Below are 46,443 nucleotides of genomic sequence, written 5' to 3' on the forward strand. Positions count from 1 at the left end.
GCCGAGCTGCGGGACGGCAGCATTCTGGAGCTGGCCGTCACCGACCGGGTCCGCTACCGGAAGATCCACAAGGTCAATCCGCGCGGCAAGCACAAGCACAAGACGAAGACCAAGACCGTCCAGCGGATCACCGCCCGGCGCACCCTGCAGCCCGACCAGAACGTACGGCGGCCGGACACCCCGCCGCCACCGTCTCTCGCGGTGCGCGTCAAGTCCGCCAAGCGGACGGCGATCACCGCGACGACGAAGCTCGGCCCGGCGCCCGCTCTGGACGACCAGGTGCGGTGGATCCTGGCGGTGGCGACCGAGCCGTTCCGGTGGACGCCGCCGACGGCGCCGGTGAGGAGGACCGCGTGAACCCCTGCGCCGTGACGACCGGCTTCTTCGTGCTCGGCCGGTGCGGCCGGCCGTCGGTCACCGTGTGCCGCTGCGGCCGTCCCGTCTGTGGCCATCACGTCGACCCTCAGGGGCTGTGCCCCGAGTGCGCCGCCGCGCAGGCCTACGAGGACCCCTTTCACCCCGGCTGGGCCCGCGGTTACCGCCGGCACTACTACCAGCAAAGCTCCGGGCAGTACAACGACCCGATCTGGTACTCCCGGTTCGACTCCTATGACCGCGGTCAGTTCGACGCGGGCGACGGCTTCGACACGGGCGGCTACGAGGGCGACGGCTTCGACGGCGACGACGGGAACGACTGGGTCGACAGTTGATGCGCGTCCTGTGGATCACCGAGCACTACCCGCCGAGCCGCGGCGGCATGGCGGAGTCGTGTGACCGCATCGTCCGCGGCCTGCGCGCGGCCGGCGTGGAGATCGACGTGGCACACCTGACCCGGCGGTCGCGGCCGTGGCGGGTGGAACGCGAGTCCGGCGGGCGGCTGCTCGTGGTCCCGCTGGAGGACAATCCTGAGCACGCGCTGCGCCGGCTGTGGACCGAGCTGCACGGCGAGGAGTACACCCACGTCGTCGCGTTCGGCGGCACGTACGCCCTGGTCGGCGCGCCCGTGCTGGCCGCCTGGCTCGGCGCGCCCCTGATCACGCTGCTGCGCGGCAACGACTTCGACACCGGCGTCTTCTCGCTGCGCCGCCGTGAGGCGCTGCTGACGGCGCTGCGCGCGTCCGCCCGCGTCTGCGTGGTCGCCCGGTCGCACGGCCCGCTGGTGTCCGCACTCGTCCCGGACACCGCCGTGACCTGGGTCGCCAACAGCATCGACACGGCCGACTGGGAGGTCCTGCCCTCCGAGCGGGCCCGCGCCCGGGAGTGGCGGGCGGCCCACGTGGAGCCGGGGCGGCGCGTGCTCGGCCTCGTCGGTCAGCTGAAGAACAAGAAGGGCGTCGGCCTCCTGCTCGACGCGCTCGCCGCCTCCGGGCACGTGTCGGCCTTCCACCTGCTCCTCGTCGGCGAGGTCGAGGACGGGATGGAGGAGCGGCTGGCCGCCGTGCCGCACACGCGGATGCCGTTCCTGGACCGGTACGAACTGCCGGGCGTGTACGCGTCCTGCGATCTGGTCGCGCTGCCGTCGTTCTACGACGGGCTGCCGAACGTCTCGCTGGAGGCCGCCGCGCTCGGCGTACCGCTGCTCGCCTCCGACGCCGGGGGCCTGGCCGACCTGGCCGACGAGGAGATCGGCTTCACGTTCCGTGCGGGCGACCCGCACGGCTGCCGCGCCGCCGTCGACCGGGCCGTACGGGCGACGGACGAGGAGCTCGCCAAGCTGGGCGCGGCGGCGTGCGAACGCGTGCGCCGGGACTTCACCCCGGCGGCCGAGACCGCCGGATACCTGGCGGTCCTCACGGAGACCGAAGCGTGAGGCGTACGGCGAGCGGTCTGGTGGCGGCGGTGCTGCTGGTCGCCGGCTGCTCCGGTGGCGGGGGCGGCGACCGTACGACGACCGCACCACCACCGTCGCCGACCACCGCCTCCGCCGCGCCGGCGTACCTGCGCGTCACGACCGCCGCCGGCGGCCCGCTCCTGCTCATCGACACGACCGGTGGGACGACGCGGATCACCAGCAGGCTCGGCGGCGCGTCGGTCACCATCACCGGCGCGGCCGGCCGGTACACCGAGGGCGGCCGGGTGGTGGCCGTGGTGAAGCCGTCCGCCGACGGCGTCAAGCTGAAGGACACCGCCGGACGTACGCTGTGGCGCGTCAAACTCGCGGGCGGCAAGGTGCGGATCCGGCGCGGCGAGTCCGACACGCGGTACGAGTTCCGGCACGAGGCGGACGGCCGGATCAAGGTGGAGCAGGGGGAGACGGAGGTCGGCGACGTCCGGCCCCTGGAGCAGGGCGCCAAGGTCGAGACCGGGGCCGACGCGACCGTCGCCCGCTCCGGCACCGCGCCGAGCATCGGCCTGGCGGTCCTGCTCTGCCGCGAGGTGCCGCCGGACCTGCGGGCCGTACTCGCCGCCGCGCTGGTGTCCCGGCTTTGATCGTCTGCTACGCGCAGGGCGGGGGCCTCGGGCACCTCACTCGCATCCGGGCCTACCTGCACACCCGCGAGGTGGGCGACGAGCCGGTGACGATTTTGACCGGTTCGCCGTTCGCCGGCGACCCGCGGGTCGTGGCCGGCCGCCCGGTGCTGTCCGCGCCCGCCGGGCTGGACCGGGACGCGCTCACGCGCTGGATCGGCGGCGCCCTGGCCGGACTGCGGCCGCGCGAGCTCCTCGTCGACGCCTTCCCCGCGGGGCTGTCCGGCGAACTGAGCGCCGCCGTCGTCCCGGCGGGCACCCGCGTCGTGCACCTCGCCCGGCTGCTGCGCTGGGACGCCTACCGGCCGCTGCTGCCCGCCGATCCCCTCGAGTTCGCCGAGACCCGGCTGGTCGAGCCGGTGGGCGACGCGCACCGCGCGTACCTTGAGGCGGTGTCGTCCGCGGTCGCGCCGCTGACGCTGGTCGACCCGCCGGAGCCGGAACCCGCCGTTCCCATCGCGCCCGGCGGCTGGCTGATCGTGCACTCCGGGCCGGTCGCCGAAGTGTCGGAGCTCGTCGCGTACGCGCTGGACGTCGCGGTGCTCGACGGCGCGCGTCCGAGCCTCACGCTGGTGTCGCCGAGCCGTCCGGACGGGCTGCCGCCGGGGATCGCGCACCATGACGTCTATCCGGCCTGGCCGTTGTTCGCCGGGGCGGACCGGATCGTCACCGCGGCGGGCTGCAACGTGGTCCGCCAGTTGGCCCGATGGCCGGAACGGCACCGGATGCTGCCGTTCCCGCGCCGCTTCGACGACCAGTACGCCCGCGCCGCCCGCGCCCGCCGTTCGGTCTCCCACGGCCTGTCTCAAAGTCCCCGTCCGTAGCGAGCGGCGCGGGGCAGGCCCCAGGGCCGGTTCAGCCGCTGAAGGTGATGTGCGCGCCGGAGACGTGCAGTTCCACGCCCTTCGTGGTGACCGACAGGCTGTCGAACGTGAGGCCGAGCGGCAGGCCGCCGACCGGCACGGTGAAGTCGAGGTCCTGGTCCAGGTCGGAGAGGGAGAATCCCTCGGCCGACAGCGGGTGGACGCGAATCTGGTCCCGGCCGACCTTGGTGACCTGCCAGACCACCGTCCCGGAGGCGATGCCGAAGTCGACGTCGCCCTTGACCTTGTCGGGACCGGCCGCCGTGAACCGTACGCCGGGCTCGTCGGAGGTCTTGGCCAGCTCGCCGAACCCGATCGTCGCGGTGCCGTCCACTCTGGCGAGGGAGCCCTTGCGGAATCCCGAGTCGACGCGCACGTCGCGGACGTCGCCCTCGATGCGGCTGATGGTGATCGGCCCCGCCCGCACGTCGCGGGCGGTCAGGTGGGCGTGCGGGAAGTGACGGTTCAGGACCTGGGTGACGAAGGGGATGCCGCTGATCGTCACGTTGGGCCGGGCGCCGAACCCCTGCTTCTGGATCTCACTGGAGATGCGGCTCTCGGCGTACGCGGCGGCGATCCGGTCGAGGGCGACCAGAAGGCCCAGCAACACGAGAAGGACGACCAGCACGACGACCAACGGCCGCCGCCGGCGGCGCCGTTTCGCCGGAAGGCCGTCCGGGCGGGTCATATCGCTGTCGTAGGCGCTCATTTGACGGTGATGGAGGTCGCCATGATGTTCAGCAAATTTCACCGCGGGGGAGTCGTCAATGGTTTAACCGCAGAGTCATGACAAAGTTGATGGGCGTTTCATGACTTCGGATCTACACTGCGGAGATATGGCGGCCGAGGGCTTTGTCTCGTCGATGGCCCCACCGGCTCTCGTCGTGCGGACCAAGGAGGCCGTCCGCAGACTGCAGCCCGGGGGCTCCTACTCCATCGGCCGTGATCCGGCGGCCGACATCTCGATCGCCGACCCTCGCGTGTCGTGGCGGCACGCCGTGCTGCGCACCGACGACAAGGGCTGGCTCCTGGAGGATCTGGACAGCACGAACGGTACGTTCGCCGGCTCGCGGCGCGTCCGGCGCGCCGGTATCGAGGGCGAGATCGTCTTCCGACTGGGCAACGCCGAGAGCGGCCCGCCGGTGGCCTGTTCGGTTCCGCCGGTGCTCGACTCGCGCATCGGCGTGGACCGCCGGCCGACCTCCGTCATCCACGTCCCGTCCCGCCCGCTGCGGATCGGCCGGGCTCCGGACAATGACGTCGTGCTGTCCGATCTGATCGTTTCGCGCTATCACGCCGAGCTCCGGAAAAGAGCCGACGGGCGGCACGAGATCGTTGATCTCGGTGGCCACAATGGGACTTTCGTCAACGGGAAAAGGATCAACTCCGAGCCGCTCACCGAAAGTGACATCGTCGGCATCGGGCGGGCCACTTTTCGGCTCGTCGGCGACGAGCTCAGGGAGTTCATCGACACCGGCGACGTGTCGCTGGTCGCCCAGGACCTCACCGTGCGGACCGCGAAGGGAAAGGTGCTGCTCGACCACGTCAGCTTCCCGATCCCCGAGCGCTGCCTGGTCGGGGTGATCGGCCCCAGCGGCGCCGGCAAGTCGACCCTGCTCGGCGCGGTGACCGGAACCCGGCCGGCGACCGAAGGCGGTGTCCGATACGACAATCGGGACCTCTACCGCCACTACGCGGAGCTGCGGCACCGGATCGGCCTGGTCCCGCAGGAGGACATCCTGCACACCCAGTTGCCCACCCGCCGGGCGCTGCGGTACGCGGCGGAGCTGCGCTTCCCCGGCGACACGGTCGCGGCGGAGCGAAACCGGCGCGTCGACGAGGTGATCGAGGAGCTCGGGCTCACCCCGCACGCGGACACGCGGATCGACTCGCTGTCCGGCGGCCAGCGCAAGCGGGTGAGCGTGGCCCTGGAACTGCTGACCAAGCCGTCGCTGCTGTTCCTGGACGAGCCCACGTCCGGTCTGGACCCGGGGCTGGACAAGTCCGTCATGGAGATGATGCGCGACCTCGCCCACGACGGCCGGACGATCGTCGTGGTCACGCACAGCGTCGCCAACCTCGACACGTGCGACCGCCTGCTCGTCCTCGTCCCCGGCGGCCGGGTGGCCTACTACGGGCCGCCGGCGGAGGGCCTGGGCTTCTTCGGCAAGGAGAGCTGGGCGGAGGTGTTCCAGGCGTTCGACCGGGAACCCGACCGCGACTGGGCCGCCGAGTTCCGGATGGCGCCGCTGTACACCCGCTACGTCCTGTCCGGCCTCGACGGCGACGCCGAGGTGCACCGTCCGGAGCCGGTGACGGCGGCCCCGCCGCCACGTCGCCAGGGCCGGCTCTCCCAGCTCGGCACGCTCTGCCGCCGGTACACCGCGGTGATCGGCTCCGACCGCAGCTACCTGGCCGTGCTGGCGGTGCTCCCCCTGGTCGTCGGGCTGCTGATCCGGGCGATGCCGGCGCCGCACGGGCTGACGGGGCTCGGCGAGAACGACGACGCGGCGTCGGTGCTCCTCACGCTCGTCATCGGCGCGTGCTTCGTCGGGGCCGCCAACTCCGTGCGCGAGCTCGTCAAGGAACGCCCGATCTACCGGCGGGAGCGGGCGGCGGGGCTGTCCGCCGGGATCTACCTGCTGTCGAAGATCCTCATCCTCGGTCTGATCACCGGGGCGCAGGCGGTGCTGCTCGTCCTCATCGGCCTGGTGTTCCGTCCGATGCCGGCGCACGGCGCGTTCACCTCGCCGTACCCGGAGCTCATGCTGTCCATGGCCGGCCTGGCGGTCGTGTCGATGGCGATGGGCCTGCTGGTGTCGGCGGCGGTCAGCACGTCGGAGAAGACGATGCCGTTGCTGGTCCTGCTGTCCCTGGCCCAGGTGATCCTCTGCGGCGCCCTCATGCCGCTCCAGGGCAAGGTGGGCCTGGAGCAGGTCGCCTGGATCACGCCGTCGCGCTGGGGTCTGGGGGCGGCCGCCTCGACCGTCGACCTCGCGCACCTGCCGCACAAACCGATCGTCGACCGGCTCTGGCACCCCGACGCGACCACCTGGGGCACGGACATGGGGGTGCTGGCCGGTCTCGGGCTGCTGTTCGTCATCGTCGCCTGGTGGCGGCTCGAACGCCTGCGCCCGGGCCGCCGGACCCGCCTCTGACCGCGGGGTCGAAGGGGGCTGCTGGTCGACCGGGCCTGTCGCGGGCTCTGACGGCACGCCTGATGCGCGCCAGGGTACGTTGGGAAGGTGCGGCTCGGCGGACATTTGCGCCTAGTCTTCGCGTCATGGCGGCCCGGTCAGGTCATGGTGGCGGTTCCGGTCGCGCTCATCGTGCTGATCAGCGTGGTGGACATCCTGTCTCCGACCAACGTTCACCTGGGGCCGCTCCTGGTCGTGGCGCCCGCGCTCACGGCGTCGTTCGGCGGTCCCGTGATGACGGGGGCGATCGGCGTCCTGGCGGTCGTGGCGCAAGTGGCGATCGCCTTCCTGCACGGCGGTATCGAGACCATGAACCACCAGGTGCAGATCCTCACGTTGCTGGTGGTCTCGGCGTTCGTGGTGGCGTTCCGCTACCTGCGCGAGCGCCACGAGCGGCAGCTGAACGAGGTCCGGTCGGTGTCGGAGGTCGCGCAACGGGTCATCCTGCGTCCGCTGCCGCAGCGGATCGGCCCGTTGCGGATCGCGTCGATGTACATCGCCGCCGCCGCCGAGGCCCGGATCGGCGGTGACCTGTACGCCGCCGCGCGTACGGTGGGCGGTACCCGCCTGATCATCGGCGACGTGCGGGGGAAGGGCCTGGACTCGGTCAGCGACGCGGCGGTGCTCCTGTGCGCCTTCCGCGAGGCGTCGCATCGTCACGCGAAGCTTCCCGATCTCGCGACGCACCTGGAGGCCAGCGTCTGCCGGAACCTGGCCGAACTCTCCGAGACGAACGTCGATGTCTCGGAGTGCTTCGTCACCGCGGCGATCGTCGACATCCCCGACGCGGAGCCGGTCGTGCACGTGGTCGACTGCGGCCACCCACCGCCGCTGCTGCTGCGCGGAGACCGGGTCCTGACCCTCGGCTCGGAGCGGCCGGGTGCGCCGCTGGGCCTGGGCGAACTCACGGTCGACGACCACCTGGCCGGGACCTTCCCCTTCGAGCCGGGCGACGTCCTGCTGCTCTACACCGACGGCATCGTCGAGGGCCGCGACCGGACGGGGACCTTCTACGCCCTCGCCGAGCGCCTTCGCGGGTGGGCGGGTGAGGATCCCCGCGTCATCGTCGCGCGGCTCGAGAAGGACCTCCTCGACCACGTCGGCGGTCATCTGGAGGACGACGCGGCCGCCATCGCGATCGAACGCCTGCCGGGCGCACCCGCCCGCTGACTCATGAGGCCGGCCGGGCCGTGTAGTAGGCCGCGCGGACCGCCCGCAGCCACGCCTCGACGGGAGCCTCGTCGGGGCGCTCCGGGAGCGGGGTGCGGATGCGGGCGAAGTCGGCCTCGGCCTCGGCGAGCAGCCCGCGGGCGGCCTCCAGATCGCCCGCCGCGACCCGGTCGCCGAAGCGGTGGTACCGGTCCGGGTCGTCGAGGCGGATGCGCAGCCGCCCGGTGGCGTAGAGCTCCCGGCCCTGGTGGACGAGCCGCGCCAGGTGCCGGGCGTGCTTGGCCGTGCGCCTGCGGGTGTCGGCGGAGAACGCGCCGTCCCCCCGGTTCTCCAGCTTCCGGAACTGCTGCGAGGCGTAACCGAGGTAGGCGTCCCGGACCCGCTTCGACGACAGGAAGGCGGCGCGGATGCCGATCAGCTCGTCGCCGAACGCCGTCCGCGTCTCGTACAGGTCATCGGGCAGCCAGACCAGCTCCATGACGGTCGGATTGCCGCCCAGGGCGAGGCCGCACCACTTACGGGCCTCGTGCAGGGTCCGGTCGGGGGCGGTCGTCACGATCGACTCGCGCGGAGGGCGCAGCCCGAGCAGGGCGTCGGTCGGCGCGGCGAAGACGCCGAGCCGGTCGACGTCGGAGTCGGCGGTGGCCAGGCCGTACGCGGTGGACCCGACGACGCCCGCCAGCAGGATCTCGGTCATCGGCGTTCCCGGGTAGATCATCGGCGACGGCTACGCACCTTAACCACAGCGCCCCGGTCCGTCGCGTGAATTCTCATCCATAAGACAGAACACCGTCCCGCATAACAGAACGGACGCACCGTGGATCAGGCGGAGATCGAAGTGGACTTCGCCGCCCGGCACGGCGTCGACACCCGCAGGCCGAGGGCGTGCGGGGACGCTCGGGCCGGGGGGCGCGCGGCCGCCGTGTCGTTCTCAGCGCCGGGGCGGCGCGACGACGGCCTCGATCTCGACCGTCAGGTCCGGCCGGGCGAGCGCGGCGACGACCATGAGCGAGTGGGCGGGCCAGTCGCCGTCGGGATACCAGGCGCCCAGGACCTCCTCCCGCGCGAGCCGGCTTCCGTCGAGGTGCTCGGTCCCGGCCACGAACGTCAGCAGCTTCACCAGGTGCTCGGGACCGGCGCCGAGGGAGTCGAGCAGCCGTCCGATGTTCGCGAACGCCTGCCGGGTCTGCGACCGGGCGTCGGGACCGGCGAGAGTGCCGTCTTCGGCCACTCCCACCTGTCCGGAGACGAACACCAGCTCGTGGTCGGCCGGCACGGCGGCCAGGTGGCTGTACTGCCCGATGGGCGGCGCGAGGCCGTCCGGGCTCCAGCGACGGATCATCGACGCTCCTGTCATGCGGTTCGGAGATGCCGAGGCTAGAGGCCGTAGGTCGCCGGGCTCCCGTCTCGGCGCCCCGGATTTCACATAGTCGAAATTCGGCCGCATGCTGGTCGGACGACGATCGGGCGTCGACGGCCGGAACACGGGGAGGGCCATGCCGGAACGGGAACAGGACACGGACGGGAAGCCGGTCGAGGAGCCCGGTCGTACGACGCTGCGTACCCTCGAGCGGGGCCTGGTCCTGCTCGAGGCGGTGGCGACCGCCGACGGCACCGCCACCGCCAAGGTGCTGAGCCGCACGCTCGGACTGAAGCTCGGGACCTGCTACCACCTGCTGCGCACGCTGCTCGAGAGCGGACACCTCGTCAGGCTGCCCGGAGGGCGCTACGACGTCGGCCCGCGCGCCGCGTCACTGGGCCGGCACCTGCGGCGGCGCTCAGCACCGTCCCCCGAGCTGTCCGTGATCCTCACGCGCCTGCACACCAAGACCCGGGAGACCTCGTACGTCTCCGGGTGGTACCACGGCAGCCTCATCCTCCAGCACTATCTCTCCGACCCGAACGCCGTCCGGCCTGCCGCCCTGGACGTGGGCTACAGCGAGCTCATGCACGCGCGGGCGGGTTCGAAGGCGGTGCTGGCCTTCCTGCCGCGCGACCACGTGACGGCCCTGTTCGACGGGGTGGACCTGACGCCGGTCACGCCCCGGACGATCGTCGACCACGACGCTCTCCTCGCCGAGCTGGCGAAGATCCGGCGGCAGCGGTACGCCCTCGACCTGGAGGAGTTCAGCCCGGGGGTCTGCTGCGTGGCCGCGCCGTTCTTCGACGAGACCGGTCACCCGGCGGGGGCCTTCACCGTCTCGGTGCCGGCCTCCCGGTTCGAACGGCGGCGAGAGTGGCTGACCACCCAGGTGCGGGAGGCGTCGGCGATGGCGACCGGGCTCCTGCGCACCGGTCGGCTCACCGTGCCGGCCGTCTGAGTCCGGGGCGGGCGGGGCTCAGCCGCCGTCCGCCTCGGCCGAGCCCATCAGCCGCAGGCGGCGTTGCGCGCGCTGGTAGAAGGTCGTCTGCCCGAGCCGTACGACGCCGGCCGCGCCGGGCAGCGCCGTCAGGTCCAGGACGTCGCCGGGCGCGAGCCGGCCGATGAGCCGGCCGTCGGCCTCGACGGCGACGGCGCCGCTGGTCGGCAGGATCCGCAGCGCGAGCTTCTCCTGCGGGGACAGGAACAGCGCGCGGTTGAAAGCGGAGTGCGGCGCGACCGGCGTGACGAGCAGCCCTTCGGCACTGGGCGAGACGATCGGGCCGCCGGCGGAGAAGTTGTAGGCCGTGGAGCCGGTCGGCGTCGCGACGACGACGGCGTCGGCGGCGTACCGGACGAAGGGGTTGCCCTCGACGCACAGCTCGACCACGGGGATCCCGTCGCCGGGGACGCGGGCCAGGTCGATGTCGTTGAAGGCCAGCGCGTCGATGCCGTTCGCGGTCGCCCGGAGCCCCGTCCGCGGCTCCACGGTGAAACGGTGCTCGTCGATCGCGCAGAGCGCCGCGCCCAGGTCCGGGATGTCGATCTCGGCGAGGAAGCCGAGGCGGCCGAGGTTGACGCCGAGGACCGGGGTCCGCTGCGGGTAGCTCAGCCGCATGGCGCGCAGCATCGTGCCGTCACCGCCGAGGCTGACGATCAGCTCGGCGCGGTCGGCCAGGAGGTCCGGCTCCACCGGCTCGACGTCGCCGTCGATGCGGGCGACCTCGCCGGGCACCCCCAAGACCTTGGCCTTCCGGTCGCGCGCCCAGCCGGTGATGGTGTCGATGACGCCCCTGCAGTTGCGTTCGGGATGCAGGACGAGACCGACGGTCGTAATCAGACCCATACGTCATTGTCTCAGCACCGGCCCGGCCGTCGTCCACGCCGGTCCGGCCGGCCACCCGGCAAATGGGGAGGGCGCGTCGGATCGAGGAGCCGCCGCTTCCGTAACATCACTCCCAGAAACTCCTCACGCCACGTGAATGGACCGTCGCGCATTGCGATCGAGGCTGCATCGAATTAGCCTTCCTCCGGCGTTGACCTGCATTACGGCCCGTTCTTAATGTCGATTAGCGCCGCAAAGTCAACGGTTCATCCGGCATGTGGGGAGAGGGCCCTTCACCGCCGTCGGGTGGCCGTAGTACTGCTCTCGAAGGGGGCGCCATGGCGCCGAGCACGACCGGATCCGCCGAATCGGGACGACGCCTGCGGCGGGACGTCGGTTTCTGGGGACTGATGTTCGTGTCGCTCGGATCGATCATCGGCTCCGGCTGGCTGCTCGGCGCGCTGACGGCCGCGACGATCGCCGGACCGGCCTCGCTGGTGTCCTGGCTCCTCGCCGCCGTGATGCTGGCGATCCTCGCCCTGGTGCACGCCGAGCTCGGCGCGGCCTATCCCATCGCCGGCGGCACGGCCCGGTTCCCGAGCTTCGCGTTCGGCCCGCTGGTCGGCTTCGCCGCGGGCTGGATGGCCTGGGTACAGGCGGTCACGATCGCCCCTATCGAGGTCGAGGCGACGCTGTCCTACTGCGACCACATCGGGTGGGTGCGGCACCACATCACGATGCTGCACACCGACGGGACGCTGACCGGCGCCGGCCTGCTGGTGGCGACGGTGTTCATGCTGCTGTTCACGGTCATCAACATCGTCGGCGTCAAGCTCCTCGCCGACTCCAACGGGATCACCGTGATCTGGAAGACGGCGATTCCGCTGCTCACCGTGGTCGTCCTCCTGCTGCTGACCTTCCACGCGTCCAACTTCACGGCGGGCGGCGGGTTCATGCCCTTCGGGGCGCACGGCGTGTTCGCCGCGCTGCCGGCCGGCGTCGTCTTCGCCCTCCAGGGGTTCGAGCAGGCGATCCAGCTCGCCGGAGAGGCCAGAAAGCCGCAGCAGGACGTCTCGCGCGCGGTGATCACGGCCACCGTGATCGGCACGGTCGTCTACATCCTGCTCGAGGTCGCGTTCATCGGCGCCCTCAACCCCGCCCACATCGCGCACGGCTGGGCGAACCCGGTGGGCAAGGGCGACTTCGGCCCGTACGCCACGCTCGCCATCGGGGCCGGCGCCGCCTGGCTGGCGGCGCTGCTCTACGCGGACGCGGTGATCTCACCGGCCGGGACCGGTCTGGTGTACGTCGCCGCGTCGTCCCGGCTCTCGTACGCGCTGGGCCGGGAGAGGTCGGTGCCGCACGTGGTGGCCAAGGTCAGCCCGAAGGGCGTGCCGATCGTCTCGGTCGTCATCGCCTTCGTCGTCGGGGAGATCGCGTTCCTGCCGTTCCCGAGCTGGCACTCCCTGGTCGGCCTCGTCACCTCGGCGACCGCGATCATGTACGCCTTCGGGCCGATCGCCCTGCGCGCCCTGCGGCTGCGCGATCCGGAACGGAATCGCCCGTACCGCCTTCCCGCGCACCGCGTGCTGGCGCCCCTCGCCTTCGTCTCCTCGAACCTGATCATCTACTGGTCGAGCTTCCAGGCGGAGTGGAAACTCGGGATCGCCATCCTGTTCGGCCTGGTGATCTTCGCGGCGACCCGGGCGAGGACCCCACAGGCCGAGCGGGCCCCGCTCAACTGGACCGCGGCCGTGTGGGTCTGGCCGTGGCTGGGCGGCATGATCCTCATCGGGTTCCTGGGCCGCTACGGCGGCAGCAAGGTGCTGCCCGACTGGGTGGACATCCTGACGGTCGCGGTGTTCTCCGTCGCCGTCTACCACTTCGCCGTGCGGATCGCCCTGTCCAGCCACGAGGTCGGCGCGGCGGTCGCGGCGGAGGAGGCGGAGATCGCGACCGAGCCGGAGCTCAACATCGCGTGAGCACGCGCCGCTCGTACGCTCACCCGGCGGGGGAGCGTACGAGCGGCGGGCGGGTGGTCAGGACAGCAGGCGCAGCCGGACGGTGTTCGGCAGCGCGCGAAGCTGCTCCAGCACGTCGGTGGTGTACTGGGTGCCGATGTCGGTGATCACATAGCCGATCTCACCGCGCGTGCCGAGCAACTGGCCCTCGATGTTCACGTCGTGGTCGGCGAGGATGCCGTTGATCGTGGCCAGCACGCCCGGGGTGTTGCGGTGCAGGTGCGTCAGGCGGTGGCCGGTGGCCGGGGCGGGCAGCGACACGGCCGGGAGGTTCACACTGAGCGCGGTGTTGCCCGTGGCCACGAAGTCCTGCAGCTTCCCGGCGACGAACTGGCCGATGTCCTGCTGCGCCTCTTCGGTCGAGCCGCCGATGTGCGGCGTGATGATGACGTTGGGCAGCCCCCGCAGCTCCGAGACGAACTCGTCGCCGCGGCCCTTGGGCTCCTGCGGGAAGACGTCGATCGCCGCGCCGGCCAGGTGGCCCGACTCGATGTGCTCACGGAGCGCGCCGTGGTCGACGACGAACCCGCGGGAGAGGTTCAGGAACAGGCTGCCGGGACGCATCCGGGCGAACTCCGCCTCCCCGAACAGGCCGCTGTTGCCGGGCCGGCCGTCGACGTGCAGGGTCACGACGTCGGAGACGGCCAGCAGCTCCTCCATGCTCGCGCACCGGCGGGCGTTGCCCAGCGCGAGCTTGTCGGCCGTGTCGTAGAAGAACACGCTCATGCCCAGGCTCTCGGCCAGCACCGACAACTGGCTGCCGATGTTGCCGTAGCCGACGATGCCGAGCCGCCGGCCCCGGACCTCGTGGGCGCCCTCGGCCGACTTGTCCCAGACGCCGGCGTGCATCGAGGAGTTCTTCTCCATGAGCCGACGGGTCAGCGCGATGAGCTCGGCGACCACCAGCTCGACGACGCTGCGCGTGTTGGAGAACGGCGCGTTGAACACCGCGACGCCGCGCTGTGCGGCGGCGGACAGGTCGATCTGGTTGGTCCCGATGCAGAACGCGCCGACCGCGAGCAGGTCCGTCGCGGCGGCGAGCACCGCGTCGGTGACCGTCGTCTTGGACCGGATACCGAGAAGGTGCACGCCGGCGACACGGGCGATCAGCTCGTCCTCGTCGAGGGCGCGATCCAGCAACTCGACGGCGTAGCCGTTCTTCTCGAGAGAGGCGACAGCGTCGGAGTGAATGCTCTCCAACAGCAGCGCGCGCAGGGGTTCAGTAGCGGAGCTCACCTGGGAACAGTCCTTCTGCCGGGCGTCGTCGTCCCTCAAATGCTACGTGAAACGGTTACAAGCCGGTCACGGCGTCCACAGGCTAAGACGATCATGCCCGCGTACCGCCGCCGGTCACCGGCCGGGCGGCGCGGCGGGCCCGGCCGGGATCACCTGTTGTGCGACACGTTTGTGTCAGTGGGAACGACGACTTAGTGACAGCGGCTCGCGACAGGTTGTTGTCAGCGGTCCTGGGTGTCGGCGACGGTGCCGTCCGGGTTTCCGCTGCGCCACCTGCCACCTCCCGGCCACACCACCCGATGCCGGAACGTAGCAACCGAATTACCCACCGCCCGGGTGTTCGGTGGAGCTGGCCGGTGATGGCAACCCAGAGGATCAGCCGCGGAGGCGCTACGGACCGCTCCAGCCGCCGCCTCTGTTCTCGGCGCCGCCGAGGGCGTCCTGACTGATCGTCGTCAATAAACCTTCGTTGATTGAAGATCGCCCCGGGAACATCCGGCGGCCCCGGAAATCCCTTCAAAACCCCTTCAACAACCTGTCGCGTTCAACCACTCCGCGACGCCGTTTATTGAGACCGGACAGCGGGGCGGTCCATCACTCGGGAGTGGGCCATTCCTCGGCCAGGAGCGCGTATGAGAGGCCGTCGAGCCATCCCTTTGTGCGGTGGAGGGAGTCTTTCACCGTGTGCTGTTCGCGGCGCATCCCAACCCGCTCCATCAGCCGCCACGAAGGTTCGTTGTCGTAGAAACACGCCGCGTGCAGGCGGCGCAGGCCAAGACTCCCGAAGGCGACGTCGATGAGGGCGCGTACCGCTTCGGTGGCGTAGCCCTTGCCTCCATAGGAGGGATCCAACGTCCACCCGAGCTCTCCTTGGACGCCTTTCGCCTGGTCAGCGACCTCCCGCTGGGCCCAAGCGTCCTGGACCTGCAGCGTCAGATCGCCGATCACCCGGCCGTCCAGTTCGATGATGAGCAGGTCCGCGAGCCGCTCCTCACAGAGAAAACGCTCACGGTAGTCGTCGTACGTCGCCGTGGCGGCCGGGACCCATTCGTGAGTCTCCGGCAGCCGCCGGAAGGTCCAGGTCGCGTCCAGGTCGTCGGGGGTAGCCCGGCGCAACAGCAGTCGGTCGGTGCAAATCGGCCAGTCCAGCGTGTCAAGAGGGTGCCGCATGGGCTTCATGCTGACAGAGCCGCTGTGACACACGAAACGGATTACTGCGGGCGACGTCCCAACAACGACGCGGCGATCGCCCTACAAGAACTGACCGGACACCGAAGCGACCAGGGCTCCAGGAAACCCGCGTTCCGAAAATCAAGTGGAGTCGCCGTCGCGGAGTGATGTGCTCTCGTGCCGGAAGGCCCCGGCCGCGCCCCAGAGTTCAGGTCCGGTGCTGCCGGGGCCTGGGGGCCGGGCAGGAAATCCAAGGGCGCCGGCCCACAGGAGGCGATTGTTTCGGCTCACCGCCCGCCCCTCTCCTACCGCGATCCGTGGCGTCGCCTGCTTCCGCACATCGACGCCCTGAAAGACCACCGGACCGGCGGCGCGGCATTGGGCAGGACCTGATCCCCACAACCTCGCGGTGGTGGCGGTCAGTGTCCCGCTGTGGCGCGCAGGGCGGAGGCGAAGGTGCGCAGCGCCCTGCGAGCGGCCGGCTCGGACGGGCGCGATTGCAGGACGACGCTGCGGGTGGGCAGCGGGGGGAGGCCAAGTGATTCGCCCATGTCCATGGTGCCGGGTGGGGCCACGCGCGGGCTGAGCGCCGCTACGGCCAAGCCTGCTGCCGCGGCCGCACCGATGGTCGCGATGCCGCCGCCCACGAACACCTCTTGCCAGGCGATGCCCGCTTCGTTCAGCGCGGTCACCGCCATCTGGTGCACATGGCATGACTCGGCCTGCAGGGCGAGGCGCAGAGGCTCGCCGGAGCGGTGTTCGAAGTCCGATGAGGCCATCCAGCCGAAGGACTCCTCCATCAGGACTTCACCGTCGGTGCGGCGGCCCTCGTGGCGCAGCACGATGGCCGCGTCCAGCGCACCGCTGTCGAGCAGGTCAAGGAGCTCCCATGAGCTGGCGATGCTCACCTCCAGCGTCAGGTCTGGCTCTGCTCGCCCTATCTGGCGCAGGAGGTGGGGCAGTTCGGCGCCGACGACATGGTGGCTTATGCCGATCGATAGGCGTTGCCGCTGGACGCCGAACGAGCCCAGCGCGCCCGCGTGGGCGGCCAGCAGTTCACGTGCGGGCCCGAGGAAGGCGGCGCCGTCTTGCGACAGGCGGACCAGGCGGGGCGTACGGTCCAGCAAGCGGCGGCCCAAGGCGTCCTCCAGCCGCTTGATCTTCAGGCTCACGGCGGACTGCGTGGAGTCCATCGCCTCCGCCGCGCGCGTGAAGCTCTTCATCTCGGCGGTCAGCACGAAGGCCTGCACAGCGTCCAGGGCGAGCATCTTCATCGTCAGACCGATCATTGAAATATTTAATGACTGAAATACCGTAAGATGACTTTTTTGAATGATCAAGTGATGGCTACGCTCCGAACTGTCCCGAGGAACGGAGTCAGGCCATGCCCTTGGTCCAGGTGTCGTTGCGGCGAGGCAAGTCCGCCGAGTACCACCAAGCCCTCTTCGAGGGCGTCTACCGCGCCATGCGTGAGACCTTCGACGTGCCGGAAGACGACCGCTTCATGACGATCACCGAGCACGACAGCAGCACCTTCAGCGTCAGCCCCACCTACTACGGCGTCGAACGGAGCGACGAGGTGGTCATCATCCGGATCACCGCCAACAACACGCGCGGCCTCGCCCAGAAGCGGGCGCTCTACCTGCGCATCGTCGAACTCTTGCAGGCGGACCCCGGCGTGCGCCCCGAAGACGTGTTCATCAATCTTGTGGAAGTACTGCCGGAGAACTGGTCGTTGGGCAATGGCATCGCGCAGTACGCGGTGCAGCAGGGCTGAGGGGAACGGTTAGCGGGGGTGCGGGCCGGCCGCTTCGGCGTGACGCCGATGAGCTCCTTGAACCGCTGCGCCAGATAAGTGCTGCTGACACCGGCCGTCACGCTCAGGTCGCCGATCGCCACCGCCCCGCTGGTCGCCGCGATGACGCTGCTCGTATGGCGGACCAGCCTCAGGCCGGCGGTTTCGCGCAGCCGTCGCATCAGCTCCTCCTCAAGCAGCGTCAGCATCTCGTGCGGCTCGGCCGCCGTGGCCAGCCGGTCTCGCAGCTCAGCGATGGCGGGCCGGCCCCAAATCTGCTCCACCGTCACCGGCCGGTCACACAGCTCGGCCGCGGGCATCGGCAGGAACGGCGCCGGCCCCCACGGTTCGAAGTGCACGCCGACGGACCGACTCCCCGGCGGATAGCCGAACTCGAAGGTCGCCGTAGGGCACTGACAAAAAGCCGACGCTCAACAGTGGGCCCGGCCGGGATCACCGCGCGTACGCCCGCGCGTACCTCGCTGGAGGCATGCCGATCGTGGCGGAGAAGTCCCGGATGAAATGCGCCTGGTCGGCGTAGCCCAGATCTGCGGCCAGGGCCGCCCAGTCGATGTCCGTGCCGCCGGCGGCGCGGTCCGCGGCGTCCTGCATCCGACACCGGCGGATCACCCACTTGGGACCCACCCCCACGTAGTCGGCGAACAGTCGCTGGAGGCGGCGCGTCCCGACCCCGACCGCGGCCGCCAGCCGGTCCACCCTGCTCAGCGCCGGGTCGGCGGCGATCCGGTCCACGATGGCGGACACCTCGAGGACCAGCGGGTCCGGTCTCCCCGGCGCGCCGGAACGGAGGAGGTCCTCCACCAGGAGGATCGCGTCTCCGGGGTCCGGCGTGGCGATGATCGTGTCGGCGACGGCGCGGGCCCGCCGGCCGAAGATCTCCTCGACCGGGACCCGCCGGTCGGTGATCGTGGACATCGGCGCGTCGAGGAAGGGCCGGAGGCCACCGGGCCGGAAGCGTACGCCGATCACCCGGCCGCGACCTTCGATGGTCTCGGCGAACACGCCGCGCACGACGCCGACCACCCGGGCCTGCCCGTCGCTGAGGAAGGTCATGTGCACCGCCGGATGGGTAAGGACCTGATGCCGGTGGGATCCGCCTTCGCCGAGGTCCCAGTGCAGGATCCAGTAATAGTCGGCGAGCCAGGCGAGATCCGCCGCCGGCGCCCGGTGGGCGACCTGGAAGCGCTCCTGCGCCGCCGCGGGGCTCAGGACGGCCCGCGGGCCGTCGGGAGCGGCGTCGGACATGTGGCTCAGTGTCGCATTCCTTCAAGACCGGCGGCCCCCGCCCGTCCTACGGTCCGAGGTTCTGCCACCAGGCGACTCACGGAGACGTCACAAGGAGACATCGATGGAACTGCGTCCGCTCATGACGCGCGCCGCGGAAGTGCCGATCGCGGTCGTCCAGGGGATCGACCCCGGCGGGTTGAGCCTGCCGACCCCCTGCACCGAGTACGACGTCCGGGCCCTGCTGAACCACCTGATCTACTGGACGGGGTTCCGTTTCGAGGCGGCCGCGCGCAAGGCGCCGCCCCCGGAGTCCCCGGCGGAGGGCGACGACTTCACCGCCGGACCCGACTGGGCCGGCCGGTACGCCGTGCGCGTGCGGGCGGCCGCCGCGGCCTGGTCCGAGCCGGCGGCCTGGGAGGGCGAGACCGCGCTCTTCCCCGCGATGACGATGCCCGCTCCGGTGGTCGGCGGGATGCTGTTCGCGGAGGTCCTGCTGCACGCCTGGGACCTCGCCGCGGCGACCGGCCAGAAGGTCCCGCTCGATGACGAACTCGCGCGGGCGCTGTTCGGCCAGGTGTCCGCGATGGCGGAGATGGCCCGGCGGTACGGTGCGATGGGCCCGGAGGTGCCGGTTCCAGAGACGGCTCCGCCGCTCGACCGGGCGCTCGGCCTCGCCGGCCGCGATCCCGCGTGGACGTCTTGACCAGCGAGGGCACGGCCGCGGCCGACAAGACCGGCTTTTCCCACTTCGCGCGCATTGACGAGTGATATGACGGGTGAAAGCGTGGAGGTTGACCGAACTCTCGGGGAGAGGACGTTCGCCTCATGGCCGACCTGCCGCGACTGCCGTTCGAGCGCACCGACGCGCTGGGGATCTCCACGACGTACGCCACGTTGCGCGCCGAGGAGCCGATCGCCCGGATCCGCACCCGGACCGGCGACGAGGCCTGGCTCGTCACCGGGTACGAACAGGCCAGAGCGATCTTCGCCGACGAGCGCTTCGGCCGCTCCCACCCCGACCCCGACAACGCCGCCCGGCTCTCCAACTCCGCCCTCACCGGCGGTCCGACGGGGGAGTTCGCCACCGAGAAGGACGTGCACGACCGCATGCGCCGGCTGCTCGCGCCGGCGTTCTCCGCGCGCCGGATGCAGGCGCTGTCCGGGCACGTCCAGGAGCTGGTCGACGGCTTGCTCGACCGGATGGAGGAGCAGGGCCCACCGCTCGACCTGCACGCGTCGCTGTCGGTGCCGCTGCCCATCCAGGTGATCTGCGAGCTCCTCGGCGTCCCCCTCGCCGACCGCGACCACTTCCGGGCGCTCGCCGAGGAGATGACCGACCTCACCGACCCGGATCGGTCCGCCGCCGCCCGTACGGCCATGGAGGAGTACTCCCACGGGATCGTCATGGCCAAGCGGAACGACCCGGGGGAGGACGTCTACTCCGACCTGGCCCGGGCCGACCTGCCCGCCGACGAGATCGCGACCATGGCGGGCGGGCTGCTGTTCGCCGGGCACGAGACGACGGTCAACCGCATCGACCACGGAGTCCTTCTCCTGCTGGCCGACCCCGCGCAGGCCGCGGCGCTGCGAGATGATCCGGGGCGGGTCTCCGCGACGGTCGAGGAGATCATGCGCGTCGCCGTGCCGAACGACCACGGCCTCGCCCGGTACGCCCGCGAGGACGTCGAGGTCGACGGCGTGCGGATCAGGGCGGGCGAGCTCTGCGTCATCATGACCGCGGCCGCCAACCGGGACGAGACCGTCTTCGCCGACGCCGAACGCTTCGACATCGGCCGGGACCCGCAGCCCCACCTCGGATTCGGCTACGCCATCCGGTACTGCCTGGGCGCGAACCTGGCCCGCGTCGAACTGCGGGCCGTCTTCGGCTCGCTGTTCCAGCGGTTCCCGGAACTGCGCCTGGCGGTGCCGCTCGACCGGCTGCCGTGGCGCGTCGACCGCCTCACCGGCGGCGTGTCCGCGCTGCCCGTCACCTGGTGAGGCGCGCCGTCACCGCCGGGTGGGCGTGGCGGTGAGACGGGCTCGTCAGCGCGCGGCCAGCGCGGGCGTGCGGGTCACGCCGCGGCCGGCCGCGCGGGCGAACTCGGCGAACCGCCCGGCGTCCCGTACGGCCGCGCCGCCGGGATCATTGTTGAAGTAGACGTACACGTCCTGTTCGTCGTCCCAGGTCTCGGCGAGGCGCCGCACCCAGGAGCGCAGCGCCTGGTCGCCGTACTCCGGCCAGGGCGTCGCCGCGCCCTCGTGGAACCGGAGATAGCCCCAGTCGGTGGTCCGCCACAGCGGCGTCAGCGGCCGGCCGAGCCGGTCTGCCCAGCACAGCGCGGCTCCGTGCCGGATCAACAGTTCGCGCACCTCGTCGGTCCACCAGGACGGGTGCCGGGGCTCGAGCGCGACCCGTACGCCCGCCGGGAAACGCCGCAGGGTCCGTGTCAGTCGTTCGACGTCGACCTGGAGGGTCGGCGGTAGCTGGACGAGGACCGGGCCGAGCTTGTCGCCCAGGCCGCCCGCGGCGTTCATCAGCCGGTCCACCGGTTCTTCCGGATCCTTGAGGCGCTTGATGTGAGTGAGGTAGCGGCTGGCCTTGACCGCCATCACAAACCCCGGCGGCGTCCGCTCCCGCCACCCGGCGAAGACCTCACGGCTGGGCAGCCGGTAGAAGGCGTTGTTGTTCTCCACCGTGTCGAAGCACTCGGTGTACCGCTCCAGCCAGACGCGCTGCGGCATCCCGGTCGGATAGAGGACGTCACGCCAGTGCTTGTACTGCCACCCGGACGTACCGATCAACAGCGGCATCCCGGCCTCCCCCACGCCCGCACGCCGTCCTGCACCCTTCCAGCCGGATCGTTCGGCATGTCGCGGGTGTACCCCTCTCTCGCTTCCTAAACGGGATAGGCCGTGTCGCTGTAGGGAGGATAAAAATAATGCCTCGTTAGCCGGAAATGACCACTATATGCGCTGGTCAAGCATCAAAATCTCGTACGCATCTAGTCGATCGTCGATAATGTTTCCCGCATGCCGACCACAGAACATGAAGCAGTGGCGCTCCTGTTTCGCGACCGCCCGCAATTGGCGGCGGATCTGCTCGGTGACGTGCTGAATTTTCCCGTTCCTGAATTCAAGGATGGTCAGGCCGCTCGCGGCGCTACAGACCGAGCATGCACGCAGTTACCTGGAGGCCCTGTTGATCGCTGAAAAACGAGTACCAGAGCAGCTTCGCCAAGAAATACTTCGCCGAGGGTGAGGCCCGTGGTGAGGTCAAGGCGCTTTTTGCCGTCTTGGACGCACGGGGGATCACGCTCACCGACGAGCAGCGTCTTCGGATCGAGGAGTGCACCGACCTCGCGCAGTTGCAGGAGTGGGTCCGACTGGCCGCTGTGGCGGGTTCGGCGGACGAGCTCTTCGACTGATCCATCGGCGAAGCCGCGCCAGGAGGCCTCATCCGATGAGCAGGGTCCTGTCGCCGCGCGCGGGGCGGTGCCAGGGCTCGACGCGGTAGCCGGTGTCGCGGAGGCGGGCGGTGATGTGGTCCGAGGCGTCGGGGCCCGCAGGGATCTCGATGCGGGCGGTGGCGGCCGGGGTGTGGCGCCGGCGGATCGTGACTCCGTCGTACAGGTAGAGCCCCCACGCCGACCACGGGATGTCGGGGGTGGGATCCTCGTGCTGCATCCAGGCCATCCAGGTGTCGCCGTGGACGTACCAGCAGTGGATCGCACCCTTACGCCAGGCTCCCTTGTGGCGGATCCAGACCCAGGCGTCGCGGGCCTCGATCCGGTGGGAGCCGGACGGGTAGTGGTCGAGTGGCCGGGCGTCGTGCATGAGACCATCTTCGAACTGGTGTTCGAAAGATCGCAAGTCGGCGCAGGTCAAGCCTGCTTCAGGTTTCTCGTACGCCCTCCGGGGCGGGCGTGTGGCCGCGCGCTCGCTGCAGGCGGCGACCGAAATGCTCGGTGAAGGCGAGTGGGGAAGCGTCCATATCGCCCCGAACCGCCCGCTGGAGGTTCGCTTCACCGAGGATTGTGCACACGCCGTACCGTCGGAGCTGGCCGGAAAATGCGTTGCCGCGACAGCCGGACTTCTTCACACTGAAGACGACGGAAAGATTTCCGCGCCGCTCTGGCCCAACGGCAGAGGCGTCCGGTTCAGGACCGGAAGGTTCGGGGTTCGAATCCCTGGAGCGGCACGTCACGCACGCAGCGCAGTAGGGGAGCTCGGTCGTCCCCGCTGGTCTCATAAGCCAGAGGTCGTGGGTTCGAATCCCACCTGCGTGACCATTTCAATGGCGGGATGACGGGGCCATCGGCCGCTTCATCCCGCCATTCGCATATCGCCTCAGCAGGGGATGTGGAATGAGCCGTAGCTGAGATTGTTGCCGGTGCGTGGCTCGTCGGATGGGGCCGGGACCTCGACGGCGCGCGGGGCGAAGGCCGCGTTCTTGGCCGAGACCCGCTCGAGCGGGGCCGGGGTAAGCACCTTCTGGGCGCGGACGTACTTCACGAAGTTCTCGAAGTCCCGGGGGTGCCGGACCGGCCGGTCGAACGTCGCGAGCGCCGGGTACCCGTCGCCCTGGACGAAGGTGTAGGCCATCGTCGCGAGCCGGTACTTTCGGGTGACGTCGAGGGGCTTCCCGTCGATGAGCACGTCGGCCGGGTCGACCCGGTCGCCGACGGGCCCGCTCGCGTCGTAGGTGTACCGGACGTTGCGGGAGACCGCGAACGGCGCGAACACGATCTTGCCGTCCGCGCCCGTCGTCCACTGCTGTTCCAGGGCGTCGTGGATCTGCTGCCCCGTCACGGTCGCGGTGACGACCGGGTCGCCGTACCCGACGGCCTTGAACGCCTGGGCCAGCGTGACGGCGCCGTCGGACGCGGTCGAGACCAGGTCGCCGCCGACGACGCCCTGGCCGACGCGCGGGGCGATGGCGATGAGGGCCAGGTCGGCGGGCACGTTCAGATACGCGTTGCCGTCGTTGGTCGGGTCGATCGGCTGCCGTCCCGACCAGTACGCCCAGTCGGCGGCCAGGTCGCCCATCGTGCTCTCGCCGGCGGCGTTCCGGGTCCGCGTGAACGGCGCGGTCACCCGGCCGATCGCGGTCTGGCCCCGCTTGGTGGCGAAGTCGAGCCAGTAGTCGGCGACCTCCTGCAGCTCCGGGTCCGGCGTGACGTCCTGGGTGTTCGCGTGGTTCGTGGACACGGTCAGCTCGCGGACGACCTTGCCCGTACGGCGGTCGAGCCGCAGGTTGATCTCGTTGATGAGCTGGCCGTTGTAGCCGGCCTCGACGAACGGGCGCGGCACGCCGTTCGGGTCGGGGACCATCATGTTGAACCGGCAGTGCCAGTGGCCGGTGACGATCGCGTCGACGTCCGGGGAGACCTGGCGGGCCAGGTCGTACGCCGGGCCGGAGGGGTCGCTGCCGCTGTTGAAGTCGCTGCCCGCGACCGCCCCGTCGTGCATGCTGAGGATGATCGCGTTGACGCCCCGCCTCTTCAGCAGGGCGGCGTACCGGTTGACGGTCTCGACCTCGTCGAGGGTCCGCAGCGCGGGCTGGAACGAGGCCGGCATGGTCTCGGTGCCGAACGCCGTCAGGTGGATGAACCCGATCGGCAGGCGGCGCCCGCCGCCGGCGTCGACCCACTCGATGTTGTACGGCGGGACGACCGTCCGGCCGGTCGCGGACCATACGACATTGGCGCTGTAGTAGCGGAACTTCGCGCCGCGGAACCGGCGGCCGGTCGAGTCGACGAACTCGTCGTCCCACCCGACCTCGGGGAACGGGACGCCGCGCTCCATGTGGGCGGTGAGGAACGCCGGTGACTTGTCGAACTCGTGGTTGCCCGCCGATCGCGGCCATCGTCGCCATCGCGCCGGTCGCCGTCAGGAAGGTTCGCCGTCCCAGGTCCTGCGTCATCGCCCATCTCCCGATCGTGAGGAAGCGCAGGCGAGTAAAACGGTCCGAGCTCAAGCCCGCGTCAAGGACGGTCGGCTGCGGCGTGAACGTCAGATGATCAAGAACGTCAGATGATCAAGCAGGCCCGGCCGTCGCACCGTGGCCGCACCCGGACGTCGCCGAACTGGGCCTGACCCCTGTCCCGGTGCGGCGGCACGACCAGGCGGCGGGCGACCACGTTGGCGATCGAGGAGCCGTGGTCGAGGCGGACGAGGTGCAGGCACAGGTCCATGGCCGCCGCCTTGCCGGCGGAGGTGAGCACGCTGCCGTTGTCCACGTACAGGACGTCCGGGTCCACCTCCACCCGGGGATGGCGGGCGGCCAGAATCTCGGTGTGCGTCCAGTGCGTGGTCGCGCGCCTGCCGTCCAGCAGGCCGGCGGCGGCCAGCACGAACGCGCCCGTGCAGAGGAAGGCCACGCGTGCGCCGGCCTCATGGGCCGCGCGCACCGCGTCGACCAGGTCGGCGGGCGGGTCCACGTCGACGTCGGCCCAGCCCGGGACGATCACGGTGTCGGCATGTCGTCCTCGCCCGCCACGGGTTCAGTCCTCTTTCTTCTTCAGGGCCTCGGGCTTGTGCACGGCCCGGCCTCCGGATTTGTCGCTGCGAACCTCGTACTGCGGCTCGTCCGGCGACGCGGCGACCGTCCGGCCGGCCGCCTCGGTCCGCTCGGTGATCTCGCGCTCGACCTCGCCGTGGGCCTCGCCACCGTGGCTGCGCCAGGAGACCTGGTCGCCCTTGTGCAGTTTCTTCTTCTCTTTCGCCATGGTGCCCTCCTATTCGCCCGCCCGCCTTCCCATACCCGCAGGTCGGGCGTATTCATCGAGTGCCCCGGAGGTGGGCCTCGGCGATCTTCCGGAAGGCCGCCACGAGGCGGTTGCGGTCGTCGGCGCGGGTGGCCAGCACGACCTGGCTGGGCTCGACGCCCTCCAGGGGGATCGTGGTCAGGTCGGGGCGCAGGCGGCCGATGTGCTCCCCGTCCGGGATGATCGCGACGGCCTGTCCGGCGGCGACCAGTTCGGCCTTGTCCTCGACGTCGTCGATGAGGGGACCGCCGGGTGCCGGGCCTCCGCCGGGCCGGGGATCGATGCGCCAGAAGGCGTTCCAGTCCGGGTCGGACACCCGGGGCAGGGGCTCGTCGGCGATGTCGTCGAGGGTGACGGACTCCTTGCCGGCCAGGTGGTGGTCGACAGGCACGACGAGGACTCGGGGCTCGTCGTAGAGGACCGTGACCCGCAGCCCGCCGGTCCGGAACGGCAGCCGTGTCACGACCGCGTCCGCGCGGTGGTCGAGCAGCGCGTCACGCGGTTCGTTCCAGCCCAGATGCACGGTCCGGACCTCGGCGTCCGGGTGCCGATGGCGCAGCTCGCGCACGGCGGAGGTGACGATGAGGTTCGTGGTGTAGCCGATGGTGATCCGGGTCGGCCGGGCGGCGGCCCGGGTGCGCGCCATCGCCTGCGTGGCGGAGCGCAGCAGCGCCCTCGCGAGCGGGAGGAAGGTCTCCCCGGCCTCGGTGAGTTCGGTGCCGCGCGGGGTGCGATCGAGCAGCCGGACGCCGAGTTGCTGTTCGAGACGGTGGATCTGCCGGCTCAGGGACGGCTGGGTGGTGTGGAGCGCCGCGGCGGCGCGACCGAAGTGCCGGTGCTCGGCCAGGACGGTGAAGCACTGCACCAGCCGCAGATCGAGGTTGACCGGAGGCGGTGGCGAGTCGGGCATACCGGGATCGTAGCCCTCGTAGGTCGTGACATGGGGTGATACGCAAGTCGTATTGCCGGATGCGAAACATTCATTCGACCCGGCGCGCTCCGTGGCCCGAAGGTGGAGTCGGCGGCCGGGCACCGGCACGGTGCCGTATCGGGCCGCCCCCTGACCGTTGTCCCGAATGGAGTGCACCATGCCCGCGCCCACAGCCCTGATCACCGGCGGAACCAGCGGAATCGGCAAGGCCACCGCCGAACTGCTGCATCGACGCGGATATCAGGTGGTGGTCACCGGGCAGAACCCCGACACCCTCGCCGCCGCCGAGAGGTCACTGCCGGACCAGATCGTCGTGCTGCGTGCCGACGCCCGGTCGCTCGCCGACACCGACCGGGTCGTCGACGAGGTCCGGGAGCGCTTCGGCAGCCTCGACGTGCTGTTCCTCAACGCCGGGATCGTTCGGGGCGGGCCGGTCGAGGCCTTCGACGAGGCGACGTACGACGACCTGTTCGACGTCAACGTCAAGGGCCAGTTCTTCACCCTGCAGAAGGCCCTGCCCCTGCTCAACGACGGGGGGTCCATCATCTTCACCATCGGGATCGGAGCCACGAGAGGCATCGTCGGCGGCTCCGTCTCCGCCGCCTCCAAGGGAGCCCTCCTGTCCCTCGTGCCGTCCCTTGCCCTTGAGCTGGCGCCCCGGCGGATCCGGGTCAACGCCGTCAGCCCCGGCCCGATCGAGACGCCGATCTGGGCCAAGGGCGGACTCCCGCCCGAGGCGCTGGAAGAGGTCGCCAAGGCCATGACCGCCCAGATCCCCCTCGGCAGGTTCGGGACCGGCGAGGAGGTCGCCGAAGTCGTGGCCTTCCTCGCCTCTGACGCGGCCGGCTTCGTGACCGGCGAGAACATCGTCGTCGGCGGCGGTTCCGGAATCAGGGCATAGGCCCGGCCGTGACCGGCTCCGGGGGTTCACTGACGACATCGGCCGGCGATGAGGCGTCGCGCGGGCGAGGTCAGCGGGTCAGGCCGTGCCGGGCGGCGTAGTCGGCGACCTGGCTCCGATTCGTGATCCCCGCCTTGGCGAAGGCCCGGTTGATGTGCGACTTCACCGTCACCATCTCGACGTGCAGCCGCGCGGCGATCTCCCCGTTCGACAGTCCCGCGCCGATCAGCGTGAGCACCTCCGCCTCCCGGACGGTCAGGCCGTCCGGGAGGCGCGTGCGGTCGGGCACCCGGCCGAGTCGCGCGGCGGCCACCAGCCGTGCCTGTACGGCCGGATCCACCGAGGCCAGGCCCGCGGCGGCGGCCGTGACGGCCTGCCGGATCTCCTGGCGTCCCGCGTTCTTCGTCAGGAACCCGCGGGCCCCGGCGGCGAGCGCGGCGAGAACCGACTCGTCGTCGGCGTACGAGGTGAGGATGACGACGGCGACCTGCGGATGATCCGCGACGATCCGCTCCGTGGCGCCGTCGCCGCCGAGGCCGGGCATCCGCAGATCCATGAGTACGACGTCGGGCCGGTGCGCGGCGACCGCCGCGATCGCCGCGTGGCCGTCCTCGGCCTCGGCGACCACCTCGATGTCCGGCAGCAGGTCGAGCAGGGCGACCAGCCCCTCCCGGACGGCGGTCTGGTCGTCGGCGACGACGACGCGGATGACGGACTCGTTCACAGGCCGATCCGGGCGCGTACCCGCCATCCCGCTTCGGTCGACCCGCTGGTCACCGTGCCGCCCACCAGCCGGACCCGTTCCCGCATCGCGGTGAGGCCGTAGCCGCCGCCCGGCGCGGTGGCGGCCGGAACCCGCCCCGGACCGTTGGTCACCTCGACGGCCAGTTCGTCGCTCGTGTAGTCGACGCGGACCTCGACGTCGGCCCCGGGGGCGTGCTTGCCGGCATTGGTGACCTCCTGTACGGCGCGATAGACGGCGAGGGCCGACTCCGCCGGAAGCGGGCGCGCGGTCCCCGTCAGGTCGCACCGCACCGACGCGCCCGTGTCCTGACGGAACGCCGCGACGAGACCGTTGATCATCTCCTGGAGTTCGACCTCGCCCTCCCGCAGCGTACGGACGGCGGCGATCGCCTCCTCCTGACCGGCCCGGGCCAGCGCCCGGGCGCGACCGACGTGCCGCCGGGCCTCCTCCCGGTCGCCGGTGAGCTCCAGAACCGCGTCGGCGGCCTCCAGCCGGAGCGCCAGGGCACTGAGCGAGTGGCCGAGGACGTCGTGCAGTTCCCGTGCGATGCGGCCGCGTTCGGCGAGGACGGCGGCCCGCGCCCGCTCCTCTCCGGCCTGCCGGGTCTGCTCGGCCAGGAGCCGGGCGTGCTCGGCCCGGTCGACGTGGAGCCGGCGGTTGCGGCCCACGAGGTAGGCGACGAAGGTGACGGCGGCGAACGTCGCCAGCGCGTCGCCGCGCCCCAGGGCGTACCCGGTCACGAGCACGCCGCAGCAACCGCCGGCCAGCGCGACGCCCTCGCGCCGGGGGAACACGGTGGCGGCATCGACGCAGGCCCAGAACGTGAACCAGTACACCGCGGGCTGCGGGTGCAGGACGAGCAGCACGCTCCCCGCCAGCCCCGTCGCGGCGATCGCCGCACGCAGCGCGGGGGAGTGCCCACGCGGTCCGAGCACCGCCCAGCCGAGCCAGGCGGCGGACGACACGGCCAGGGCGACGGAGATCCGCAGATTGGCGCCGTGCAGCCCGGCCGCCCCCTTGTGCGCGGTCTCGCCCCAGATCATGAACGCGAGCCCGGCCAGCATCGCGGTACGCGCGGGCCACTGCCCCCTCAACCGGATCGACATCCGGCCACTTCCCTTCCACCAGCGGCGGAGCAGACTACCGCGCCACGCCCATCCACTCCTACAACCGGATCTCCACCCGTGAGACGGACGACCTCCACCTGGGTCTCTTCCTACGGTTGGCCTCCACGCCCGGCAGAGTGGGAGTCTTCGTTGTCCGCCATCACGATCGTCAACCTGGTGATCTTCGCCGCAGTCCTGATCAAGGATTGGGGCCACAACAGGGTCACGGTGTTCGCCGTTCTGCGGCCGCTGCTGTTCACCGCGGTAATCGTGCCGTTCTTCCTGCCGAAGTTCGACACCGCCGGTGACGGCCTGGCACTGGAGGCCGCCTCCATCGGGGGCGGGATCGTGCTGGGCGCGCTGGCGTGCGCGATGCTGCGGGTCAGCGTGGACGAGTCAGGCCAGGGCTGGTACGACGCCGGCTGGGCGTACGTGGCCTTCTGGACCGCGATCACGGTGCTGCGCCAGCTCTTCATCTACGGATGCCAGCACTGGTTCGCCCGCGACCTGGGCCGATTCCTGATCGACAACCACATCAGCGTCGCGGCCTTCGCGGACTCGATCCTGTTCTTCACGCTGGCCCTGGTGGTCACCACCCGAGCGGGCATCCTGCTCCGCAGCCGCATGCCCTCAGCCCGCCCGGCCCCGTCCGCCGCCTGAGACCGGCGACGGACAGCTCCAGGGGACTACTCCGCCTTCTCCGCGACGCAGACCTCGACGCAGTTTCCGCTGTTGGTGCCACTGTGCTGGGACTTGCGCCATTCGGTGTGGTTCAGGTGTGAGGTAGGACCGCGGGCGCGGTGCCGTCGTTACCGACAGTCCGTTTCCCGGGGCCCCCTCCCGAACCCGGCGTGCGCTTCTCACCGCACCGGGCTCTCCGCGTGCCTTTCCCGCTGTCAGCCGTTTATCGTGGCGGCTGTTCGGTCCCAGGGAGTCGGTATACTGCTACCACGATAGCGGTAGCGTTCCACGCTGACGCGGGATGCGCCAGTTAGAGCGACGCCCTTGTGAGCAAAGCGCCATCCTTTATCGCAGAAGCGACGGCGCATTTCCGGCATTCCAAGACGGTGTTTTCCTGCATACTTGCGGCGTATCCAGCGCATAACTCGACTCCAGGTGTGAGAGTCGATCGCCGCGAAGGTCGCCTTGGACACTCCATGCCGGAAATAGTTCGCCCACCCCGCCAAGACGCTGTTCAAACTTTTCCGCATTCTGCGGATGGTGTAGCCGAGGAAGTCAAAGCCCTCATCGATATGGACTACGCGAGTCTTCTCCGGTGCCAACCTCAGGCCCAAGGGGGCCAAGACCGCCACTACTTCCTCGCGCAGCGCTTCGGCATGATGCCGTTGGCCTGACACCATGATGACGAAGTCGTCCGCATAGCGGACGAGTCTCCAGGTGCCGTGGCCGTTCTTTCTACGCTTGGAACGCTGGTAGGCGGTCCCCATCTTTTCTTTCCATTGCCGGTCGAAATGGTCATCCAGAACCGACAGTGCGATGTTTGCCAGCAGCGGGGACAGCATTCCACCCTGCGGAGTCCCGCTATGAGTGTCTTCCCGTTCTCCGAGCTCATTGAGTATTCCGGATCTCAGGAACGCTTTCACCAGGGCACACACATGCTTATCCTTGACCCTTACCCGAAGGCGGTCCATCAGAGCCACGCGCGATATTTCATCGAAGCAGGCTTTTATGTCCGCCTCGAACACCCACTGGTAATTCGAGCGTCCGGAGGTGAAGTGATGGATCTCGGCGATCGCATCGTGTGCACGCCGGTTTGGGCGGAACCCATACGAGCACGGCTTAAAATCCGCCTCGAAGATGGGTTCGAGCACCAGCTTCAGGCTTGCCTGCACCACCCGGTCGGTGATGGTGGGGATCCCTAGCTTCCGGAGCTTTCCGTTCGCTTTCGGGATCATCACCTGCCTAACCTCGGCCGGCCGGAACTCCTTTGATCTCAGCGAGTCCCGGATCTGCTGCAGGAAAGCCCCGACCCCGACCCGGTTTTCGATCATGGCCGCAGTGACCTTGTCGACCCCCGGTGTCTTGGCTCCTTTATTGGTGGACACGCGTTTCCATGTGTGCACCAGGAAAGCCGGGTCGTAGATAAGGTTGAACAGGTCATCGAACCGGTGGGAGGAATCGCCTCCCGACCAACGATGCAATTTGGTCTGCATCTTCCGTACCGCCACCCTGGCCGAATCGGGATCCGGCCAAACGACGGCGCCGATCTTCATCGACGCTTCTCCGGACATGCTCTCCCTCATTGATCTGACACGCTGCCGCCCTTCCCCATGTGCGCGAATCTCTCGCGCTCGGAGTGCTACGGCGGCTCCGCCCCATCCGTGCTCTTTCGGCAGACGTCGAGCCTATCCCCGGCAACCTGCGTGGAGGGCAAATCGTCGGGGAGTGAGTACGGACGGTTCCCACGTTCACCGTTACCCGGTCGACAGGTTAGGCACCCGGCTATACCCCTGCGGCATCGCCACGGCTACTACCGTAGACAATTCGCCGTGGCCTCCGAACCCAGACGATGGAGACCTTGCCCGGAGTTCCCCACCCGCAATATGAGGGTAGGTGCGCACCGCTACCCAGCCCATATCTACCGAGTTTGAGCTGGTGGAGGATGAAGAGGTGTAACGAAGCCGGTTCCTCTCGTATACCTTCCTGTCTCGCTCACCGCACCCAACACATTCGGCAGTACTGCGCTGGCGCGACTTTGTCGAGGCTGCCCCCACCTTTTTTGCCACCTTCGCATCGCCGAAGCCGCGAGTGAGGACCGTTTCGTCGAGTACACACCTGAGTGTAGGTGGATTTTCGCTTTTGAGAATGGCCTGCCGTTCGATGCGCGCGGTGAGGGCGGCCTCGTCGCCGTCGAGGACCGAACGGGCGTAGTCGGGCGTCTGCAGCAGGCCGGGTACCAGGGCCAACTCGAACGCCCGGAGGGCCGACGAGCGGCGTTCCTCGCCGAGCCAGTCGCGCATCCACACCGGCAGGCTCTCTCCTTCCAGGAGGTCGTAGACCTCCATCAGGACGCCGGGCGGGAGGGTGAGGGCCTGCTCGATGGCGGTGATGTGTTCGCGGCGAGGACGGAGCTGGCCGGTCTCGACGTTGCTCAGCCATCCATCCGAATAACCGAGCCTTTTGGCGAGGTCGGCCTGAAGAATGCTCGCCGCGTCGCGGTAACGCCGTACGAGACGTCCGAGGGTGATCAGAATGGGGCTCGGGGGAGTTCGCATCTTCTGCCTTCCTGACGTTTTCGCTGGTCATTGCAGGCAGAGTAAGCAGAACGAAGCGGGATTACGGCGAGGTCGTCAATTGACTGCCGAGCGCCGCGAAGAATTCTTTCCCGAGGTGTTCGGTATCTTCCCCCGAGAGTCGGGCCTCGGTGTCAAGGGTGTTCTACGAGGGCCGGGTGTCGGGGGTCGTCGACGCGGACGACGACGTCGGCGGCCAGGGTCGGCTGGGCCTCGTCCTCGTACCGCGCGTAGGCGGGCAGGGCCCACGTCTCGTCCGGGTCGGTCCGGCGGGTCAGCGCCCCACGGGACATCGACAGGTGCACCGTGTGGTCGAAGGGCAGCCCCCGGCCGAGGAGGAGGGCGCCGTCGAGCACGAGCACGCCGCCCGGTGCCAGGGTCACGTACGAGGCGCGGGTGGCGCGGTCGATCGCGCTGTCCCAGAGGGCGGGCAGGACCCGGCCGGAGCCGCCCGGCTCCAGCGGCCCGAGCACCTCGCGGACCAGGCCGCCCTCGTCGAGCCAGTCCGTGTAGAACGCGTCCGGGTCCTCCCGGCCGTACTCGAAACGGAGCGACGCCGGCCGGAGGAAGTCCCCGGCCGACACCCGGAGGACGTCGCGGCCGCGCAGCCGGAGGGGATCGACGAGCGCGTCCGCGAGGTCCCCCGCCCGGGTGGGTGGCGCACCGTCGATCGCGACCCGCGTCCAGGACGTGCCGGAGAGGGCGGCGATCCGGTCGGCGAGCCGTTCCACCAGGAGGGACGGTGAGATGGGCTGTGCACGCACCGCACCATCCTCGCAGGCGGGTGATCAATCGGGCTCAGCGCGCCGGTTGCGGGCTCCGTGCCAGCACGGTCGCGTGGGCCAGGCCGGACAGGTTCGACGGCAGCAGCGGATCGGTCCGCTCCCACAGGGCGGCGTCGACGGCCTCGCGGTGCCGGGAGTGCTCGATCAGGCCGAACCCGCGCTCCTCGAGCAGCGCGGACATCTCCTCGGGGCGGAAGACGCTGAGCCAGGGCTCGCCCTGCTCGGCGGACATCGACGACACGGCGTCGGCGTACATCTGGGCCGCGGCGTCGCGCAGCTCGGGGACGAGGGTGTAGTCGAGGACGATCTCGCTGCCCGGGGCGAGCCGGCCGACCGCGGCGAGGGTGTCCCCGATGGCCTCGGGGGTGAGGTACATGGTCACGCCGAGCCAGTTCACGAACGCGGGCCGGGAGGCGTCGAGCCCCTCCCGGACCAGGACCTCGGACAGCGACTCGGTCTCGAAGTCGATCGGCGCGTACGTCACCGTGTCCGGGATCGCGACGCCCGCCTCCGCCAGGAGGCGGCGCTTCCACCGCTGCGTGGCGGGGTGGTCGACCTCGAACACCCGGACCCCGTCCGCCGGATCGGCGCGGTAGGCGTAGGAGTCGAGGCCCGCGCCGAGGATGACGTACTGGGTGACGCCTCGGCGCACGGCCTCGGCGAGACGCTCCTCCGTGTAGCGGCTCCGCACGGTGGCCGTCGCCAGTACACCGGCCAGGATGGGGTGCGCGCCCTTCGTGCGGTGGTAGCCGACGAGCTCCTCGGCCTGGTCGCCCAGGAGGGAGTACGCGACGGTGTCGGCGAAGATCACGGGAGGGGAGTCGACGATGAGGTGGGCCGCGCGCGCCGCCGCGGCCATGAGCGCTGTTCGGCTGGGTCGTCCGTTGTCAATCACGACGCCGAACTTACAACGCCATTTCCCAATCATAGCACAAAGACAAATCTTATAGAAGATCTCCGAGGTAACGATACATTGGCATTTTTGATGGCTTTTAGCCTATTCTTCCTCAGAGTGACACGCCATCGCCTTCGGCTCTACCCCCAAGGGGCGGATTAGGCGAAGCCGTGGTCGGGTCGAGTGCCGTCGGTCCTCGATGGGCCGTACCGAATGCTCGGTGAAGCCCCCCCGGTCGGCCGCACTTTGTCCTGGTTTATCGCGTCTCTGGCTCCGCTTCACCGAGCGTTTCGCGCGCCGCTGATCCAGCAGGGTGGTCGCCCGATGCGCCCAGGCCATCGGCGGTCGGTCGACTGAGCGCCGCCGTCCGCCAGGATGCCGTTGCCGAGTCTCGATTTTGCCATTCGCCCGATTCCGGCGGAAGGCCGTAGGTCCTCACCAATGCAGCATGTTCACGGACTCGGCGAGGTGGTCCTCGGGGCGCCGGCTTCGTGCCGGGTGTGGCGCGCGTAGGCGACCAGGCGGTCGGCCAGTTCGGCGGGGCGGCTGAGCATGACCATGTGGCCGCCGTCGATCTCGTCGGGAACGATGCCGAGGCGCTCTCGTACGACCCGGCGCATGAACTCGGCCGGAAACAGGCGGTCGCCGCGGCACAGCAGGAATTTCGTCGGTACGCGCGGCCAAGCGGGCAGCGGCCAGGGCTCCTTCATCGGGGTGCCGGACTGGCCGCGGGGGTGCTTCTCCACCTCGGCGACCAATTCCGCGGGGACGTCGTGGTAGAAGATCGGGTCGAAGCCGTGGTCCTCTTCCGGAGGCCCGTGGTGTCCGGCCGCCTCGCGCATCGCCTGGTCGTGTCCGGTCGCGGCCCACCATTCGCCGGGAGCCTCGCCGGGGGAGGGGGTCATCGCCGTGAGCATCACGAGGAGATCGGCCCGTACGCGCTCGCAGACGAGCGGGCCGGTGAAGCCGCCGAGCGAGTGCGCCACCACGATCAGGTCGGTGCGGTCGCCGATCTGCTCGACCACGGCGTCGGCGTACTCGGCGAGCCCCGCCGCGTCGTCCTCGCAGGGCAGGTCCACACGCACGGCCTCGTGACCGCGCTCGCGCAACTCGGCCACGAGCGGCCGCCAGTACGACGAGTCGCACCCGCCGCCGGGAATCAGAACGAAGGTCGCCATGCCGATGGTCCTCTCGGTGAGGTGGAGGGTACGACCTTTGCTGACCGCCCGGCCGCGCGAAACTCATCGGAACGCGCGGCGGGCATCGGACCGAATCGACCGTGGGGTTTCAGTGGGCGCGGAGGCGGCCGACCGGCTCGTCCGTCGGGTCGCCGGCCGACAGTCCGTACATCGTGAACAGCCGGTGGCGGACCGCGGCGAACGGGTACGTCCGCGGGTAGACCGCCATCTTGAAGATCACGCCTTCCAGGACGCTGCGGAACATGACCTCTTCGAGGGCCGGGTCCGCAGCCCCGCGGTCGGCGAAGATCTGCCGGAGGCGGTCTTCGAACCGATCGATGACGTCGGCCTTCGTCGACTCCACCTTGATGAAGATCTCGCGGGTCGCGGGCTGGAGCATCAGGCAGAGCACGAGCCGTTGGATCTCGAGCGTGTCCCGCGCCATCGTCAGGGTGCGGTCGATCACGCCGGCGAGCCGCTGGTCCGCCGTGACCTCTCCGTCGACCGGTTCGGTTCCCGCGAGGAGTCCCTCGAGGGCCTGGCCCAGCAGCTCGTGGAGCAGCTCGTCCTTGGCCGGGAAGTAGTACGACACGAGTCCCCGGGCCACCCCCGCGCGCTCGGCGATCTGGGAGATCGTGGCGCCTTCGTACCCGCGTTCGGCGAACAACGTCAGGGCCGCGTCCAGGATCCGGCGGCGGGACTGCTCGCGCAGCTCCTGGTTGGCGTGGGCCGAACGTGGCGACAAGCGGACCCCCGGACATCGATGACGGACACACCATTGTCCCGCCTGTCGCCGCACGGTGCGCCGGTCAGTGCCGTACCCGTCCGTTGATCGCGCCGACCAGGTTGGTGACGCCGCCCTTGTCCGCCGACTCGAGTGCGAGATCCGTGCCGCCGGCGAAGGTGAGCACGAAGTTGTGGACCTTGACCGTCACCTGGGCGCGGCCGGACTCGGTGACCCGGGCCCCCGCGATCTGCGCGATGGGGATCTCGGCGACCAGGTCCTTCGCGCGGCCGAGCATCGACTGCTCGAACAGCAGGAGCCTTCGGTCGGTCACCGCGACGTTCATCTTCGGGGGCAGCCCGCCGTCGGCGGCGACGTCGACGAAACGGATGCCGACGACGTTCTGCAGGGCGGCGTAGTAGCCCTCACGCTTCAGGGTGCCCGGCAGGTTCGCCATGCAGCTGGCGACGAGTCTCTCGTCGGGGCCAAGGATCTTCGACGCGGCCTTCTTGACGGCCCAGTCACGCGCGGCCATGCGCGGCTCTTCTCGTAGGAAGGATGTTGACTGTACAGCCAGCCAGTAATCGTCCGCCGACGGCACGGACTCTGTGTGTCCTACGTCACGCGTCCAGGGGGTGCGGATGTGCTGCGGACCCCCGGAGGGTCATCCGATGCCGAACCAGCCGAGCACGGTGATGATCAGTGCGGCCGCCGCCATGATCGCCACGACACCGACGCAGATGGTGGCGACGAGGCGGTAGACGGGTCCGTTGGCGGCGTCTCCGAGCAGCCGCTTGCGGCCCGCGAGGATCAGGACGTAGGTGAGCAGGATCGGGGTGATGATGCCGTTCAGGAGCTGGGCGTTGATGAGCAGGTGGATGAGGTTCGCGGGGATGAGGGAGATGGCGGCGCCGATGAATATCTGCGCGGTGAACAGGCCGAGGAACAGCGGTGCCTCGCGGAATCGGCGGCCGACGCTGCGTTCGACCCCGGCGGCCTCGCTGATGGCGTAGGCGGTGGACAGTGGGACGACGGCGGCGGCCAGCGCGGAGGCGCCGAGCAGGCCGAGGGCGAACAGCTGTTCGGCGAAGCGGCCGGCGACCGGCGCCAGCGCGTGTGCGGCCTGGGCGGCGGTGTCCAGCGGGGCGCGGGTGTGGATGGCGGCGGCGGTCGCGATGATGATGAACATGCTGATCAGGTCGGCGAAGATCGCGCCACCGACGGTGTCGATGCGTTCGGCCCGGTAGTCGGCGGGGCCGATGCCTTTGTCGGCGACGGCTCCGGCGACGTAGAACTGCATGTACGGGGTGATGGTGGTGCCGATCAGGGCGACCGTCAGCAGCAGGAAGGCCTTGGTGCCGAGCAGGTGCGGCCAGATCGTCTGGCTCACGGCCTTTCCGACTTGGGGATGGGCCAGGGCGGCGGCGATCGGGTAGGACAGGAACGCCAGCGACAGGATCAGGAACAGCCGTTCGGCGTAGCGGTAGGAGCCGAAGACCACCAGGGCCCAGATCACGACGGCGGCGATCGGGACCGAGACGTACCGGCTGACCCCGACCAGGTCCAGGGCGGCGGCGATGCCGGCGAACTCGGAGACGACCAGGCCGAGGTTGGCGACGAGGAACGCCAGGAGCGCGAACGCGGTGACCCGGATGGAGAACTGTTCGCGGATCAGTGAGCCCAGTCCCTCGCCGGTGTGGGCGCCGAGCCGGGCGCACATCTCCTGCACGACCACGAGGCCGACCGTGACCAGCAGCATGACGAACAGGGTGCGGTAGCCGAACTGGGCGCCGGCCGAGGCGTAGGTGGCGATTCCGCCGGCGTCGTTGCCGGCGTTGGCGGCGATCAGCCCGGGCCCGGCGAACGCCAGTGCCGTGATCAGCATCCGCCGCGGGTTCCTGCGGCGCGGGTCCGCTCGCGCCGGAGTGGCCCGGCCGGTACCGGAAGGCGCCTGGAGACCGGGACCGGTCGCGGGGGGTGAGGTGTGCCGGGCGGTCATGACAGCACCCGCGGGAAGTGGAACCGGCCCCGTTCGGGCAGCAGCATGTCGACCACGTCGTCGGCCAGGATCCGCCCGAGGGGGCGTTCCTCGTCATCGACGACCAGCACCGACAGGCGGCGTGATTCGGCGAGCCGGGTCGCGACCTCTGCCGGGCTCGCCTCGGGCCGGACGGTGATCGGCCAGGGCGGGCCGACCAGCCCTCCCAGGGTGCCGCCCGGCTCGGCGAGCAGCAGCTCGCCGAGCGTGACATCGTCCAGCAGACGCCCCTTCTCGTCGACCACCGCGACGGCGTCGATGTCGGCGATGTGCACGCCTTCGGCCGCCAGCATGTCCCGGACCTGCGCGACGGTCTGCTCGGGCCGCACCCGGATCATCGTGGTGGTCATCAACCCGCCCGCGCAGTCCTCCTGCCGGGCGAGCAACTCGCGCACCGCCGACCTGGTCTGCGCGGGGAGCCGGTCGAGCAGGTGCGAGCGCCGCTCGGCGTCCAGGTCACGGAGGGCCTCGGCGGCCTCGTCGGGCTCCATCCGGGCCACCAACCCGGCGGCCTGGCCGGGGTCGGCCTCGGTCAGCAGTTCCTCCAACTGGTCGGGGCGCATCTCCTCCAGGGCGTCGGCGGCGTTGTCCGGGCCGACCAGATCGAGCAGTTCCCGGCGCTCGGTGCGGCCCAGGTCCTCCAGGAGATCGGCCAGCTCGGCGGGGTGCAGGCGGCGCAGTTCCGCGCGGGGGGCCGCCAGCCGGGCTCCGCCCCGGCCCGCCGCGCTGCCGAACGCCTGCACGTCCGACCAGTCGATCACCTGCTCGGGGACGGCGCGGCTACGCCAGCGGACGGGGCTCAGGCGGCGTGCCAGGGCGCCGAGCCCGGTGTCCATGCCCACCAGCCGCAATCGGCCCTCGACCGGTGTCAGGTACAGGTCGGACGGGCGCACCACCCGTACGCCCTCGATATCGACGAGCTGGTGGTCCAGTACGTGGGTCGCCAAGGCGACCTCGCCGGGGCGTTCCTCGAACTCCCGCAGGTCAAGACGTGCGCTGCGCAACGTGACGGCCTGCGGCTCCACCCGCTCCACGGCCTCGTACGGCACCCAGGACCGGCGTCGGCCGACCTGGACGACCAGGCCGGTCACCGCCGGATACGTCTCGCGGCCGTTCCAGCGGGCGACCAGATCGACCAGCCGGCCGATCTGCTGGCCGGCCTGGTTGACCACCGGCCGGCCTACCAGCCCGGCCAGTGAGATCAGCGCCTGGCGCACCGCACTTGTCCGGGTCAGGCGGCCGTTGCGCTGTCCGTAGCGCTGCCGCACCGCCCGCGGCACCGCCGCGAGAAGACCCTGGCGCCCCATCACCGGTCCCCGGACCCGACGAGCCGGCGACCGGCAACGGCCGATTCCTGCTTGATCATGACGAACGACCCCCTCCATGGCCCCCTCGCGGGGCCATCAAGGGCACGCGGCAACCACTCTTCTCGCCCAGCGAGGATGATCGGTCGGCAGGAAGCGCTACCGCGCACCGGAACGAATGCGGGACACGCCACGATGGGGCTGATTTCGCCCCGGACTACTGCCGGACATGTCCTCACCTCCGCACGGTCCGGGCCGCGCGCGTCCACGCGCCGCCGCATCCATGACGGGGTGCTGCCCGTAAGGCCGCCCTGCGCACCCCTCCGCGTCTCGTAAGAGCTTTGGCACTGCCCGGCGTATCCCCCTCACCGAGGGAAGCCACTTGGCCTGTCCCCTTAAGCCGGGGAGAGGTGTCCTGACCCTGGGCGTCTCTCGACGTCGTGGGGTCAGCGGCCTGTATCCGGACAGACGCCTCACCTAACGAGGTGCCTGCTTGAACACCCCAAAGAGTAAGTCGCCGCCCGCAAGCGCGACAACCTGCCCCATACATCGTTAGCCCAGCGATAACCCTGCCTATACACAGGCGGCGTGACGATGAAGTCATGAGCATCCCGACGGCGGCGTTCGCGCTCGCGGCCGTCACGCCCTACTTCCCGCACTACAGCCACCAGGCCGCCACCATCGGCATCAGCATCCTGGCCATCGTGATCATCCTGGCCGTGATCGCCGCCATCCGCACCAACCGGCGACGCCGCTGACAGCGGCGTCGTTCGGCGCCCTTACGCCAATCCGGCCGCCGGATCATCGACGGTGTGCCAGTGCACGGCCTGGATGCCCGGCTCCAGCGACAGCCGGGCGATGAGTTGTTCGAGCCGGGCCGGCGCATCCCCGGGGGCGCGTACGTCGGCCGACAGCTGCACCGTCGCGGCCGCGGCCTCGTCCGCGGGCGACTGGTCGGGTGCCGCCTCGAGGCGCCTGGTGTGCAGGCCGCACAAGATGACCTGGTCGCCGGTGGTGTGCTGGACGAGCAACGCCCGGATATGGGCCTCGGTGGTGGCGTGGCAGGTGACGTGCAGCTGATAGGGGCGCAGGTCCTCCTCCTCGCCCGGCACGTCATGGTCGATCAACCGGCCGAGCGGCCGCCCGAGGGTGTGGACGGCCAAGATCGTGGCGGTGGCGACCGCGGCGAACCCGAGGTGCCCTGCGGCGGCCAGCACCCCCACGGCGGCCGAGCACCACAACGTCGCCGCCGTGTTCAGGCCGCGGACGTTGAACCCGTCCCGCAGGATCACACCACCACCGAGGAACCCGATGCCGGACACGACATAGGAGGCGACCCGGGTCGGACCGCCGGTATCACCGGCGGCGACCGAGTACAGCACGAACAAGGTCGAGCCAACGGCGACCAGCGCGTTGGTGCGCAACCCGGCCATCCGAGCCCGCCACTGCCGCTCCGCGCCGATCAGGGCCCCACACCCCAGCCCCACGGCCAGACGCGCACCGAACTCCGCGCCCGACAAGGCGTGCACCATCCGTCCACCCCCGATTCCTGTGTGCCGTATGTCACGTGGCTTCGGCGCGGAAATGCGGTACGGTTTTGCCCGCGACGAACATATTTCGCCGCATAAGCGGCATTTGGCCGCTTATAGGAGCGCCGGGAAGCCTGGTCGGCAACGTCGATAGGGCTATGCCCACGGGGAGGCGCCGGTGACCGAATTCCTCCACGCGGCGCTCGCCTTTCCGGCCGTCGTTCTCGGTGCCCTCCTGGCCGTCGTCCTCGCCTACTGGCTGCTGGTCGTCCTCGGCGTGCTGGACGCCGCCGCGACCATGGTCACGGCGGTGGCGCTGTCGCTGTTCACGGCGCTCGCGTGGTTCGCCGGCGTGGCCGGCACCGTGCTGTTGCGCCGCGACGACCAGACCGGGCCGGTCCCGGCGATCGGGGTGCTGGCCGCCGCGCTCGTCGCGTCGTTCCTGGTCACCCGGCTGCTGATGCGGCCCCTGCGGTACATGATCCCTGAGGAGGTCCTCCCTTCGCGGCGGGACTTCGTGGGCCGGATGTGCGTCATTCGCACCAGCCGGGTCGACCTGACGTTCGGCCAGGCGGAGGTGCGCGCCGCCGATGGCTCGGCCGCGGTAATCCAGGTTCGCCAGCAAGGGAACCAACCGGGCGAGGAGATCCTCAAAGCAGGCAGTACCGCATTGATCTTCGACTACGACGCCGACGGCGAGTTCTTCTGGGTGATGCCGTATGACGCCGAGCTCGATCCGCACCGTCGAATCAACTGAATTCCCCCGCGAGAAGGACCACTGATGGACTCCATCGGCATCGCGATCGCCGTGCTCGTCGGCGCGATTCTGATCGTCGCTCTGGGCACCTGGTACCTGTTCAGCCGCCTTTTCCGGAAGGTCGAGCAGGGCCGGGTCCTCATCATCTCCAAGATCAAGAAGGTGGACGTCACGTTCACCGGGGCGATCGTGCTGCCCGTGCTGCACAAGGCCGAGGTGATGGACATCTCGGTGAAGACGATCGAGATCGAGCGCAGCGGCCGCGACGGCCTGATCTGCCGCGACAACATCCGCGCCGACATCAAGATCACGTTCTTCGTCCGGGTCAACAAGACCGTCGAGGACGTCATCCAGGTGGCCCAGGCGATCGGCACGCAGCGGGCCAGCCACGAGGAGACGCTGCAGACGCTGTTCAACGCGAAGTTCTCCGAGGCGCTGAAGACGGTCGGCAAGCAGCTCGACTTCGTCGACCTGTACACGCACCGGCACGAGTTCCGCGACCAGATCGTGGCGCTCATCGGCACCGACCTGAACGGCTACCACCTCGAGGACGCGGCCATCGACCACCTCGAGCAGACGCCGCTGGAGAGCCTCAACCCGACCAACATCCTCGACGCCCAGGGCATCCGGAAGATCACCGAGCTGACCGCCCTCGAGCACGTGCGCACCAACGAGTACCAGCGCAACGAGGAGAAGGAGATCACCCGCCAGAACGTCGACGCGCGGGAGGCCATCCTCGAGCTCGAACGCCGCCAGGCCGAGGCGGAGGTCAAGAAGAAGCGGGAGATCGAGACCGTACGGGCGCGCGAGGAGGCCGAGATCGCCAAGGTCCAGGCCGAGGAGCGGCTGACCTCGCAGACGGCGCACATCCGCACCGACGAGCAACTGGGCATCCAGCAGGAGAACCGCAACCGCGAGATCGCCGTCGCGGAGAAGAACAAGGAACGCGTCATCGCCGTCGAGAACGAGCGGATCGAGAAGGACCGCATGCTCGAGGTGATCGCCCGCGAACGGGAGACCGAGCTGTCCCGCATCGCCAAGGACAAGGAGGTCGAGGCGGAGAAGCGGGAGATCGCCGAGGTCGTCCGCGAGCGGATCGCGGTGGAGAAGACCGTCGCCGAGCAGGAAGAGATCATCAAGAGGCTGCGGGTCGTGGAGGAGGCCGAGCGCACCCGCCAGGCCCTGGTCATCCAGGCCGAGGCCGAGGCCCAGGAGAACCTGGTCAAGGGCATCAAGGCCGCCGAGGCCGCCGAGGAGTCCGCCAAGTTCAAGGCCCGCGAGGAACTGCTGCTCGCCGAGGCCCGGCAGAAGACCTCCGAGCTCGACGCCCAGGCCAAGATCCGGCTCGCCGAGGGCATCCAGGCGGAGGCCGCCGCCGAGGGCCTGGCCGAGGTCCAGGTCCGCGAGCGCGACGCGGAGGCGATCGAGAAGGTCGGCCGCGCCGAGGCCGCCGTCAACCGGGAGAAGGCCCTGGCCGAGGCGGAGGCCATCGAGAAGGCCGGTCGCGCGGCGGCCGTCGCGAACCGCGAGAAGGCCCTCGCCGACGCGGACGGGATCCGCGAGAAGCTCAAGGCCGAGGCCGAGGGCCTGACCGACAAGGCCGCCGGCATGGCCGCGATGGACGACGCCACCCGCGGGCACGAGGAGTACCGCCTGCGGCTGGAGGCCGAGAAGGAGGTCCGGCTCGCCGGCCTCAACGTGCAGCGCGAGGTCGTCGAGGCCCAGGCGTCCGTGCTGGCCGCCGGCCTGGAGAAGGCCGACATCGACATCGTCGGCGGCGACAGCGACTTCTTCGACCGGGTCGTGGGCGCGATCAGCGTCGGCAAGGGCGTCGACGGGTTCGTCGAGCACTCCGACGTGGCCCAGCGGCTCGCCGGCCCGTGGCTGAACGGCTCGCGCAGCCTGCCCGACGACCTGGCCCGGCTCGTCGGCTCGATCAAGACCGACGACGTCAAGAACCTCACCCTGTCCGCGCTGCTCCTGCAGCGGATCAAGGCCGGGGGCGCCGAGGGCGACAAGGCCCGGGAGCTGCTCGACCACGCCGAGCGCCTCGGCGTGGCGGATGCGGCGATCTCCAACGTGGCCGTGATCGAACAATGACCCGCTGAGAACCGAGCGACCGGACCGAGGACCGAGGGAACCACGTGACCGAGGGCGGGGAGACGCCTGCCGGGCCGAGCCTGGACGCGGGCACCTACGAGGTGCTCCGCGCCCGGCTCGGCGAGCAGGCCAAGGAGCTGGTCCGGCGGGCCGAGGCGCTGAACGCCCGGCGGCTGGAGGTGTTCGGCGGCACGGAGCTGCGGCTGGTCGGCACCGAGCGGATCCGAACGGAGCACAACTGCGTGCCGCGCGACATCGTCGCGGTCGGCGGGCTGATGCTGTTCGGCTTCAACGTGTTCATCGGGTTGCGGCCGGAGACGACCGTCGGCGACGTGTTCGCCCTCTACCGGTTCGTCCGGGACGGGGACGAGTTCCGGTTCGAGGCCACCGACGGCGCCGAGGGCGCGCCGGGCCTGCTGCGCGACCCGCGCTTCGAGCGCGACTTCGCGGAGCTGTACCGCTACTACCGCGACACGCGGCTGCTGCAGCTCCGGCGGGTCGACGCGAAGCTGCTCGCGGTCTTCCAGACCGGACTGACCGTCGAGCACGACAACCGCGTGCTGCGCTGGGCGGTCGGCACCGACGGAACAGCCACGTACCAGGACAACCTGGGCGAGCCGGACCACGTCTTCCCGCCCCCGTACGACTTCGAGTGGGTCGAGACCACCCGCGACGACCACGTCCTCGGCCGCCACCCGCACATCTCCATCGAGGACGAGGTCTTCGTCGAGACGGTCGGCGGCGACCTCACCGTCAAGGTCGAGAACAACACCGAGACCGGCGAGGGCATCTACCGCGAGCCGGTCGCCGAGCCGCTGCAGAGCCTGGCCGACGCGGAGGTCCAGTACGCCCGGGTCGGCGCGCTGATCCTCCTGCGGATCCGGCCGTACAAGGAGGAGGACTGGCGCTACCTCGTCTTCAACACCCACACGAAGACGGTCGCGCGCCTCGACGGCATCGGGCAGGCCTGCCGACGGCTGCCCGAGGACCACGGCGTCATCTTCCCCGGCGGCTACTACCTGGTGACCGGGGCCGCGAAGACGTTCGACACGGACGTCGACCGGCTGGAGTACGAACGGATGATCCGCTCCACCAACGGCGAGGACGTCCTGTACGTCTTCCACGCCCGTGAGGCCGGCCGGTACCTCCTGCTGCCGTACAACGTGATCCGCAAGGAGGTCGCCACCCCGATCTCCTGCCACGGCTACTCGCTGTTCGACGACGGCACGCTCGTCGTCTTCCGGGCCGACACCGACGAGCCGACCCGCGTGCACGCGATGCAGGTGTGGCAGACGCCGTACCTGTCGGACGCGTACGCCGCGGCGCAGCCCGCCGGCACCGGGCCGCTGGAGCGGGTCGGCAACGCCGACCTGGTCCGGGGCATCTCCGACTGCCTGTCGGTGGCCCGCATGGTCGAGGAGACGACCCCGTCGGCGGGGGTGTTCGAGGCACTGATCGCCGGGTGCGAACGCGCCTTCGACAAGTACCACTGGCTCGCCGACCCCGAGCTCGGCGACCTGCGCGTCCCGCTCGCCGACGTACGGGCGACGGCGGGGCAGGTCCTGGAGGAGTTCGAGACGGTCCAGCGGCTCACCGCCCAGGCCGCCGCCGCGCTCGCCGAGACCGACGAGAAGATCACCACGCTGATCCGGCTCACCCGGGGGGACTCCCCGGACAGCGCCGACGGCTGGGTCACCCGGCTGACCGAGCTGCGCCGCGCGCAGGGCCGCCTCGTCACGCTCCGCGACATGCGGTACGCCGACCTCGCCCGGATCGACGACCTGGCCGACCGGCTGAGCGACGAGCTGGCCTCGACCGGCCGGCACGCCGTCGAGTTCCTGCGCGAGTCCCAGGCGTTCACCGCCTACCACGAGGAGATCGACCGGCTGCTCGCCGCCATCGAGGCGATCGGCGCCACCGCCGAGGCCGTCCCGCTCCGTGAGCGGCTCGCCGAGGTCTACGAGGGCCTGGAGGTCGTCACCGACGTCGTCGGCACCCTCGACATCGGCGACGCGACCGTGCGCACCTCCATCCTGGAGCGGGTCGGCGAGGTGCTGGCCGGGATCAACCGGGCGCAGGCGACCCTTGACGCCCGCCGCCGGGAGCTCCTCGACGCCGAGGGCCGCGCGGCGTTCGCCGCCGAGTTCGCGCTGCTCGGCCAGGCCGTCACCGGCGCGCTGGCGATGGCCGACACGCCCGACGCCTGCGACGACCAGCTCGGCCGCGTCATGCTCCAGCTGGAGAACCTCGAGTCGCGGTTCGCCGAGTTCGACGACTTCGTGGCCGAGCTGGGCGCCAGGCGCGAGGAGGTCTACGAGGCGTTCTCCGCGCGCAAGCAGACCCTGCTGGACGAGCGCGCCCGCCGCGCCGACCGCCTCTCCGAGTCCGCGACCCGGATCCTCACCGGCGTGCGCCGCCGGGCCGCCGCCCTCGGCTCGCTCGACGAGATCAACGCCTACTTCGCCGCCGACCCGATGGTGGAGAAGGTCCGCGCCGTCGTCGAGCAGCTGCGCGCCGCCGGGGACGCCGTACGCGCCGAGGAGCTCGACGGCGCGCTCAAGACCGCCCGCCAGGAGGCGGGCCGGGCGCTGCGCGACCGCGCGGACCTGTACGAGGACGGCGGCGAGAGCATCCGGCTCGGCACGCACCGGTTCGCGGTCAACACCCAGCCGGTCGACCTGACCCTCGTCCCGCACGAGGGCGGCATGGCGTACGCCGTGACCGCGACCGACTACCGGTCGCCGGTCCGCGACCCGGCGTTCGCGGCGACCCGGCCGTACTGGGAGCAGACCCTCGTCTCCGAGACTCCCGAGATCTACCGCGGGGAGTACCTGGCGGCGGAGGTGCTGGCGGCGACGCCCATGGACGTGCTGCGCCGCGCGGCCGAGGACGACGGGCTGCCCGCCCTCGTCCGCGCCGCCGCCGAGGCCCGCTACGACGAGGGCTACGAGCGCGGCGTGCACGACCACGACGCCGCGCTCATCCTGGCGGCCCTGCTGCGGCTGCGCGCGGACGCCGGCCTGCTGCGCTACCCGCCGGCCGCCCGCGCCGCCGCCCAGCTCTTCTGGGCGCACG

Annotated in this window: 46 protein-coding genes, 2 tRNA genes, 1 pseudogene and 1 riboswitch (1 of these 50 running past the window's edge); of the genes and pseudogenes, 22 read left to right on the forward strand and 27 right to left on the reverse strand. The window is 70.4% G+C overall.

Annotated elements, in window-relative coordinates:
• The 5 genes in view from AB0K82_RS04475 to AB0K82_RS04495 are tightly spaced (each overlapping or abutting the next) and all read left to right on the forward strand, a layout consistent with a single transcriptional unit that may run on beyond the window.
• Positions 1-357, forward strand: partial view of a hypothetical protein gene (locus AB0K82_RS04475; RefSeq protein ID WP_364392626.1) — the 3' portion only. 372 nt of this gene lie to the left of the window's left edge; the window shows 357 of its 729 coding nt (coding positions 373-729); the start codon falls outside the window, past its left edge; the stop codon is at positions 355-357.
• Positions 354-710 (forward strand): hypothetical protein, encoded by a 357-nt coding sequence (locus AB0K82_RS04480; RefSeq protein WP_364392628.1) that lies wholly within the window; start codon positions 354-356, stop codon positions 708-710. The genes AB0K82_RS04475 and AB0K82_RS04480 overlap by 4 nt, the downstream gene beginning before the upstream one ends.
• Positions 710-1,810 carry a glycosyltransferase family 4 protein gene (locus AB0K82_RS04485; protein WP_364392631.1) on the forward strand — a complete coding sequence of 367 codons (1,101 nt, stop codon included), beginning with the start codon at positions 710-712 and terminating at the stop codon, positions 1,808-1,810. Before AB0K82_RS04480 ends, AB0K82_RS04485 begins: the two co-directional genes overlap by 1 nt.
• Positions 1,807-2,430, forward strand: coding sequence for a hypothetical protein (locus AB0K82_RS04490; protein WP_364392633.1), 624 nt, complete (start codon positions 1,807-1,809; stop codon positions 2,428-2,430). Before AB0K82_RS04485 ends, AB0K82_RS04490 begins: the two co-directional genes overlap by 4 nt.
• Positions 2,427-3,293, forward strand: coding sequence for a hypothetical protein (locus AB0K82_RS04495; protein WP_364392635.1), 867 nt, complete (start codon positions 2,427-2,429; stop codon positions 3,291-3,293). The genes AB0K82_RS04490 and AB0K82_RS04495 overlap by 4 nt, the downstream gene beginning before the upstream one ends.
• 31 nt (positions 3,294-3,324) lie before the next feature.
• Here the strand turns inward: AB0K82_RS04495 and AB0K82_RS04500 are convergent, their stop codons facing one another.
• Positions 3,325-4,041, reverse strand: a complete 717-nt coding sequence (locus AB0K82_RS04500; RefSeq protein ID WP_364392637.1) for a DUF2993 domain-containing protein — start codon at positions 4,039-4,041, stop codon at positions 3,325-3,327.
• Between the two features lie 127 nt (positions 4,042-4,168).
• On the opposite strand from AB0K82_RS04500, the gene AB0K82_RS04505 reads away from it, so the two are divergent.
• Together AB0K82_RS04505 and AB0K82_RS04510 are read left to right on the forward strand one after the other, a co-directional pair.
• Positions 4,169-6,490: an FHA domain-containing protein gene (locus tag AB0K82_RS04505; protein WP_364392639.1), complete on the forward strand. Its 2,322-nt coding sequence runs from the start codon at positions 4,169-4,171 to the stop codon at positions 6,488-6,490.
• 144 nt (positions 6,491-6,634) lie between these two features.
• The gene (locus AB0K82_RS04510; protein WP_364392640.1) at positions 6,635-7,699 is read left to right on the forward strand and encodes a PP2C family protein-serine/threonine phosphatase; all 1,065 of its coding nucleotides are present in this window, start codon (positions 6,635-6,637) and stop codon (positions 7,697-7,699) included.
• Position 7,700: 1 nt separating this feature from the next.
• On the opposite strand, the gene AB0K82_RS04515 is transcribed toward AB0K82_RS04510, so the two are convergent.
• Both AB0K82_RS04515 and AB0K82_RS04520 read right to left on the reverse strand, forming a co-directional pair.
• The gene (locus AB0K82_RS04515; RefSeq protein ID WP_364392642.1) at positions 7,701-8,417 is read right to left on the reverse strand and encodes a nucleotidyltransferase domain-containing protein; all 717 of its coding nucleotides are present in this window, start codon (positions 8,415-8,417) and stop codon (positions 7,701-7,703) included.
• Positions 8,418-8,630: 213 nt separating this feature from the next.
• Positions 8,631-9,041 carry a RidA family protein gene (locus AB0K82_RS04520; protein ID WP_364392644.1) on the reverse strand — a complete coding sequence of 137 codons (411 nt, stop codon included), beginning with the start codon at positions 9,039-9,041 and terminating at the stop codon, positions 8,631-8,633.
• A gap of 154 nt (positions 9,042-9,195) precedes the next feature.
• On the opposite strand from AB0K82_RS04520, the gene AB0K82_RS04525 reads away from it, so the two are divergent.
• A complete protein-coding gene (locus AB0K82_RS04525) occupies positions 9,196-10,020 on the forward strand; it encodes an IclR family transcriptional regulator (RefSeq protein ID WP_364392646.1) in 825 nt (274 codons plus the stop codon).
• An 18-nt stretch (positions 10,021-10,038) separates the two neighbouring features.
• Here the strand turns inward: AB0K82_RS04525 and AB0K82_RS04530 are convergent, their stop codons facing one another.
• Complete coding sequence (locus AB0K82_RS04530; protein WP_364392648.1) at positions 10,039-10,905, reverse strand: NAD(+)/NADH kinase; 867 nt, start codon at positions 10,903-10,905, stop codon at positions 10,039-10,041.
• A gap of 317 nt (positions 10,906-11,222) precedes the next feature.
• Here AB0K82_RS04530 and AB0K82_RS04535 point away from each other — a divergent pair, with 317 nt between their 5' ends.
• Positions 11,223-12,866 carry an APC family permease gene (locus AB0K82_RS04535; protein WP_364392650.1) on the forward strand — a complete coding sequence of 548 codons (1,644 nt, stop codon included), beginning with the start codon at positions 11,223-11,225 and terminating at the stop codon, positions 12,864-12,866.
• A gap of 57 nt (positions 12,867-12,923) precedes the next feature.
• Here AB0K82_RS04535 and serA read toward each other — a convergent pair whose 3' ends face one another.
• The 3 genes from serA to AB0K82_RS04550 form a co-directional block, all read right to left on the reverse strand.
• Positions 12,924-14,141: a phosphoglycerate dehydrogenase gene (gene serA, locus AB0K82_RS04540; protein WP_364392652.1), complete on the reverse strand. Its 1,218-nt coding sequence runs from the start codon at positions 14,139-14,141 to the stop codon at positions 12,924-12,926.
• 594 nt (positions 14,142-14,735) lie between these two features.
• A complete protein-coding gene (locus AB0K82_RS04545; RefSeq protein WP_364392654.1) occupies positions 14,736-15,311 on the reverse strand; it encodes a GNAT family N-acetyltransferase in 576 nt (191 codons plus the stop codon).
• Between the two features lie 419 nt (positions 15,312-15,730).
• Positions 15,731-16,600, reverse strand: a complete 870-nt coding sequence (locus AB0K82_RS04550; protein WP_364392657.1) for a LysR substrate-binding domain-containing protein — start codon at positions 16,598-16,600, stop codon at positions 15,731-15,733.
• Positions 16,601-16,695: 95 nt separating this feature from the next.
• Here AB0K82_RS04550 and AB0K82_RS04555 point away from each other — a divergent pair, with 95 nt between their 5' ends.
• Positions 16,696-17,088: a tautomerase family protein gene (locus AB0K82_RS04555; protein ID WP_364392659.1), complete on the forward strand. Its 393-nt coding sequence runs from the start codon at positions 16,696-16,698 to the stop codon at positions 17,086-17,088.
• Positions 17,089-17,559: 471 nt separating this feature from the next.
• Here the strand turns inward: AB0K82_RS04555 and AB0K82_RS04560 are convergent, their stop codons facing one another.
• Complete coding sequence (locus tag AB0K82_RS04560) at positions 17,560-18,372, reverse strand: helix-turn-helix domain-containing protein (protein WP_364392661.1); 813 nt, start codon at positions 18,370-18,372, stop codon at positions 17,560-17,562.
• 103 nt (positions 18,373-18,475) lie between these two features.
• Between AB0K82_RS04560 and AB0K82_RS04565 the strand changes: the two genes are divergently transcribed.
• On the forward strand, positions 18,476-19,057 hold the full coding sequence (locus tag AB0K82_RS04565) for a TIGR03086 family metal-binding protein (protein WP_364392663.1): 582 nt from the start codon (positions 18,476-18,478) through the stop codon (positions 19,055-19,057).
• Positions 19,058-19,179: 122 nt separating this feature from the next.
• A complete protein-coding gene (locus AB0K82_RS04570; protein ID WP_364392665.1) occupies positions 19,180-20,352 on the forward strand; it encodes a cytochrome P450 in 1,173 nt (390 codons plus the stop codon).
• Positions 20,353-20,397: 45 nt separating this feature from the next.
• On the opposite strand, the gene AB0K82_RS04575 is transcribed toward AB0K82_RS04570, so the two are convergent.
• Positions 20,398-21,165: a DUF72 domain-containing protein gene (locus AB0K82_RS04575; protein WP_364392667.1), complete on the reverse strand. Its 768-nt coding sequence runs from the start codon at positions 21,163-21,165 to the stop codon at positions 20,398-20,400.
• Between the two features lie 219 nt (positions 21,166-21,384).
• On the opposite strand from AB0K82_RS04575, the gene AB0K82_RS04580 reads away from it, so the two are divergent.
• Together AB0K82_RS04580 and AB0K82_RS04585 are read left to right on the forward strand one after the other, a co-directional pair.
• Entirely contained in the window at positions 21,385-21,564 is a 180-nt protein-coding gene (locus AB0K82_RS04580) for a hypothetical protein (RefSeq protein ID WP_364392669.1), read from the forward strand.
• Between the two features lie 83 nt (positions 21,565-21,647).
• On the forward strand, positions 21,648-21,779 hold the full coding sequence (locus AB0K82_RS04585) for a hypothetical protein (RefSeq protein WP_364392670.1): 132 nt from the start codon (positions 21,648-21,650) through the stop codon (positions 21,777-21,779).
• Between the two features lie 28 nt (positions 21,780-21,807).
• Here AB0K82_RS04585 and AB0K82_RS04590 read toward each other — a convergent pair whose 3' ends face one another.
• Positions 21,808-22,188: a hypothetical protein gene (locus AB0K82_RS04590; protein WP_364392672.1), complete on the reverse strand. Its 381-nt coding sequence runs from the start codon at positions 22,186-22,188 to the stop codon at positions 21,808-21,810.
• Between the two features lie 291 nt (positions 22,189-22,479).
• Between AB0K82_RS04590 and AB0K82_RS04595 the strand changes: the two genes are divergently transcribed.
• A tRNA-Leu gene (locus tag AB0K82_RS04595) sits at positions 22,480-22,552 on the forward strand.
• Positions 22,553-22,563: 11 nt separating this feature from the next.
• A tRNA-Met gene (locus AB0K82_RS04600) sits at positions 22,564-22,643 on the forward strand.
• A 58-nt stretch (positions 22,644-22,701) separates the two neighbouring features.
• Here the strand turns inward: AB0K82_RS04600 and AB0K82_RS04605 are convergent.
• The 4 genes and pseudogenes from AB0K82_RS04605 to AB0K82_RS04620 all read right to left on the reverse strand — a co-directional run bounded on the left by AB0K82_RS04605 (position 22,702) and on the right by AB0K82_RS04620 (position 26,031).
• Positions 22,702-24,159 carry a 5'-nucleotidase C-terminal domain-containing protein gene (locus AB0K82_RS04605; protein ID WP_364392674.1) on the reverse strand — a complete coding sequence of 486 codons (1,458 nt, stop codon included), beginning with the start codon at positions 24,157-24,159 and terminating at the stop codon, positions 22,702-22,704.
• A gap of 278 nt (positions 24,160-24,437) precedes the next feature.
• Positions 24,438-24,833 (reverse strand): annotated as a pseudogene (locus tag AB0K82_RS04610) (DJ-1/PfpI family protein); the annotation flags it as partial.
• Between the two features lie 24 nt (positions 24,834-24,857).
• Entirely contained in the window at positions 24,858-25,082 is a 225-nt protein-coding gene (locus tag AB0K82_RS04615; RefSeq protein WP_364392676.1) for a DUF2945 domain-containing protein, read from the reverse strand.
• 52 nt (positions 25,083-25,134) lie between these two features.
• Positions 25,135-26,031: a LysR family transcriptional regulator gene (locus AB0K82_RS04620; protein WP_364392678.1), complete on the reverse strand. Its 897-nt coding sequence runs from the start codon at positions 26,029-26,031 to the stop codon at positions 25,135-25,137.
• Positions 26,032-26,209: 178 nt separating this feature from the next.
• Here AB0K82_RS04620 and AB0K82_RS04625 point away from each other — a divergent pair, with 178 nt between their 5' ends.
• A complete protein-coding gene (locus tag AB0K82_RS04625) occupies positions 26,210-26,953 on the forward strand; it encodes an SDR family oxidoreductase (protein WP_364392680.1) in 744 nt (247 codons plus the stop codon).
• Positions 26,954-27,023: 70 nt separating this feature from the next.
• Here AB0K82_RS04625 and AB0K82_RS04630 read toward each other — a convergent pair whose 3' ends face one another.
• Both AB0K82_RS04630 and AB0K82_RS04635 read right to left on the reverse strand, forming a co-directional pair.
• Entirely contained in the window at positions 27,024-27,677 is a 654-nt protein-coding gene (locus AB0K82_RS04630) for a response regulator transcription factor (RefSeq protein ID WP_364392682.1), read from the reverse strand.
• Positions 27,674-28,804: a sensor histidine kinase gene (locus tag AB0K82_RS04635; RefSeq protein ID WP_364392684.1), complete on the reverse strand. Its 1,131-nt coding sequence runs from the start codon at positions 28,802-28,804 to the stop codon at positions 27,674-27,676. The genes AB0K82_RS04630 and AB0K82_RS04635 overlap by 4 nt, the downstream gene beginning before the upstream one ends.
• A gap of 150 nt (positions 28,805-28,954) precedes the next feature.
• Here AB0K82_RS04635 and AB0K82_RS04640 point away from each other — a divergent pair, with 150 nt between their 5' ends.
• Positions 28,955-29,464, forward strand: coding sequence for a hypothetical protein (locus tag AB0K82_RS04640; RefSeq protein WP_364392686.1), 510 nt, complete (start codon positions 28,955-28,957; stop codon positions 29,462-29,464).
• Positions 29,465-29,490: 26 nt separating this feature from the next.
• On the opposite strand, the gene AB0K82_RS04645 is transcribed toward AB0K82_RS04640, so the two are convergent.
• The 10 genes from AB0K82_RS04645 to AB0K82_RS04690 all read right to left on the reverse strand — a co-directional run bounded on the left by AB0K82_RS04645 (position 29,491) and on the right by AB0K82_RS04690 (position 38,985).
• Positions 29,491-29,580: a DUF397 domain-containing protein gene (locus AB0K82_RS04645; protein ID WP_364392733.1), complete on the reverse strand. Its 90-nt coding sequence runs from the start codon at positions 29,578-29,580 to the stop codon at positions 29,491-29,493.
• A gap of 120 nt (positions 29,581-29,700) precedes the next feature.
• Complete coding sequence (gene ltrA, locus AB0K82_RS04650; protein ID WP_364392688.1) at positions 29,701-31,056, reverse strand: group II intron reverse transcriptase/maturase; 1,356 nt, start codon at positions 31,054-31,056, stop codon at positions 29,701-29,703.
• Between the two features lie 183 nt (positions 31,057-31,239).
• Positions 31,240-32,040, reverse strand: coding sequence for a Scr1 family TA system antitoxin-like transcriptional regulator (locus AB0K82_RS04655; RefSeq protein WP_364392690.1), 801 nt, complete (start codon positions 32,038-32,040; stop codon positions 31,240-31,242).
• Between the two features lie 152 nt (positions 32,041-32,192).
• Complete coding sequence (locus tag AB0K82_RS04660) at positions 32,193-32,822, reverse strand: uridine kinase (protein ID WP_364392692.1); 630 nt, start codon at positions 32,820-32,822, stop codon at positions 32,193-32,195.
• Between the two features lie 34 nt (positions 32,823-32,856).
• Complete coding sequence (locus tag AB0K82_RS04665; RefSeq protein WP_364392694.1) at positions 32,857-33,738, reverse strand: SAM-dependent methyltransferase; 882 nt, start codon at positions 33,736-33,738, stop codon at positions 32,857-32,859.
• Positions 33,739-34,190: 452 nt separating this feature from the next.
• Positions 34,191-34,916 carry an alpha/beta hydrolase gene (locus tag AB0K82_RS04670; protein WP_364392696.1) on the reverse strand — a complete coding sequence of 242 codons (726 nt, stop codon included), beginning with the start codon at positions 34,914-34,916 and terminating at the stop codon, positions 34,191-34,193.
• Positions 34,917-35,025: 109 nt separating this feature from the next.
• Positions 35,026-35,661 carry a helix-turn-helix domain-containing protein gene (locus AB0K82_RS04675; protein ID WP_364392698.1) on the reverse strand — a complete coding sequence of 212 codons (636 nt, stop codon included), beginning with the start codon at positions 35,659-35,661 and terminating at the stop codon, positions 35,026-35,028.
• Positions 35,662-35,725: 64 nt separating this feature from the next.
• Positions 35,726-36,175 carry a hypothetical protein gene (locus AB0K82_RS04680; RefSeq protein WP_364392700.1) on the reverse strand — a complete coding sequence of 150 codons (450 nt, stop codon included), beginning with the start codon at positions 36,173-36,175 and terminating at the stop codon, positions 35,726-35,728.
• 129 nt (positions 36,176-36,304) lie between these two features.
• Entirely contained in the window at positions 36,305-37,525 is a 1,221-nt protein-coding gene (locus tag AB0K82_RS04685; RefSeq protein ID WP_364392702.1) for a divalent metal cation transporter, read from the reverse strand.
• A gap of 110 nt (positions 37,526-37,635) precedes the next feature.
• Positions 37,636-38,985 (reverse strand): CBS domain-containing protein, encoded by a 1,350-nt coding sequence (locus AB0K82_RS04690; RefSeq protein ID WP_364392704.1) that lies wholly within the window; start codon positions 38,983-38,985, stop codon positions 37,636-37,638.
• Positions 38,986-39,299: 314 nt separating this feature from the next.
• A riboswitch (M-box (ykoK) riboswitch) is annotated at positions 39,300-39,474 on the reverse strand.
• A gap of 110 nt (positions 39,475-39,584) precedes the next feature.
• Between AB0K82_RS04690 and AB0K82_RS04695 the strand changes: the two genes are divergently transcribed.
• Entirely contained in the window at positions 39,585-39,740 is a 156-nt protein-coding gene (locus AB0K82_RS04695) for a hypothetical protein (RefSeq protein WP_364392706.1), read from the forward strand.
• Positions 39,741-39,761: 21 nt separating this feature from the next.
• Here AB0K82_RS04695 and AB0K82_RS04700 read toward each other — a convergent pair whose 3' ends face one another.
• Entirely contained in the window at positions 39,762-40,514 is a 753-nt protein-coding gene (locus AB0K82_RS04700; RefSeq protein ID WP_364392708.1) for an MgtC/SapB family protein, read from the reverse strand.
• 175 nt (positions 40,515-40,689) lie between these two features.
• On the opposite strand from AB0K82_RS04700, the gene AB0K82_RS04705 reads away from it, so the two are divergent.
• The 3 genes from AB0K82_RS04705 to AB0K82_RS04715 all read left to right on the forward strand — a co-directional run.
• Positions 40,690-41,268 (forward strand): hypothetical protein, encoded by a 579-nt coding sequence (locus AB0K82_RS04705; RefSeq protein ID WP_364392710.1) that lies wholly within the window; start codon positions 40,690-40,692, stop codon positions 41,266-41,268.
• 24 nt (positions 41,269-41,292) lie between these two features.
• A complete protein-coding gene (locus tag AB0K82_RS04710; protein WP_364392712.1) occupies positions 41,293-43,368 on the forward strand; it encodes a flotillin family protein in 2,076 nt (691 codons plus the stop codon).
• A gap of 44 nt (positions 43,369-43,412) precedes the next feature.
• Positions 43,413-46,443: DNA repair ATPase (locus tag AB0K82_RS04715; RefSeq protein WP_364392714.1), on the forward strand; the 3,031-nt coding region annotated here is incomplete at its 3' end.

The organism is Actinoallomurus sp. NPDC052274 (genome assembly GCF_040679475.1).
In the GTDB taxonomy this organism is placed as follows: domain Bacteria; phylum Actinomycetota; class Actinomycetes; order Streptosporangiales; family Streptosporangiaceae; genus Actinoallomurus; species Actinoallomurus liliacearum.

What these genes read in the sequence shown, in the direction of transcription:
- AB0K82_RS04550 (WP_364392657.1), bottom strand. Translation starts at nt 16,600, where the DNA reads ATGATCGGTCTGACGATGAAGATGCTCGCCCTGGACGCTGTGCAGGCC.
- AB0K82_RS04605 (WP_364392674.1), bottom strand. Translation starts at nt 24,159, where the DNA reads ATGGAGCGCGGCGTCCCGTTCCCCGAGGTCGGGTGGGACGACGAGTTC.
- AB0K82_RS04485 (WP_364392631.1), top strand. Translation starts at nt 710, where the DNA reads ATGCGCGTCCTGTGGATCACCGAGCACTACCCGCCGAGCCGCGGCGGC.
- AB0K82_RS04505 (WP_364392639.1), top strand. Translation starts at nt 4,169, where the DNA reads ATGGCGGCCGAGGGCTTTGTCTCGTCGATGGCCCCACCGGCTCTCGTC.
- AB0K82_RS04655 (WP_364392690.1), bottom strand. Translation starts at nt 32,040, where the DNA reads ATGCGAACTCCCCCGAGCCCCATTCTGATCACCCTCGGACGTCTCGTA.
- AB0K82_RS04700 (WP_364392708.1), bottom strand. Translation starts at nt 40,514, where the DNA reads ATGGTGCACGCCTTGTCGGGCGCGGAGTTCGGTGCGCGTCTGGCCGTG.
- AB0K82_RS04590 (WP_364392672.1), bottom strand. Translation starts at nt 22,188, where the DNA reads ATGCACGACGCCCGGCCACTCGACCACTACCCGTCCGGCTCCCACCGG.
- AB0K82_RS04625 (WP_364392680.1), top strand. Translation starts at nt 26,210, where the DNA reads ATGCCCGCGCCCACAGCCCTGATCACCGGCGGAACCAGCGGAATCGGC.
- AB0K82_RS04615 (WP_364392676.1), bottom strand. Translation starts at nt 25,082, where the DNA reads ATGGCGAAAGAGAAGAAGAAACTGCACAAGGGCGACCAGGTCTCCTGG.
- AB0K82_RS04635 (WP_364392684.1), bottom strand. Translation starts at nt 28,804, where the DNA reads ATGTCGATCCGGTTGAGGGGGCAGTGGCCCGCGCGTACCGCGATGCTG.
- AB0K82_RS04685 (WP_364392702.1), bottom strand. Translation starts at nt 37,525, where the DNA reads ATGCTGATCACGGCACTGGCGTTCGCCGGGCCCGGGCTGATCGCCGCC.
- AB0K82_RS04520 (WP_364392644.1), bottom strand. Translation starts at nt 9,041, where the DNA reads ATGATCCGTCGCTGGAGCCCGGACGGCCTCGCGCCGCCCATCGGGCAG.
- AB0K82_RS04695 (WP_364392706.1), top strand. Translation starts at nt 39,585, where the DNA reads ATGAGCATCCCGACGGCGGCGTTCGCGCTCGCGGCCGTCACGCCCTAC.
- AB0K82_RS04555 (WP_364392659.1), top strand. Translation starts at nt 16,696, where the DNA reads ATGCCCTTGGTCCAGGTGTCGTTGCGGCGAGGCAAGTCCGCCGAGTAC.
- AB0K82_RS04545 (WP_364392654.1), bottom strand. Translation starts at nt 15,311, where the DNA reads ATGCGGCACCCTCTTGACACGCTGGACTGGCCGATTTGCACCGACCGA.
- AB0K82_RS04565 (WP_364392663.1), top strand. Translation starts at nt 18,476, where the DNA reads ATGGAACTGCGTCCGCTCATGACGCGCGCCGCGGAAGTGCCGATCGCG.
- AB0K82_RS04535 (WP_364392650.1), top strand. Translation starts at nt 11,223, where the DNA reads ATGGCGCCGAGCACGACCGGATCCGCCGAATCGGGACGACGCCTGCGG.
- ltrA (WP_364392688.1), bottom strand. Translation starts at nt 31,056, where the DNA reads ATGTCCGGAGAAGCGTCGATGAAGATCGGCGCCGTCGTTTGGCCGGAT.
- AB0K82_RS04670 (WP_364392696.1), bottom strand. Translation starts at nt 34,916, where the DNA reads ATGGCGACCTTCGTTCTGATTCCCGGCGGCGGGTGCGACTCGTCGTAC.
- AB0K82_RS04510 (WP_364392640.1), top strand. Translation starts at nt 6,635, where the DNA reads ATGGTGGCGGTTCCGGTCGCGCTCATCGTGCTGATCAGCGTGGTGGAC.
- AB0K82_RS04680 (WP_364392700.1), bottom strand. Translation starts at nt 36,175, where the DNA reads ATGGCCGCGCGTGACTGGGCCGTCAAGAAGGCCGCGTCGAAGATCCTT.
- AB0K82_RS04580 (WP_364392669.1), top strand. Translation starts at nt 21,385, where the DNA reads ATGCCGACCACAGAACATGAAGCAGTGGCGCTCCTGTTTCGCGACCGC.
- AB0K82_RS04710 (WP_364392712.1), top strand. Translation starts at nt 41,293, where the DNA reads ATGGACTCCATCGGCATCGCGATCGCCGTGCTCGTCGGCGCGATTCTG.
- AB0K82_RS04530 (WP_364392648.1), bottom strand. Translation starts at nt 10,905, where the DNA reads ATGGGTCTGATTACGACCGTCGGTCTCGTCCTGCATCCCGAACGCAAC.
- AB0K82_RS04560 (WP_364392661.1), bottom strand. Translation starts at nt 18,372, where the DNA reads ATGTCCGACGCCGCTCCCGACGGCCCGCGGGCCGTCCTGAGCCCCGCG.
- AB0K82_RS04515 (WP_364392642.1), bottom strand. Translation starts at nt 8,417, where the DNA reads ATGATCTACCCGGGAACGCCGATGACCGAGATCCTGCTGGCGGGCGTC.
- AB0K82_RS04570 (WP_364392665.1), top strand. Translation starts at nt 19,180, where the DNA reads ATGGCCGACCTGCCGCGACTGCCGTTCGAGCGCACCGACGCGCTGGGG.
- AB0K82_RS04525 (WP_364392646.1), top strand. Translation starts at nt 9,196, where the DNA reads ATGCCGGAACGGGAACAGGACACGGACGGGAAGCCGGTCGAGGAGCCC.
- AB0K82_RS04500 (WP_364392637.1), bottom strand. Translation starts at nt 4,041, where the DNA reads ATGAGCGCCTACGACAGCGATATGACCCGCCCGGACGGCCTTCCGGCG.
- AB0K82_RS04620 (WP_364392678.1), bottom strand. Translation starts at nt 26,031, where the DNA reads ATGCCCGACTCGCCACCGCCTCCGGTCAACCTCGATCTGCGGCTGGTG.
- AB0K82_RS04575 (WP_364392667.1), bottom strand. Translation starts at nt 21,165, where the DNA reads ATGCCGCTGTTGATCGGTACGTCCGGGTGGCAGTACAAGCACTGGCGT.
- AB0K82_RS04690 (WP_364392704.1), bottom strand. Translation starts at nt 38,985, where the DNA reads ATGGGGCGCCAGGGTCTTCTCGCGGCGGTGCCGCGGGCGGTGCGGCAG.